Source organism: Frigidibacter sp. SD6-1 (assembly GCF_030143255.1).
Classification (GTDB): domain Bacteria; phylum Pseudomonadota; class Alphaproteobacteria; order Rhodobacterales; family Rhodobacteraceae; genus TMP-24.
The window spans coordinates 54,598-111,619 of record NZ_JARJNR010000009.1; the positions used below are offsets into that span (position 1 = coordinate 54,598).

General features: G+C 65.1%; 51 protein-coding genes (2 of these 51 running past the window's edge). 14 read left to right on the plus strand and 37 right to left on the minus strand.

Annotated elements, in window-relative coordinates:
- The 3 genes from P0645_RS16030 to P0645_RS16040 form a co-directional block, all read right to left on the minus strand.
- On the minus strand, positions 1-690 hold the 5' portion of the coding sequence (locus P0645_RS16030; RefSeq protein WP_284165603.1) for an ABC transporter ATP-binding protein. It extends 390 nt beyond the left edge of the window; 690 of the gene's 1,080 nt are visible here — the first part of the coding sequence; the start codon lies at positions 688-690; its stop codon lies beyond the left edge, outside the window.
- Positions 691-697: 7 nt separating this feature from the next.
- Positions 698-1,762 carry an ABC transporter ATP-binding protein gene (locus P0645_RS16035; protein ID WP_284165604.1) on the minus strand — a complete coding sequence of 355 codons (1,065 nt, stop codon included), beginning with the start codon at positions 1,760-1,762 and terminating at the stop codon, positions 698-700.
- Between the two features lie 110 nt (positions 1,763-1,872).
- Entirely contained in the window at positions 1,873-3,612 is a 1,740-nt protein-coding gene (locus P0645_RS16040; protein ID WP_284165605.1) for an ABC transporter substrate-binding protein, read from the minus strand.
- Positions 3,613-3,789: 177 nt separating this feature from the next.
- Between P0645_RS16040 and P0645_RS16045 the strand changes: the two genes are divergently transcribed.
- Both P0645_RS16045 and P0645_RS16050 read left to right on the plus strand, forming a co-directional pair.
- Positions 3,790-4,464: a GntR family transcriptional regulator gene (locus P0645_RS16045; RefSeq protein WP_284165606.1), complete on the plus strand. Its 675-nt coding sequence runs from the start codon at positions 3,790-3,792 to the stop codon at positions 4,462-4,464.
- A gap of 214 nt (positions 4,465-4,678) precedes the next feature.
- Complete coding sequence (locus P0645_RS16050) at positions 4,679-6,073, plus strand: aspartate aminotransferase family protein (RefSeq protein ID WP_284165607.1); 1,395 nt, start codon at positions 4,679-4,681, stop codon at positions 6,071-6,073.
- A 122-nt stretch (positions 6,074-6,195) separates the two neighbouring features.
- Here the strand turns inward: P0645_RS16050 and P0645_RS16055 are convergent, their stop codons facing one another.
- The 5 genes from P0645_RS16055 to P0645_RS16075 form a co-directional block, all read right to left on the minus strand.
- Positions 6,196-7,323 (minus strand): NUDIX domain-containing protein, encoded by a 1,128-nt coding sequence (locus P0645_RS16055; RefSeq protein WP_284165608.1) that lies wholly within the window; start codon positions 7,321-7,323, stop codon positions 6,196-6,198.
- Between the two features lie 17 nt (positions 7,324-7,340).
- Positions 7,341-7,781, minus strand: coding sequence for a TrgA family protein (locus P0645_RS16060; protein ID WP_284165609.1), 441 nt, complete (start codon positions 7,779-7,781; stop codon positions 7,341-7,343).
- Complete coding sequence (locus P0645_RS16065; RefSeq protein ID WP_284165610.1) at positions 7,782-8,996, minus strand: SAM-dependent methyltransferase; 1,215 nt, start codon at positions 8,994-8,996, stop codon at positions 7,782-7,784. It abuts the gene before it with no gap.
- 62 nt (positions 8,997-9,058) lie between these two features.
- Positions 9,059-10,483, minus strand: a complete 1,425-nt coding sequence (locus tag P0645_RS16070; RefSeq protein ID WP_284165611.1) for a cryptochrome/photolyase family protein — start codon at positions 10,481-10,483, stop codon at positions 9,059-9,061.
- Between the two features lie 10 nt (positions 10,484-10,493).
- The gene (locus P0645_RS16075; protein WP_284165612.1) at positions 10,494-11,726 is read right to left on the minus strand and encodes an aminotransferase class V-fold PLP-dependent enzyme; all 1,233 of its coding nucleotides are present in this window, start codon (positions 11,724-11,726) and stop codon (positions 10,494-10,496) included.
- 295 nt (positions 11,727-12,021) lie between these two features.
- Here P0645_RS16075 and P0645_RS16080 point away from each other — a divergent pair, with 295 nt between their 5' ends.
- From P0645_RS16080 to P0645_RS16090, 3 genes are all read left to right on the plus strand, one after another.
- Entirely contained in the window at positions 12,022-13,068 is a 1,047-nt protein-coding gene (locus P0645_RS16080) for an ABC transporter substrate-binding protein (protein WP_284165613.1), read from the plus strand.
- A 164-nt stretch (positions 13,069-13,232) separates the two neighbouring features.
- Entirely contained in the window at positions 13,233-14,285 is a 1,053-nt protein-coding gene (locus P0645_RS16085) for an extracellular solute-binding protein (protein WP_284165659.1), read from the plus strand.
- Between the two features lie 147 nt (positions 14,286-14,432).
- Positions 14,433-15,362, plus strand: coding sequence for a lysophospholipid acyltransferase family protein (locus P0645_RS16090; RefSeq protein WP_284165614.1), 930 nt, complete (start codon positions 14,433-14,435; stop codon positions 15,360-15,362).
- Here P0645_RS16090 and P0645_RS16095 read toward each other — a convergent pair.
- Complete coding sequence (locus tag P0645_RS16095) at positions 15,320-16,213, minus strand: glycosyltransferase family 17 protein (RefSeq protein WP_284165615.1); 894 nt, start codon at positions 16,211-16,213, stop codon at positions 15,320-15,322. The two genes, P0645_RS16090 and P0645_RS16095, sit on opposite strands and share 43 nt — an antisense overlap.
- A 62-nt stretch (positions 16,214-16,275) precedes the next feature.
- Positions 16,276-16,974, minus strand: a complete 699-nt coding sequence (locus P0645_RS16100) for a DUF1223 domain-containing protein (protein WP_284165616.1) — start codon at positions 16,972-16,974, stop codon at positions 16,276-16,278.
- A gap of 248 nt (positions 16,975-17,222) precedes the next feature.
- Between P0645_RS16100 and acnA the strand changes: the two genes are divergently transcribed.
- Positions 17,223-19,913: an aconitate hydratase AcnA gene (gene acnA / locus P0645_RS16105; protein WP_284165617.1), complete on the plus strand. Its 2,691-nt coding sequence runs from the start codon at positions 17,223-17,225 to the stop codon at positions 19,911-19,913.
- A gap of 1,634 nt (positions 19,914-21,547) precedes the next feature.
- Here acnA and P0645_RS16110 read toward each other — a convergent pair.
- From P0645_RS16110 to P0645_RS16155, 10 genes are all read right to left on the minus strand, one after another.
- Positions 21,548-22,084 (minus strand): DsbE family thiol:disulfide interchange protein, encoded by a 537-nt coding sequence (locus P0645_RS16110; protein WP_284165618.1) that lies wholly within the window; start codon positions 22,082-22,084, stop codon positions 21,548-21,550.
- Positions 22,077-22,235 (minus strand): heme exporter protein CcmD, encoded by a 159-nt coding sequence (gene ccmD / locus P0645_RS16115; protein WP_284165619.1) that lies wholly within the window; start codon positions 22,233-22,235, stop codon positions 22,077-22,079. The genes P0645_RS16110 and ccmD overlap by 8 nt, the downstream gene beginning before the upstream one ends.
- Positions 22,232-22,960 (minus strand): heme ABC transporter permease, encoded by a 729-nt coding sequence (locus P0645_RS16120; RefSeq protein ID WP_284165620.1) that lies wholly within the window; start codon positions 22,958-22,960, stop codon positions 22,232-22,234. Before P0645_RS16120 ends, ccmD begins: the two co-directional genes overlap by 4 nt.
- A gap of 44 nt (positions 22,961-23,004) precedes the next feature.
- Positions 23,005-23,661, minus strand: coding sequence for a heme exporter protein CcmB (gene ccmB / locus P0645_RS16125; protein WP_284165621.1), 657 nt, complete (start codon positions 23,659-23,661; stop codon positions 23,005-23,007).
- Positions 23,662-23,677: 16 nt separating this feature from the next.
- Positions 23,678-24,310: a heme ABC exporter ATP-binding protein CcmA gene (gene ccmA / locus P0645_RS16130; RefSeq protein WP_284165622.1), complete on the minus strand. Its 633-nt coding sequence runs from the start codon at positions 24,308-24,310 to the stop codon at positions 23,678-23,680.
- Positions 24,311-24,442: 132 nt separating this feature from the next.
- Positions 24,443-24,793 carry an Mth938-like domain-containing protein gene (locus P0645_RS16135; RefSeq protein WP_284165660.1) on the minus strand — a complete coding sequence of 117 codons (351 nt, stop codon included), beginning with the start codon at positions 24,791-24,793 and terminating at the stop codon, positions 24,443-24,445.
- Entirely contained in the window at positions 24,793-25,773 is a 981-nt protein-coding gene (secF, locus tag P0645_RS16140; RefSeq protein WP_284165623.1) for a protein translocase subunit SecF, read from the minus strand. The genes P0645_RS16135 and secF overlap by 1 nt, the downstream gene beginning before the upstream one ends.
- 10 nt (positions 25,774-25,783) lie before the next feature.
- Positions 25,784-27,445, minus strand: coding sequence for a protein translocase subunit SecD (gene secD, locus P0645_RS16145; RefSeq protein ID WP_284165624.1), 1,662 nt, complete (start codon positions 27,443-27,445; stop codon positions 25,784-25,786).
- Between the two features lie 10 nt (positions 27,446-27,455).
- On the minus strand, positions 27,456-27,791 hold the full coding sequence (gene yajC, locus P0645_RS16150) for a preprotein translocase subunit YajC (RefSeq protein WP_284165625.1): 336 nt from the start codon (positions 27,789-27,791) through the stop codon (positions 27,456-27,458).
- Between the two features lie 105 nt (positions 27,792-27,896).
- Positions 27,897-30,269: a thiamine pyrophosphate-binding protein gene (locus tag P0645_RS16155; protein WP_502854240.1), complete on the minus strand. Its 2,373-nt coding sequence runs from the start codon at positions 30,267-30,269 to the stop codon at positions 27,897-27,899.
- 114 nt (positions 30,270-30,383) lie between these two features.
- Between P0645_RS16155 and P0645_RS16160 the strand changes: the two genes are divergently transcribed.
- Positions 30,384-30,854 carry an Lrp/AsnC family transcriptional regulator gene (locus tag P0645_RS16160; protein WP_284165627.1) on the plus strand — a complete coding sequence of 157 codons (471 nt, stop codon included), beginning with the start codon at positions 30,384-30,386 and terminating at the stop codon, positions 30,852-30,854.
- A 110-nt stretch (positions 30,855-30,964) separates the two neighbouring features.
- On the opposite strand, the gene P0645_RS16165 is transcribed toward P0645_RS16160, so the two are convergent.
- Positions 30,965-32,173, minus strand: a complete 1,209-nt coding sequence (locus P0645_RS16165; RefSeq protein WP_284165628.1) for a methionine gamma-lyase — start codon at positions 32,171-32,173, stop codon at positions 30,965-30,967.
- A 137-nt stretch (positions 32,174-32,310) separates the two neighbouring features.
- Between P0645_RS16165 and P0645_RS16170 the strand changes: the two genes are divergently transcribed.
- Positions 32,311-32,766 carry an Lrp/AsnC family transcriptional regulator gene (locus tag P0645_RS16170; RefSeq protein WP_284165661.1) on the plus strand — a complete coding sequence of 152 codons (456 nt, stop codon included), beginning with the start codon at positions 32,311-32,313 and terminating at the stop codon, positions 32,764-32,766.
- Here P0645_RS16170 and P0645_RS16175 read toward each other — a convergent pair whose 3' ends face one another.
- Genes P0645_RS16175 through P0645_RS16190 form a run of 4 tightly spaced genes read right to left on the minus strand, consistent with a single transcriptional unit; the run spans position 32,767 to position 36,709 of the window.
- Positions 32,767-33,312, minus strand: coding sequence for an SIS domain-containing protein (locus P0645_RS16175; RefSeq protein WP_284165629.1), 546 nt, complete (start codon positions 33,310-33,312; stop codon positions 32,767-32,769).
- Complete coding sequence (locus P0645_RS16180) at positions 33,309-34,802, minus strand: FGGY-family carbohydrate kinase (RefSeq protein ID WP_284165630.1); 1,494 nt, start codon at positions 34,800-34,802, stop codon at positions 33,309-33,311. Before P0645_RS16180 ends, P0645_RS16175 begins: the two co-directional genes overlap by 4 nt.
- Positions 34,803-34,805: 3 nt before the next feature.
- Positions 34,806-35,894 (minus strand): M20/M25/M40 family metallo-hydrolase, encoded by a 1,089-nt coding sequence (locus tag P0645_RS16185; RefSeq protein ID WP_284165631.1) that lies wholly within the window; start codon positions 35,892-35,894, stop codon positions 34,806-34,808.
- A 2-nt stretch (positions 35,895-35,896) separates the two neighbouring features.
- A complete protein-coding gene (locus P0645_RS16190) occupies positions 35,897-36,709 on the minus strand; it encodes a BtpA/SgcQ family protein (protein WP_284165632.1) in 813 nt (270 codons plus the stop codon).
- Positions 36,710-36,785: 76 nt separating this feature from the next.
- On the opposite strand from P0645_RS16190, the gene P0645_RS16195 reads away from it, so the two are divergent.
- Together P0645_RS16195 and P0645_RS16200 are read left to right on the plus strand one after the other, a co-directional pair.
- On the plus strand, positions 36,786-37,811 hold the full coding sequence (locus tag P0645_RS16195) for an aldo/keto reductase (protein WP_284165633.1): 1,026 nt from the start codon (positions 36,786-36,788) through the stop codon (positions 37,809-37,811).
- Positions 37,812-37,821: 10 nt separating this feature from the next.
- Positions 37,822-38,655, plus strand: coding sequence for an amidohydrolase family protein (locus P0645_RS16200; RefSeq protein ID WP_284165634.1), 834 nt, complete (start codon positions 37,822-37,824; stop codon positions 38,653-38,655).
- A 47-nt stretch (positions 38,656-38,702) separates the two neighbouring features.
- On the opposite strand, the gene P0645_RS16205 is transcribed toward P0645_RS16200, so the two are convergent.
- Genes P0645_RS16205 through P0645_RS16215 form a run of 3 tightly spaced genes read right to left on the minus strand, consistent with a single transcriptional unit; the run spans position 38,703 to position 41,314 of the window.
- Positions 38,703-39,599, minus strand: a complete 897-nt coding sequence (locus P0645_RS16205; protein ID WP_284165635.1) for a PfkB family carbohydrate kinase — start codon at positions 39,597-39,599, stop codon at positions 38,703-38,705.
- Between the two features lies 1 nt (position 39,600).
- On the minus strand, positions 39,601-40,569 hold the full coding sequence (locus P0645_RS16210; protein WP_284165636.1) for a sugar phosphate isomerase/epimerase family protein: 969 nt from the start codon (positions 40,567-40,569) through the stop codon (positions 39,601-39,603).
- Positions 40,570-40,591: 22 nt separating this feature from the next.
- Positions 40,592-41,314 carry a GntR family transcriptional regulator gene (locus P0645_RS16215; protein ID WP_284165637.1) on the minus strand — a complete coding sequence of 241 codons (723 nt, stop codon included), beginning with the start codon at positions 41,312-41,314 and terminating at the stop codon, positions 40,592-40,594.
- Positions 41,315-41,417: 103 nt separating this feature from the next.
- Here P0645_RS16215 and P0645_RS16220 point away from each other — a divergent pair, with 103 nt between their 5' ends.
- The 4 genes from P0645_RS16220 (at position 41,418) to P0645_RS16235 (ending at position 47,365) form a co-directional block, all read left to right on the plus strand.
- Positions 41,418-42,950: a UxaA family hydrolase gene (locus P0645_RS16220; protein ID WP_284165638.1), complete on the plus strand. Its 1,533-nt coding sequence runs from the start codon at positions 41,418-41,420 to the stop codon at positions 42,948-42,950.
- Between the two features lie 138 nt (positions 42,951-43,088).
- The gene (locus tag P0645_RS16225) at positions 43,089-44,696 is read left to right on the plus strand and encodes a peptide chain release factor 3 (protein ID WP_284165639.1); all 1,608 of its coding nucleotides are present in this window, start codon (positions 43,089-43,091) and stop codon (positions 44,694-44,696) included.
- A gap of 372 nt (positions 44,697-45,068) precedes the next feature.
- Positions 45,069-45,578: a VPLPA-CTERM sorting domain-containing protein gene (locus tag P0645_RS16230; protein WP_284165640.1), complete on the plus strand. Its 510-nt coding sequence runs from the start codon at positions 45,069-45,071 to the stop codon at positions 45,576-45,578.
- 239 nt (positions 45,579-45,817) lie between these two features.
- Positions 45,818-47,365, plus strand: coding sequence for a DEAD/DEAH box helicase (locus P0645_RS16235; protein WP_284165641.1), 1,548 nt, complete (start codon positions 45,818-45,820; stop codon positions 47,363-47,365).
- A gap of 88 nt (positions 47,366-47,453) precedes the next feature.
- Here P0645_RS16235 and P0645_RS16240 read toward each other — a convergent pair whose 3' ends face one another.
- The 9 genes from P0645_RS16240 to P0645_RS16280 form a co-directional block, all read right to left on the minus strand.
- Entirely contained in the window at positions 47,454-49,133 is a 1,680-nt protein-coding gene (locus P0645_RS16240; protein ID WP_284165642.1) for a ribonuclease J, read from the minus strand.
- Positions 49,130-49,909: a type III pantothenate kinase gene (locus P0645_RS16245; RefSeq protein WP_284165643.1), complete on the minus strand. Its 780-nt coding sequence runs from the start codon at positions 49,907-49,909 to the stop codon at positions 49,130-49,132. Before P0645_RS16245 ends, P0645_RS16240 begins: the two co-directional genes overlap by 4 nt.
- Before the next feature lie 12 nt (positions 49,910-49,921).
- Positions 49,922-50,683, minus strand: coding sequence for a biotin--[acetyl-CoA-carboxylase] ligase (locus P0645_RS16250; RefSeq protein ID WP_284165644.1), 762 nt, complete (start codon positions 50,681-50,683; stop codon positions 49,922-49,924).
- The gene (gene nuoN / locus P0645_RS16255) at positions 50,673-52,112 is read right to left on the minus strand and encodes an NADH-quinone oxidoreductase subunit NuoN (RefSeq protein WP_284165645.1); all 1,440 of its coding nucleotides are present in this window, start codon (positions 52,110-52,112) and stop codon (positions 50,673-50,675) included. Before nuoN ends, P0645_RS16250 begins: the two co-directional genes overlap by 11 nt.
- Positions 52,113-52,124: 12 nt before the next feature.
- On the minus strand, positions 52,125-53,666 hold the full coding sequence (locus P0645_RS16260; protein WP_284165646.1) for an NADH-quinone oxidoreductase subunit M: 1,542 nt from the start codon (positions 53,664-53,666) through the stop codon (positions 52,125-52,127).
- Positions 53,666-55,888 carry an NADH-quinone oxidoreductase subunit L gene (gene nuoL, locus P0645_RS16265; RefSeq protein ID WP_284165647.1) on the minus strand — a complete coding sequence of 741 codons (2,223 nt, stop codon included), beginning with the start codon at positions 55,886-55,888 and terminating at the stop codon, positions 53,666-53,668. Before nuoL ends, P0645_RS16260 begins: the two co-directional genes overlap by 1 nt.
- A gap of 9 nt (positions 55,889-55,897) precedes the next feature.
- On the minus strand, positions 55,898-56,203 hold the full coding sequence (nuoK, locus tag P0645_RS16270) for an NADH-quinone oxidoreductase subunit NuoK (protein ID WP_284165648.1): 306 nt from the start codon (positions 56,201-56,203) through the stop codon (positions 55,898-55,900).
- 114 nt (positions 56,204-56,317) lie between these two features.
- Complete coding sequence (locus tag P0645_RS16275; RefSeq protein WP_284165649.1) at positions 56,318-56,737, minus strand: hypothetical protein; 420 nt, start codon at positions 56,735-56,737, stop codon at positions 56,318-56,320.
- A gap of 25 nt (positions 56,738-56,762) precedes the next feature.
- Positions 56,763-57,022, minus strand: partial view of an NADH-quinone oxidoreductase subunit J gene (locus P0645_RS16280; protein WP_284165650.1) — the final stretch only. It continues 349 nt past the right edge of the window; 260 of the gene's 609 nt are visible here — the last part of the coding sequence; the start codon falls outside the window, past its right edge; it ends in the stop codon at positions 56,763-56,765.

Genomic DNA, 57,022 nt, shown 5'->3' on the forward strand with positions numbered 1-57,022 from the left:
GTCGAAGAGGTCGACCGGCGTCCCGATCTGCACGACCTCGCCGTCCTGCATCACCACGACCTGGTCCGCGAAGGTCAGCGCCTCGGTCTGGTCATGGGTGACATAGATCATCGTCGCCCGGACGCGGTGGTGCAGTTCCTTCAGTTTCGAGCGCAGCTTCCATTTCAGATGCGGGTCGATGACGGTCAGCGGCTCGTCGAACATGATGACATTGACATCCTCGCGCACGAGACCGCGGCCCATGGAAATCTTCTGCTTGTTGTCGGGGGTGAGGTTCGCCGCGCGGGTGCGCAGCATGTCGGTCACGTCGAGCATCGCGGCAATCTCCTCGACGCGCGTCTTGACGCGCGACTCGTCGATACCGCGGTTCCTGAGCGGGAAAGCCAGATTATCGAAGACGGTCATCGTGTCGTAGATGACCGGGAACTGGAACACCTGCGCGATGTTGCGCCGGTCGGGGGGGAGTTGAGTGACGTCCTTGTCGTTGAACAGAATGCGGCCTTCGGAGGGCACCAGAAGCCCCGAGATGATATTGAGAAGCGTGGATTTCCCGCAGCCCGAGGGGCCGAGCAGCGCATAGGCGCCGCCATCCTCCCAGTCGAGGTTCAGTTCCTTCAGCGCATAATCCTGCGGGCCGGAGGGATTGGCCATGTAGGAATGGCGGAGCTTGTCGAGCGTGATCTTGGCCATCGTCCCCTCAGGCGACAAGCGCGCCGTCCGGCGCGAAATAGAAGCAGTTGGCGGGGTCCATGTAGAATGCGTGCGCTGCGCCCACCTCGAACGGATGGACGCCCGGGGCGAGCGAGACCCAGGTATCTTCGCCAAGCCGGAAATGGGCGGAACTTTCTGAGCCCGAAAGCTCTGTCACCATGATCGGCCCCGTCAGCTTGACTTCGGACGCCTCAGCGTGCATCGGCCGGACGTGATGGGGGCGGACGGCGACAGTATAGGGCCCGTCCGCGAGGCTCGCTGCTGCACCGGCGAGCGGCCATTCCGCCCCGGCCGTCAACCGCATCCGGTCGCCGGTCTTGGTCGCGGGTGCCGCATTGATCGGCGGGTCGGAAAAGACCCGGGCCGAGACAAGCGTGTTGGGGCGCCGGTAAATCTGGGCGGTCGGGCCGAACTGCGTCACCCGACCATCCTGCATGAGGGCAGTCATGCCGCCTAGCATCAGCGCCTCGGCCGGTTCCGATGTGGCATAGACGACGACCGCGCCGCGCCCGGCGAAAAGCTCCGGCAACTGGTCGCGCAACTCCTCGCGGAGCTTGTAGTCGAGGTTGGCGAGCGGCTCATCGAGGAAGACGGCCGTCGATTCCTTGGCGATGGCGCGGGCGAGCGCCGTGCGCTGCTGCTGGCCGCCGGACAGCTCGTGCGGGCGGCGTTTCAGCATCGGGCGGAGTTTCAGCACATCGGCCGCTGCTTCGACCCGTCCCTGGATTTCCGAAGCGGCGAGGCCCGCGACCCTGAGGGGCGAGGCGATGTTCTCGAACACCGTCATATGGGGATAATTCACGAAGAACTGGTGGACGAGGCTGATATTGCGCTTCTGCGGGCTGAGGCCGGTCACGTCCCGGCCGTTCATCAGAAGCTTGCCTGAGGCCAGCCGGTCGAGCCCCGCCATCAGCTTGATGAGGGAGGTCTTGCCAGACCCGGTCTCGCCCAGAAGCACGTTGAACCGGCCGGGTTCGAAGACAAGCGAGGTCTCCTTGATATGGACAGCCTGCCCGACCCTTTTGGTGACAGCCTGAAGCTCAAGCGCCATCCGTCCCTTCCTTCTTCGATTGTCGCACCCGTCATGGAAAAACCGGGGCCCCGGAAGATGACCGGAGGCCCCGGCAGGGGTGGCCATCGCTGGCCACCGCCGGGGAGAACCTAGTTCTCAGCCCACTGCTTGATCAGATCGTCATAGTTGACGGTCACGCCTTGCTCTTTCTCGTTGTCGAGCTTGGCATGCGGGCCGCCTTCCTTGCCGAGCCATTCGGACGGGTCCTTGGGCTCGTTCAGGCGCGGGCCGCAACCGCCGTAGACATTGGCGCTTTCGTCGGCGGCCTGCATACGGGCCATGGTGATGTCCATTTCCTCGGCCAGACGGTCCATCGCCTCTTGCGGCGTGAAGGCGCCGGAGTTCACGTCGCCGATCTGCTGCCACCAGATTTGCGCGAGCTTGGGATAGTCGGGCACGTTGATGCCCGTTGGCGACCAGCGGACGCGGTCGGGCGAACGATAGAATTCAACGAGACCGCCAAGTTTCGGCGCGCGTTCGGTGAAGCTTTCATGCCGCACGGTCGAGTCGCGGATGAAGGTCAGACCGACGTGCGATTTCTTGACGTCAACCGTCTTCGACACGGCGAACTGGGCATAGAGCCAGGCCGCCTTGGCGCGATCCTCCGGGGTGGACTTGAGGAACGTCCAGGAACCCACGTCCTGATAGCCGACCTTCTGGCCTTCCTTCCAGTAGGGGCCGTGCGGGCTCGGCGCCATCCGCCACAGCGGATTGCCTTCGTCATCGACGGTGTTGTTGCCTTCGGACTTCGGCTTCACCATGTCGGCGGTGAAGGCGGTGTACCAGAAGATCTGCTGGGCAACGTTGCCTTGCGAAAGCGCGGGCAGCGACTGGTAGAAGTCATAGGAAGCCGCACCAGGAGGGGCGTATTTCCTCAGCCACTCGTCCCACTTGGCGATCGCGAAGACGGCCGCCGGGCCGTTTGCTTCGCCGCCACGGCTGACCGAGGCGCCGGCCGGGTTGCACGACCCCGCTTCCATGCGGATGCCCCATTCGTCGATCGGGATCCCATTCGGCTCGCCCGGAGAACCCGCACCGGCCATCGACAGCCAGGCGTCGGTCATGCGCCAGCCAAGGTCGGGTGCGCGCTTGCCATAGTCCATATGGCCGTAGATCTGCACGCCGTCGACTTCCTTCACGTCATTGGTGAAGAATTCGGCAATATCCTCATAGGCCGACCAGTTGACCGGCACGCCAAGGTCGTAGCCATACTTGGCCTTGAAGGCGTCCTTCAGGTCCTGACGGTCGAACCAGTCCTTGCGGAACCAGTAGAGGTTGGCGAACTGCTGGTCGGGCAGCTGATAGAGCTTGCCGTCCGGGCCGGTGGTGAAGCTCGTGCCCATGAAGTCGGGCAGGTCGAGGCCGGGGTTGGTCACGTCGGCCCAGGGACCGGCCATCATGTCGCTGAGCGGATAGGCCAGTTGCAGGCGCGAATGCGTGCCGATCAGGTCGCTGTCGTTGACATAGCCGTCATAGAGGTTGCGGTTCGTCTGCATCTGGGTCTGGACGGCCTGCACCACCTCACCTTCGCCGAGGATCTGGTGATTGACCTTGATGCCGGTGATTTCCTCGAACGCCTTGGTCAGGACCTGCGATTCATAGGAATGGGTCGGAATGCCCTCCGACAGCACGTTGATTTCCATGCCCGCATAGGGCTTGGCGGCTTCGATGAACCATTTCATCTCGGCCATCTGGTCATCCTTCGACAAAGCCGAAGGCTGGAATTCCTCGTCGATCCATTTCTGTGCCGCGGCCTCGTCGGCAAATGCCGGCCACGACCCCGCCATGACGGCAGAAACCGCCACGGCGGAGAGCAGATACGTCCGCATCCTGTCTCCTCCCGAATAATGCTGAGCCAGTCTCTAGCTGGCTGAGGGAATTGAGTAACCGGAATCGGCCCTTTGTCAAACTAAAAGTTTAGTAGACAAATAATCCAGAGCGTTGAGGCTTGATCGGTCCGCCCATGCCCGATAATTTGACCAAAAGGTCGCGAAGGGCGTTGCGCAATGGATATCGGGGGAACCGAGGTGCAGGATCGCAAGATCCCGACCCATGAAGTGACCTATGTGCAACTGCGCAACATGGTGCTGACCGGCGGGCTCGCGCCCGGACAGGCGGTGACGATCCAGGGGCTTACCAGGGAACTGACCGCAGGAATGACGCCGGTTCGCGAGGCGATCCGGCGACTGACGGCGGAAGGCGCGCTGACGCTCCATGGCAATCGCCGCGTTTCGGTCCCGCGGCTTACTGCGGCGCTTCTCGACCAGATCGCCTTCGCCCGCCTGACGATCGAGCCGAAGATAGCGGAACTCGCGGCGCCGCGCCTCTCGGCCGCGACGATCGACCGGCTGGTCGAGATCGACGCCGCGATCGATCCGGCGATCCGGCGCGACGACATTCCGGCCTATCTCACCGGCAATCACCTGTTCCACTTCACGCTCTACGAAGCCTCCGGCGCCCAGGTCCTGACCGAGATCGCCCAGTCGCTCTGGTTGCGGTTCGGCCCTTCCCTGCGCGTTGTCGCAGCCCGCTACAGCGAGGGCCGCCTGCCCGACCGCCATCTCGACGCGCTCGAGGCGGCGCGGGCCGGCGACGGCCGCGCGCTGGCCCGCGCCATCGAGGCCGATATCGCCCAGGGCGTGGACCTCGTGCGGCAGGCGCTGCAAGCGGGCGAAATCTGACCGGCGCTCATCGTCGCACTGCGTGCGCTCTTCGAGCGCCCCGAGGAGCGCATGAAATGCGACGACGAGGTGTGCCTCACAATTTGATCAAATTTCTTGACTTCCGCCCGGCACCGGCTATTCTGACGTCAATGGCACCTTGTCGGACCGGGGGATGATTCCCCGACCGGTTCCGGGCAAAAGGGCCTCGCACCCCTGGGATTGTGAGGGCAAGATGACGAAGATCACCAACCATATGCCGACGAAAGAGCTGCAGGCGCTGGACGCCAAGCACCATATGCATCCGTTCACCGAAAATGCCGCTTTGGCCCGCAAGGGCGCGCGCATCATGGTGCGGGGCGAAGGCGTCTGGCTGACCGACAGCGAAGGCCACAGGATCCTCGACGGGATGGCGGGGCTCTGGTGCACCAACATCGGCTATGGCCGCAAGGAGCTGGGCGATGTCGCCAAGCGCCAGATGGACGAGCTGGCCTATTACAACACTTTCTTCCAGACGTCGCACGTTCCTGCGATTGCGCTGGCCGCGAAGCTTGCCGAACTGGCGCCGGGCGATCTGAACCATACGTTCTTCGCAGGCTCGGGGTCCGAAGCCAACGACACCAACATCCGCGCCGTCCGCCGCTACTGGGACATCAAGGGCCAGCCGGAAAAGCGCGTGATCATCGCCCGTACCAACGGCTACCATGGCTCGACCATGGGCGGCGGCAGCTTGGGCGGCATGGCCCCGATCCATGCCCACGGCGGCAAGATCGACGGGATCGTCCATATCGGCGAGCCGAACTGGTGGGCGCAGGGCGGCGACATGACGCCCGAGGCGTTCGGGCTGATGCGGGCGCAGGAGCTTGAGGCGAAGATCCTCGAACTCGGCGTCGAGAAGGTCGCGGCCTTCATAGGTGAACCGGTGCAGGGTGCGGGCGGCGTGATCATTCCGCCCTCGACCTACTGGCCGGAAATCCAGCGCATCGTCGACAAGTACGGCATCCTGCTGATCGCCGACGAGGTCATCACCGGCTTCGGCCGCACCGGCAACTGGTTCGGGTCTGAGACCTTCGGGATCAGGCCGCATATCATGACGATCGCCAAGGGCCTGTCGTCGGGCTACCAGCCGATCGGCGGTTCGATCATGTGCGACGAGGTGGCCGAGATTCTGGGCTCGCACGGCGACTTCAACCATGGCTACACCTATTCGGGCCATCCTGTGGCGGCGGCGGTGGCGCTCGAGAACCTGCGGATCATCGAGGAAGAGGGCATCATCGAGCACGTCCGCAACGTCGCGCATCCCTATCTGAACGAGCGCTGGCAGGCGCTGGCCGACCACCCGCTGGTCGGCGAGGCCAAGCTTGTGGGCCTGATGGGCTCGATCGCGCTGACACCGAACAAGGCCACGCGGGCGAAGTTCGCCTCGGAAACCGGCACCGTCGGCTACCGCTGCCGCGAGCGCTGCTTCGCCAACAACCTGATCATGCGCCATGTGGGTGACCGGATGATCATCGCCCCGCCGCTGGTCATCCGCCCCGAGGAAATCGACGTGCTGATCGCCCGCGCGCGCAAGTCGCTTGACGAATGCTATGCTGGTCTGAAGGACGACGGCCTCCTCAAGGCAGCCTGAGTGCGTCGGGGTGACTCCGAGAGGGCCGGCGCGGCGGCGGGCGCGGCGGCTCTTCGCCCCTTCCAGGGCTCATCGCCGGTCTCCCGGCGAAGAGCGGCCGCACGGGCGCGATGAGCGGCCCCTCAGCCCGGCGCGCTTCGCAATCGCGGACGCTCTCTCTCCAGCCACAGCGCCAAGAGGGCCAGCGGCGCATTGTCGATCTCGCCGCTCGACAGCAAAGCCATCAGCCGCTCGAAGGGCACCAGATGGCTGCGGATATCCTCGGCCTCGGCCTCCAGCCCGCCGATGCCCGCCGCCCCGTCGGGCAGATCGGCAAGACCGATGAAGGAATAGAGATATTCGGCCTTGGCGGCGGGCGAGGGATAGTAGCGCGGCCCGGGAATGAGCTCCCCAAGCGTCACACCCGCCTCCTCCTCCGCCTCGCGCCGCGCCGCCTCCTCGGGCGTCTCGCCGCCGTCGATCCGCCCGGCGATCGCCTCCAGCAGCCAGGGGTTGGCGTCGCCGCGCGCATAGGGTCCGGCGCGAAATTGTTCAATCAGAAGGACACGGTCGCGCACCGGATCGTAGGGCAGCACCACCGCCGCATCGCCCGAGATGAAGACGGCGCGGTTGAGGACCGGCCCCATAGAGCCGTCGAACCGGCGGTAGGACAGATCATGTTCCTCGACGGCGAAGAAGGCCTCGTAGGGATGGTCGAGCCGCAGGCGAGACACATCTTCGCGCGAAACCCCGCGGCGCAGGGTTTCGGTTCCGGCGCGAAGCGCCTCGGCGCGCAGGCGCGCACCGGCGCGCGTGAGAATCTGCCCATAGCGGCGTCCGAGCCGTTCGGGCGGGACCGTACCGAAACGTGCCATGATCTCTTCCGCCGCACAGGTGACGGTCCGTGCCCATCGCGCCAGCCAATCTGCGGGCCTTTCAGCCGCCGCCGCAGGGATCGGCTGCGCGGGGCGCAGGTAGATGCGCACGCCTCTCTCGGTTCCGTCGCTCCCGGTCGCCGAAGCTTCGCCGGGCTCGTCTCCGAACAGGGCCGCATAGAAATCCATGCGCGCGAGTGCCTCGGCACTGACGCAGGGCACGATGAGGCCGGCTACGCCCGCGCCGCCGGGCACGAGCGCCGAGCGGGCGCCATCGTCAAGCCAGACCTCGGAGAATGCCGGAAGGTGAGCCATTTCGGCGGCTGGGACCGGGCCGAGGACGATCTCGGCCAGCGGGGCATGGCACAGTGCGCCATGCAGGAAAAGCGATGTCACAAACCCGGTCTCCGCGGCTAGCTCCAGCGTCGCCCGGCCCATTCGCTGAGAACGCCCGCCAGCATACCGCCGCCGAGAAGAGCGAGCAAGAAGTCGGCCGCGACCATCCGCTGCACGATCTCGGCGGCGATGCCGATCAGCCCCATGATCGCCTCGGTCGGTGTGTCGTAATATTTGCGGACGGCCTGGACGAGCATCTCCTCGGTCGAAAACAGCACCAGCGCGAGTGCGAGCGCCCCGAGCGAGGCACGCAACCCGGCATTGGCCGACGGCCACCAGCCCTCACCGGTCGCAGGGCCAAGGATGCGCCAGCCGCAGACGATGCCTATGATGGCGCTGAGTGGCGAGAAGGCGCCGAACTGGGTGCCCGCAGGCATATGCGGCTTGAAGATCTCGGCGCTCAGGAAGGCGACCAGCGCCATGCCGAACGCTGCGAAAAGTTTGGAAGCGGTAGGCATTCAGGGCACCGGCCTTTCAACTGTAATCTGAGTCACATCGCAATTGCCGAAGCGGAAAGCCCCGGCGCAGGAGGTCAGGTAGAAGTTCCACATCCGGCGGAACCGTTCGTCGAACCCGAGCCTCGACACCTCGTCCCACCGCGCGTTGAAGGTTTCGTGCCAGCGTCTCAGCGTCTGACTGTAGCTTTCGCCGAATTCGAACGACCCCACAAGCCCGAGCCCCGCGCGCGCCACTTCGGCGCGCAGCGCCGTGGGTGAGGGCAGCATGCCACCGGGGAAGATGTATTTCTGAATGAAATCCACGCCCTTGCGATAGACCTCGAAGCGCTTCTCCTGCAGCGTGATGATCTGCAGCGTCGCCTTCCGGCCGGGCTTCAGCCGCTCGCGCAAAGTGTCGAAATAGATCGGCCAGTATTTCTCGCCCACCGCCTCGAACATCTCGATGGACGCGATGCCGTCATACTGGCCTCTTTCGTCGCGATAATCCTGCAGCTTGATCTCGACCCGGTCGGCAAGGCCCGCCCGCTTCATCCGCGCGACCGCGAAGTCGTGCTGGGCCTGGCTGATCGTCAGGCCGGTGACCTTCAGCCCGCGTTCGCCCGCCGCATATTCGGCGAAACCGCCCCAGCCGCAGCCGATCTCCAGCACATGATCGCCGGGCTGGGCGCCGATCCGGTCGACCATCGAGGCATATTTCGCCCGCTGCGCCGCCTCGAGGCTGTCCTGGCCGCTGCGGAAGAGCGCCGAGGAATAGGTCATCGTATCGTCAAGCCAGAGCCGGTAGAATTCGTTCCCGAGGTCATAGTGATAGGCGATGTTCTTCTTTGCCTGCCGCTTGGTGTTGGCGTTCATCCAGTGGCGCAGCCGTTCCAGCGCCCGCAGGAAGCCCATGCCGGGAAAGCCGTCATAGAGACTGTCATTGCCGTCATGGATGAGGTCCATGAAGGCCTGAAGATCGGGCGTCGACCAGCCGCCTTCGAGATAGGCCTCGGAAAACCCCAGGTCGCCCTCGCGGATCAGCCGCGCGAATATGTCCGGATCATGGACCGTGATTTCTGCCACCGGTCCGGCCGCCTTTCCCTCTGCGCGGAAACGCCGCCCGTCCTCCAGAACGAAATCCAGTCGTCCGCGGTTCAATGTCTGGGCGATCTGAAAGACCTGCGCAAAATAGCGCGGCAGGCGGGCCTGTCCCTCTGTTGTCGTCAGAACATCCATGTCGCATCCCCCGATGGCAGGAGCTTAGCGCAAGAAAATCCGCCCGGGCAACGATTTCGTGATCACTGGTCCCGGAAGCGCTCGTAGGCGGCTAGGGCCTGGGCGCGCCCGGCGGAATGTTCAATGATTGGTTCTGGATAGTGGGTGGTCCTGTCGAGGGTCCAGCATCGGGGTACCGCATCGAAATAGGCGTCGGCGAGAGCGCCGCGCCGGTCGCCGCCCGCGCCGAGGAAGCGGTTGCGGTAGACGCCTGCCGGATCGAAACGGTCGGCTTGCGCGTCGGGATTGAAGATACGGAAATAGGGCGCGGCATCCGGCCCCGAGCCCGCGACCCATTGCCAGCCGAGTGCGTTCGAGGCCGGATCCCAGTCGGTCAGGCACTCGGCGAACCAGGCCTGCCCGACCCGCCAGTCGGTCAGAAGATGCTTGGTCAGGTACGAGGCCGCGACCATCCGCACCCGGTTGTGCATCCGTCCGGTGACATACATCTCGCGCACTCCCGCATCGACGAACGGCACGCCGGTGATGCCGCGCCGCCAGCGTTCGGCATCGTCATTGTCGGCCCGCCAGGGGAAGGCCTCCCAGCCCTTGCGCCAGTTTTCGGTGGCAAGCGACGGGTCGTGATACATCAGGTGCCAGGCGAAGTCCCTCCAGGCAAGCTCCGAGAGGACCTTCTCCCCCGGCCGGTCGAGCGTTGCGTCCTGATCCGTGCGCGCCATCACCTCGGCCCAGATGCGCCGGGGCGAAATCTCGCCCCAGGCCAGATGATCCGACAGGCCGGAGGTCGCTGCCTCGCCCGGAAAATCGCGGCGTTCGGCATAAAGACGGAGCGGGCCTTCAAGAAAGGCCGACAGGCGGGCAAGTGCCGCCGCCTCGCCCGGCGCGATGTGCGGCCGCAGGATCGCCGCGCCCCGGTTCATCGGCGCCGCCATTCGCCAGTCCGCGAGGTCATCGCTCGCGGGCCAGTCTTGCGGGCGGCGCAAGGTGCCGGGCGCGGCAAGCGGCGGTGCGACCTCACCCTGTCGCAGGCGCCGCCAGAAGGGGGTGAAGACCGAATAGGCCTGGCCCGCCTGCGTCAGCACCTGCGTCGGTTCATGCAGGAGAGCGCCGGGAAAGCTGCGCGCCGTCAGGCCAGCCGCCGCCGCCCAGGCCTTGATGGCCTTGTCGCGGTCGATGTGGGCGGGCTCGTAGTAGCGCGTCCAGTGGATGGCCGCAGCGCCGGTTTCCGCCACCAGCGCCTTCAGCACGTCAAGCGCCCTGCCCCGCCGAAGGATCAGCCGCATCCCGCGCCGCTCCAGCGCCGAGGTCAGGGCTTCGACCCCGAGGCCGAGACGGAAGCGCGGCGCGGCGCCGAGCGGCTCTACCGTCTCGTCATGGATGAAGAGCGGCAGGATCGGCCGTCCGGTCTCGGCGGCGGCAACAAGAGCGGGATGATCGTCGAGCCTGAGGTCGCGGCGGAACCAGACGATCACCGGGCCGTCGGCCATCCCGCCCCCCTCAGAGCACGCGGTCGAGTGCGGCGATCAGGCGGCTCACATCCTGGGGCGAGGTGTAATGGGTCATCGAGAGCCTCAGCACGCCTTTGTCGAGATCAACGCCCATCGCCGTCAGCGGCCGGACGGCGTAGAAATCGCCCGCCCAGCAATTGATCCCCTCGCGCCCCAGCGCCTCCGACACCGGCTCTGCCGCGCGGTCGAGCGCTGCGGCAACCGTCGGTGCCCGGCGCGCCGCATCGCGCGGGCCGATCAGGCGCAGGTCGTTGCGCGCGGCGAGATAGTCGAGGAGCGGCTGGCAGATGGCAATTTCGTGGGCGCGCATCAGATCATGGACCGCCGCGCCGCGCTTTGCCGCGTCGGGCTCGGGCGCGAAATGCCTCTCATTGAGCGCATCGAAATAATCGGCCATTCCGGCGCTTGCGGCGATCTGGGCGTGATCGGGACCGGCGGGGGTGAAACGCTTGTAGAGCGTGTCGCCATTGAAATAATGGCCCTGGTTCGGCAGGTCGAACCCGAAGGCCTCGCGGATCACCATGATGCCCTGATGGGGGCCGTAGACCTTGTAGGCCGAGAAAAGATAGATATCGGCGCCGAGGTCGGCGACATTCGGCAGGCCGTGGGGCGCGTAGCTGACGCCATCCACGCAGACCGCAGCGCCCGCCGCATGGGCGGTGGAAGCGATCTCGGCCACGGGGTTGATCTCTGCCACAACGTTCGAGCAATGCGGGAAGCAGACAAGCCTGACCTTGCCGTCGGCAAGAAGCGGCTTGAGGCGTGCGGGGTCGAGATGCCCGGTCGCCGGATCGATCTGCCATTCCCGAACCTCGATCCCGTCTTCGGCCAGCCGCCGCCATGGGCCGGAATTGGCCTCGTGATCCTGATTGGTCACGACGATCGCGCCGCCCTTGTCGGTCAGCCAGCGCCGGACAGCCTGCGCCAGGACATAGGTGTTCGCGGTCGTCGAGGGGCCGAAGGACAGTTCCTGCCGCTTCACCCCCATCATCGCCGCAAGGCGGGTGCGCGCCTCATCCATCTCCGCCCCGCCCGCCTGAGCGGCGGCGTAGGGCGCGTAGGGCTGTACCTTGCGTTCGCGGTAGAAGCGCGTCAGCCGGTCGATCACCGGCTGGCAGGCATAGGAGCCACCGGCATTTTCAAAGAAGGCCTGTTCGGCAAGGCCCGGCACCGCGAAGGCCGGGAACTGGCTGCGCACATAGGCGAGGTCGAGGGTCGTCACATCTGTCTCCATCATCCGAAGGGCCGATCGCCGGGAGCGCCCGGCAGGCAGCCGCCAAAGGGGCTGACAGGTCTTCCTGCCGAGCCGCAATCGCCCATGGTCGAGGAGGTGCGGCAGATCCGTCAGGCCGGATCGCCGCAAAGTCTATCCATCGCGCCCAGTCCCGTGAAGCCCGCCACAGAAAATTTTCCTTCGCTGCCCGCCGATTAGCCCGCAAGATTTCCAAGATCGAATCAAAAGACTTGCGATGTCATTCTTGGTGGTTATGATTTGATCATATTCTGGGGAGGATAGAATGATCAAAAGAACACTTCTGGCCGCGACGGCCATTGTCTCGCTTACCCTGCCTGTCATGGCGGCGGACGCAGAGCTGACGGTGATGGACTGGGCGGGTTACGAGATCGAGGGCTTCTATGCCGACTATACGGCGAAGCACAACAACTCGCCGACCTATTCGCTGTTTGCGTCCGATGACGAAGCGTTCCAGCGGGCCGTCTCGGGCTTCAAGGCCGATGTCGTCCATCCCTGCTCGACCTTCGTGGACAAGTACCGCGAAGCCGGGCTGATCGAACCATGGGATGAAAGCAAGCTGACCTCTGTCGCCCAACTGGACCCGAACTTCCTTGCGTCGCCCTCGATCAAGGACGACCAGGGCCTGTGGTTCCTGCCGTTCGACTGGGGCGCGACCGCGGTCGCCTACAATACGAACGAGGTTCCGGCCGAAGATATCGCCAGCCTGAACATCTTCATCGATCCGAAATATCAGGGCCGCACCTCGCTGCCGAATTCGTCGGAAGATGTCTGGGCGCTGGCCTATCTCGCCACCGGCACGACCTCGTGGGTGTCGATCAGCGACGAACAGTTCGACGCAGCGGCCGAGTGGCTGCGCAAGGCGCATCAGAACGTCCGGGCCTACTGGAACGATTCGGCGGAACTGAGCCAGCTCATGGCGTCGGGCGAAGTGCTGGTCGGCTGGGCCTGGAACGATGCCGTTGCCCTGCTGCAGGACGAAGGCTTCCCGGTCGGCTATCAGCGCGAAGCTGCCGAGGGGTCGTCGACCTGGTTCTGCGGCTATGTGAACATGAAGAACGCACCCGGCAACGAAGACAAGGCCTATGACTTCGTCAACTCGCTGCTTCGCGCCGATGCGGCTGGCGTAATCGTCGACGAACTTGGCGTCGGCCATTCCAACGCAACCGGCATGGGCGTGATACCTGCCGAGACCCTGGCGACGGCTGGTCTCGGTGCCGCGAACGCACCCATCCTCGCACAGGTGCCGAAGGATCCTGCCCTTCACGAAAAGATGTTGCAGACCTTCGAGAACATCAAAGCCGGTTTCTGACGGTTTTTGCAATAACGTCATACCTTTAGGCCAAGGCACAGGGCCTGCGTCGGCCAAGCACCGCGCAGGCCCTCACCTTGCCCTTGCAACTCCTCGGGCGGCAGGCATAGTTGCCCGCGGTATCCCCGCCCCGGATCCTTGCCGGGGCTTCCACTCTGGAGGCTATCTTGAAATTACACTCCCTGCTCGCGGCCTCGGTCGCAGCTCTTGCTCTCTCCTTGCCCGCGCGCGCGGCCGATCCCGATCTTCTGGTCCTCGACTGGGCCGGGTTCGAGGTCGAAGGCCTTTATCAGGCCTACAAGGACAAGAACGGCGACGGCCCGACCTACACGTTCTTCGGCTCCGACGACGAGGCCTTCCAGAAGGTTGCCTCGGGATTCAAGTCCGACGTGACCCACCCCTGCTCGCAGATGGTGTCCAAATACCGCGAAGCGGGCCTGATCGAGCCCTGGGACATTTCGAAAATCCCGGAGTTCGCCAATATCGACCCGAAATTCCTCAATTCGCCGGTCTTTCAGGATGACGGTGGCGTCTGGTACATCCCGACCGACTGGGGTGTGACCGCCGTCGCCTACAATACCGATGAAGTGCCGGTCGAGGATGTCGCCTCGCTTCAGGTCTTCGCCGACCCGAAATACGAAGGCCGCGTCTCGCTGCCAAACTCGTCGGACGATGTCTGGGCGCTGGCCTATCTGGCGACCGGCGTGACCGATTGGACCAACATTTCCGACGAACAGTTCACCGCCGCCGCCGACTGGCTGCGCAAGGTTCACCCGAACGTCCGCGCCTACTGGAACGATCCCGCCGAAATGGCGCAGATCATGGCCTCGGGCGAGGTGCTGATTGCCTGGTCCTGGAACGATGGCGTCGCCTATCTCAAGGCCGACAATTATCCGGTCGGCTTCCAGCGCGAGGCCAAGGAAGGGTCGTCGACCTGGTTCTGCGGCTATGTGAACATGAAGGACGGGCCGGGCAACGAAGAGAAGGCCTATGACTTCATCAATTCCTGGCTGCGCCCCGACGCGGCGCCCGCGCTGATCGAGAATATCGGTTACGGCCTGTCGAACACGCCGGCTATGGCGGCCATGGACCCGGCGGTGGTCGCTGACGCGGGCCTTGGTGCGATCAATGCGCCGATCCTGCCGCAGGTGCCGAACGACAATGCCCTGCGCGAACGCCAGCTGGCCGAGTTCGAAAAGATCAAGGCGGGCTTCTGAGCCAAAACCTGCCACAAGACCTGCTGCCCCGGCCCTGCGCCGGGGCAGCGCTTTTCGGGCGCTTGAGCTTTGGCCTTCAAGCCTCTAGGTCTGACCGGAGGGCGGCCTGACAGGGCCGCCATCCGTCACAGAGCGACCCGAAGACCGATGAGCCGCGACCGCAGCAGGGCACAGATTGCGTTCGACTACGTCTCGAACCTGGCGCTTCGTGGCCTTATCGGCCTGTCGCTTGCCCTGCCCTACCCTGTGCGCGTGGCGGGCATGGGCTGGCTGATGCGGCGGGTGATCGGCCCCCTCGCCGGATACCGGGGACGGGCCAGGGCCAATCTCGCGCTGATCTGGCCCGAGATGCCGGAAACCGAGCGCCGCAAGATCGCCGATGACGCCTGCGACAATGCCGGGCGTGCCCTGATCGAGAATTATTCGACCCGCGATCTGATGCGCCGGATGTCCGGGGCCGAAATCCACGGGCCGGGCCGCGCCGCGCTTGAAGCGGCACGCGATGCCGGGCGGCCGGTGATTCTCGTCTCGGGCCATTTCGGCAATTACGAAGCGGCGCGGGCGGCACTTGTCGGGCGTGGTTATCATATCGGCGGGCTCTACCGGCCGATGCGCAACAGCTTCTTCAACGAACATTACGTCCGCACGATGGAAGCTTTCGGCGGCCCGGTCTTTCCGCAAGGCACCCGCGGAACGGCGGGCTTCGTGCGCCATCTCAAGGCGGGCGGGCAGCTTGTCCTCATCTTCGATCAGAATGTGCACGGCGGGCACATCCTGGACTTTCTTGGAAAACCGGCAGCGACCGCGCTGTCAGCAGCCGAGCTGGCGCTGCGCTACGGCGCCGAGCTTATTCCCTTCTATGCGATCCGAAAGGCTGACGGCATCAGCTTTGAGATCGTGCTTGAGGCGCCCGTGCCGCACACCGACCCCATCAGCATGACGCGCGCCCTCGGCAAGAGCCTTGAAGCACGCATCGCGGCCAATCCGGGTCAATGGTTCTGGATCCACCGGCGCTGGCGGATCGCCAGGGATCATTACTCGGCCGACGAGCTGGCCGCACATTTCGATCGGGACTGATCGGATCGAAGCAGGTAGCGGTCGAAAAGATCCGGTCTCTGCCTGACATAAGCGGGCAGCGTCTCTCTGTCCTCGACCAGATCATAGCCCAGCCTGTCGCCCAACAAGCCGTCGATCCGCGCGCGCGCCCAATCCAGGGTCTTGTCGCCCTTGCGGACATGCGAATGCTCGCTGATCGAACTTCCCTTCGCTGCCACGGCTTCCACGCCTCCGAGCCAGCTGAAATGCCAGCCTGCATCCTCCAGCACGCGGCGGCGCACAAGTGTCCGCATCCGCCGACAGGCCTTGAGCCAGCGCACCGTATCGCGTGCGAACGACGACGCCGGGGCGTAGACGCCGCGCAAGCCGTCGATCGTCGCAAGACTGTCCATGCGGATCGCGCGCGGCCCGAGCCGTACCCATTTCTCGCGGAGCCGCACGTTGATGTAATAGGCATGCCAGTCGAGCGAGAAACAGACAACCTCGCCTCGCCGGGGCGGCGCCCCACGCAGCAAGCCTACTGCCGAGGCACGCGGGATCTCGTCCACGTCCGACAAGAGCAGCAGGTCGTCGGGCCGCGCCGCCGCCAGACCGCGCCGCACACAGTCACGCTGGTGGATCTCCCTCTCCCAGCTTGACGCGGTCGGCGGAAAATCCTCGACGACGATATGGATGATCCGGTCGAGGAATGGTGCAAACCGCGCCCTGTTCTCTTGAAAGTACAATGGCTTGGGCTTGCCTGTGAATGTCAGTGCGGCCTCGGCGATGACGAAATGATCCACCACCGGCCAAAGCTCGTTCAGTCGAAGCTCAAGCAAGTCGAGCTCGTTATAGAACGTGAAACAGTCGAATATCTTTGGTTTTGCAGTCACGGCCATCTCCAGTCACCCAGACTATCAACGGCCCTGCGCGCCCACAATAGACCGCGCCTGTCTCAATCCTGCACCGCCGCCGCCAGAATTCGCCCCGGCCCCGGCGCCTGGATGATCACCACTGTCGGCTGGTCGCCCGGCGCGTCAAGCGTGAGGGTGAGCGGCTTCGACCCGTCCCATTCGCCGACGCGCTTCCACGAGGTGACGATATTGGTATAGGTCAGCCGCCGCCCGGCATTCTCGCCCCGGTCTATGGTCACGGCGGCAGTGGGGATATAGCGGACGAGCTGGACGAAGCTTCCCTCGGGCAGCGGGCTGTCGGCGGTGGCGGTGACCCTGATCGTGCTTCCCGACCGGGACAGGCTCAAATCCGGCGCCCCCGCCCCCCCGGCAGGGACGAGCGCCGAGGCGAGCGCGCTTGCATCCGTGCCGACGATCGAGGTCGCGCCGTTCACGATGATCTGTGGCGTATAGACCATCCGCTCGCCGGCGCTGACGGCATAGGCCTTCTGACGTTTGGTGAAGCCGGGATCGGCGAACGTATCGGCCCAGCCGATATAATCCCAGTAATCCACGTGCAGGGCGAGGCCGATAACCCCGTCGCGCGCGGCCACTTCAGAGAAGAGCGCATCTGCGGGCGGGCAGGACGAACAGCCCTGCGACGTATAAAGCTCGACGACGGTCACGCGCTGTCCCTCGGCCGCTGCCACCCCGGCGAACGCCGAAAGCGCCGCTGCCGCGGCAATGATCCTCTGTCTCATCTGCATCCCCATGCCAAACCTGGCAACCTGCCTGCCCGAACACTAGCCAAGGCAGGATCGGAAAACCATTCACGCCTCGTCCGCCCGCCTGCAAGTTTGCGTGAGCAGGATCGCTGCCCGGTTCACGCCATCTTGCGCGGCTTTGCATACATATGTATACACTGCCGCGAACCCCTACTTGAACCACCGGCATTGATCAGGCATTAGCCTTTTGCCGTTAGAGCCTTCGCCCGAGAGGAGCCAGCCAGATGACTGTCATCACCGGAACCGATACCGCAAAGACCCGCCGCACGCTGACCGCAGGCGGCGCGTCGGTCGATTACTATTCGATCCCGGCGGCAGAGGCCGCAGGGCTTGGCTCCTTCGCGCGGCTACCTGCCGCGCTGAAGGTCGTTCTGGAGAACATGCTGAGGTTCGAGGATGGCGGGCGGACCGTCTCGGTCGACGACATCAAGGCCTTTGCCGAATGGGGCGCGCAGGGCGGCAAGAACCCGCGCGAGATCGCCTATCGCCCTGCCCGCGTCCTTATGCAGGATTTCACCGGCGTTCCGGCGGTCGTCGATCTGGCCGCGATGCGCGACGGGATCAAGGCGCTTGGCGGCGACCCGCAGAAGATCAACCCGCTCAACCCCGTCGACCTCGTGATCGACCATTCGGTGATGATCGACGAATTCGGCAACCCGCGTGCCTTCCAGAAGAACGTCGATCTGGAATATGAGCGCAACATGGAGCGGTATGTCTTCCTGAAATGGGGTCAGGAAGCCTTCCAGAATTTCCGCGTCGTGCCGCCCGGGACCGGCATCTGCCACCAGGTGAACCTGGAATATCTCGCCCAGACCGTCTGGACCGACAAGGACCAGAATGGCAAGGAAGTGGCCTATCCCGATACGCTCGTCGGTACCGACAGCCATACGACGATGGTGAACGGCCTTGCCGTCCTCGGCTGGGGCGTCGGCGGGATCGAGGCGGAAGCGGCCATGCTCGGCCAGCCCGTGTCGATGCTGATCCCCGAGGTCGTGGGCTTCAAGCTGACCGGCCAGATGGTCGAGGGCACGACAGCGACCGACCTTGTCCTGAAGGTCGTGCAGATGCTGAGGAAACACGGCGTCGTGGGCAAGTTCGTCGAATTCTACGGCGAGGGGCTGGACCATCTGCCCCTGGCCGACCGCGCCACCATCGCGAACATGGCGCCGGAATATGGCGCGACCTGCGGCTTCTTCCCGATCGACGGCGAAACCCTGCGCTACCTGCGTCAAACGGGGCGCGACGAGGCGCGGATCGCGCTGGTCGAGGCCTATGCCAGGGAAAACGGCTTCTGGCGCGGCGCGGACTATGCGCCGATCTACACTTCGACGCTGGAACTCGACATGTCGACCATCGTCCCGGCGATCTCGGGCCCGAAGCGCCCGCAGGACTATCTGGCGCTGACCGATGCGAAAGCCTCCTTCGCGAAAGAGATGGAGGCGAGCTTCAAGCGCCCGATGGGCCAGGAAGTCGTGGTGAAGGGTGAGGATTACACAATGTCCTCGGGCAAGGTGGTGATCGCCTCGATCACCTCCTGCACCAACACGTCGAACCCCTATGTGCTGATCGGCGCGGGCCTCGTGGCGCGCAAGGCGCGCGCCCTTGGCCTGAACCGCAAGCCCTGGGTCAAGACCTCGCTCGCGCCCGGATCGCAGGTTGTCAGCGAATATCTCGAGGCGGCAGGCCTGCAGGAGGATCTGGACGCCGTGGGCTTCAACCTCGTGGGCTACGGCTGCACCACCTGCATAGGCAATTCCGGGCCGCTGCAGCCGGAGATTTCGGCGGCGATCGCCGAGGGCGATCTGGTCGCGACCGCCGTCCTGTCCGGCAACCGCAATTTCGAGGGCCGTATCTCGCCCGACGTGCGGGCGAACTACCTCGCCTCGCCGCCCCTTGTCGTCGCCTATGCGCTGGCGGGCGACATGAACATCGACCTGACGACCGAACCGCTCGGCACCGGCAGGAACGGCCAGCCGGTCTATCTCAAGGACATCTGGCCCACCAACAAGGAAATCGCCGATCTGGTCAACGCGACGGTGACCCGCGCGGCCTTCCTGAAGAAGTACGCCGACGTCTTCAAGGGCGACGCGAAATGGCAGGGCGTCAAGGTCACGGAATCGGAAACCTACGACTGGCCCGCGACCTCGACCTATATCCAGAACCCGCCCTACTTCCGCGGCATGGGCAAGGAGAAGGGCACGATCAGCGACATCCAGGGCGCGCGTATCCTTGCGCTCCTCGGCGACATGATCACCACCGACCACATCAGCCCCGCCGGCTCGTTCAAGGCGACGACCCCAGCCGGCCAATACCTGACCGAACGCCAAGTCGCGCAGAAGGACTTCAACAGCTACGGCTCGCGCCGCGGCAACCATGAAGTGATGATGCGCGGGACCTTCGCCAATATCCGCATCAGGAACGAGATGCTTGAGGGCGTGGAGGGCGGCTATACGCTTGGCCCCGACGGCGCCCAGACCTCGATCTACGATGCATCGATGGCCTATCAGGCCGAAGGCGTGCCGCTGATCGTGATCGGCGGGATCGAATATGGCGCGGGCTCCTCGCGCGACTGGGCGGCGAAGGGCACGAACCTTCTGGGCGTCAAGGCGGTGATCGCCGAAAGCTTCGAGCGGATCCACCGGTCGAACCTCGTCGGCATGGGCGTCATCCCGTTCGAGTTCACGAATGGCGAGACGCGGAAGACGCTGGGCCTGAAGGGCGACGAAACCCTGTCGATCGGCGGACTTGCGGGCGGGCTGAAGCCTCTGAGCCTGGTGCCGCTGACCATCCGCTATGCCGACGGCAAGGAACGGACGGTACCGATCAAATGCCGGATCGATACCGAGGTCGAGATCGAATATGTCGAACATGGCGGCGTTCTGCACTACGTGCTGAGGAACCTCGCCCAGGGCTGACGCCGCCGCATGCGGTAATGAGGGGCGCGTCCGATACCGGCGCGCCCCTTCGCATTCTGCTCTGCATGCAGCAACGCGCCAGGCGCCTGCCTTCCCGGCGGGCGCCCGGACAGGGCGAGCGATTGCTCGGCACTCAAGCAATCTGGACGGGAACGCGCATTCCGCCGATCTGCCATTCGGCGACTATCGGCAACAGTGATCGGTTCCCGAATAGTGACAATAGCGTGACACCCATTGTCGCCGCCGTCCGCAGCCAGCGCCGAAATAATGCTTTTCCCGCGAGGCGACGCCTGTGCATTCGCCCGAATGGCTGAAGCAACTGCTCACAACATCAGACCTCTCCGCTCTCTCCAGCCAACAAAACAAAGGAAATTCGCCGCGACACCATCGTCGCGAGAGAGGGCCGCCATGACAGCAGGGCCATGCAGCTGGCAGAAGCCGTCGACCGGAAGGCCGATCCCATCGCTCGCCCCGAAACAGAATCGGCGGGCGATTGGGCGATTCTGGTTAACGGATGCATACCAACGATATAGCGTCACTCCCGTCCGTGATGACGGAAACGCAGCGAAAACCTATCCAAAAGTTAGTATCCCCTCGGAGCGGTGAAACAATGTATTTCGGCACCCTGCGGGGTTCGGTCAAATTATCCAGGTGTGCAAATGGATAATTTGAGTTATCTTGTACATGTGAATAAGACGTGGTTTGCAGAGTAGCGAGTGAAGCTCCAAGGGTCGCCACGCCGGAATTAGCCAGCGGATCAGGGGCAGGTACTGTAGATTTGTTGTGCGAGGTTTTGGTCCCCAGGTTTGTTACAGTATCGCGGTCATTTTCGCCGTCGGACACGCTCCAGAGAACGCCCCGCCCCCGCCGGACGGGGCGTTTTCTGTTTCTGTGCCAAGGCAGTGACTGTCGGCGGCACTGCCGCAGGCGTCATCTTCGCGACGCGCCGCCCAACGCCGCCTCCGTTAGCGCCAACCTCACTCGAAAGTGGCAAAAACCTATCCAAAAGTTAGCAACCCTGAATTGACCAGAAACAATGAGTTTCAGCGCCGACGGGCCTTAACCTTAGGTAAAAGCTTTCTTTTCTTGATCGGGATCGCTATGGTTGACCCATGGTTAGCAAGAAATTTTCAAGTCAACTTTTTCCTAGCGCACCCTGGTTCGAACTGGTGGGGTTTGCCCTGCTGATCCTGATCGCGCAGTTTCTTTAAGTCGTTCCGGGGCTGCTCCGGACCATTGCCAGAGAGAGGCGATATTGATCGCCGCAGACCACTAGCTGCACGGAACGCCCCGCCCCGCCGGACGGGGCGTTCTCGCTTTCGTAGACCCTGCAAGGCCGGAAGCGGGCCTATGAAGGGGGCAGCATTGCGAACCTGTCTAAAAGTTAGCAACCAAACGGCATGTCGAAACGGTGATTTTCAGACAGGAAGTTATTCAGCCGAAAGTTCTTCTATGGCGAACCAGGAAGGTCGAATAAGAAGGTTGCCATGCAAAATCCTTTTTGTCGCTCTTTTTCCGTACCAAGCATGCCATGGTTCGAACTTGCGGGCTTCTTGCTCCTGATCCTGGCCTGCCATTCGTGATGTCTTTCCGGGCGCGAGTCCCGCTCGCTCGCGCCCGCCCCTTCTCCGCAATCACGGATTGTGCGCGGCCTTCAAGGCTGCCAGGAAACGCTGCTCGTAGTCGCTGCCGACAAGCGGCCCGGTGAACCGGTAGGCGACCGTCCCGTCCGCGCGCAGAATGAAGGTCTCCGGCGGCGCGGTGACGCCCCAGTCGAGCCGCGTGCGCCCCTTGGGATCAAACGCAATCGCCCTGAACGGATTGCCGCCCTCCGCCAGAAAAGCCAGCGCCTGATTCTCGGCATCGAGCATATTGACGCCGATCACCCGGTAGCCTTCGGCCGCCAGCGCCTTCAGTGTCGGATGTTCGGCCCGGCAGGGCGGACACCAGGAGGCCCAGAAGTTGACGATCGTGACCTCACCCGTCAGGTCCGCCGCGGTCACGCCGGGAATGCCCGGCAGCGCCTCGGCCCCGATGGCGGGCGCCGGACGGCCAACGAAGACCGAGGGCAGATCGTCGGGGTTCTGGCGGCCCATGCCCCACCAGGCGAGGCCCATGAAGCCCGCAGCCACGACAAGCGGCAGCACCATGAGCGGCGACAGTCTAACCATGGCGCGCCGCCCTCTCCTCGACCTCGGCCAGCGCGCGCTTCACCCGCCCTGCCCGGATCAGCACATAGGCCACCAGCGCCAGAACGAGTGCGAAGGTGACCCCATAGGCCGACAGGACCGTCAGCGCATATTTGCCAAGATCGGGCATCATGCCAGCTTCTCCCGCGCCAGAAGCGCCTGCATGCGGCGCGCCCTTATCTCGGTGCGCGTGCCGATCAGGACGAGGGTGACGAACAGAAGAACGAAGCCGGCGATCGAGGTCCAGAGCGGCCAGGCGAACACATCGGCCACATGCTCCTCGCGGTCGAGCGACAGCGAGGCACCCTGATGCAGGCCCTGGTTCCAGAACAGCACCGCATAGCGGCTGAGAAAGGCAAAGACCGAGCCGACGATGCACAGGACCGAGGTCAGATCGGCGGCGGCATCGGGATTTTCGATGGCGGACCAGAGCGCGAGATAACCGAGATAGAAGAGGAAGAGGATCAGGAACGAGGTCAGCCTCGGGTCCCATTCCCACCAGCTGCCCCACATCGGCTGCCCCCAGATGGCACCAGTGAAAAGCGCGATCAGCGTCATGACCATGCCGACCGGCGCGGCGGCCTTTGCGGCCAGCACCGAGACATGATGGCGGCGTATGAGCCAGATGAGCGAGGTCACCAGCATCATGCCCCAGGCATTGATCGCCATCAGCGCCGAGGGCACATGAATATAGATGATCTTGACGGTCGATCCCTGCTTGTAGTCGTCGGGCGTGAAGAAGAAACCCCAGATCAGCCCTGCCGTCAGCGTCAGGACCGAGAGGCCCACCGCCCAGGGCAGAAGCGCCCCGGAGGTCTGCATGAATTTCTTGGGATTGGCATATTCCCAGATCGACATCGTCCCACCCGGCCCTTCCGGGCCTGTTGATAGCATATATGCGCCTAGCGCAGATTGACGCGGATTGCCGCAGCCGTGGCGTACGGCAGAAGCGCCAGCGTGCCAAGCGTAATCGCGCCGAGGAAGGCCATGGGCGTGCCCGTGGCCGCGCCCTCGGCCCCGCGCCGTGCCACTTCTGCCCCGAAGATCAGCGTGGGCACGTAAAGCGGCAGGACAAGAAGCGACAGAAGCAGACCGCCGCGCTTCAGCCCGACCGTCAGGCCCGCACCGAACGCCCCGATCATCGACAGGGCGGGCGTGCCCAGGGCAAGCGAAAGGGCAAGCCAGGGCATGGCCGCGCCCGGCAGATGCAGAAGCACGCCCAGAAGCGGCGCGATCAGCGCCAGCGGCAGTCCGGTGGTTAGCCAGTGCGCGATGGCCTTCATGGCGACGACCGCCTCCAGCGGCAGGGGCGCGGTGGCGAGCTGTTCCAGCGTGCCGTCCTCGTGATCGAGCGCGAAGAGCCGGTCGAGCGAGAGCAGCGACGCGAGAAGCGCCCCGACCCACAGGATACCGGGCGCGATAGTGGCGAGCCGCCCGCCTTCGGGACCGACGCCGAACGGCACGAGCGTGACGAGGATCAGGAAGAAGGTCAGGCTGAGGCCGAAGCCGCCGCCCGCACGTGTCGCGAGCCTGAGGTCGCGCAGAAGAAGGGCGATCATCGGCGCGGCCCCCCCCTCACAGGAAGGCCTCATCGAACCCGGCGGGCGAGGCCTGCATGTGCGCAGCGCCGCGCGCCCGGTAGGGGCTCAGGTCGAGTTCCTGCGCACCGTGAAGACCAAGATCGACATGGCTGGTCAAAAGCGCTGCCCCGCCCTGCCCGAGATGGCGGGCGAGGAGGGTCGCGAAATGGGCAACCGTCGCGGCATCAAGCGATACGGTCGGCTCGTCCAGCACCCAGACCGGCCGGTCGGAGAGAAGCAGGCGCGCGAGCCCGAGGCGGCGCTTCTGCCCTGCCGACAGGGTCTGCGCCGGACGGTCGGCCAACTCGATCAGATGGAGGTCCGCCAGGGCCGGCTCGACGTCCCCTGCCCCGTAGATCGCGGCCCAGAAGGCAAGGTTTTCCCGGACCGTCAGCGTTGCCTTCACCGCATCGGCATGCCCCGACCAGGCGATCTGGTCCGGCCCCGGCGCCACCCGGCCGGTCAAGGCTGGCTGAAGGCCCGCGATGGTTCTGAGGACGGTCGTCTTGCCGATGCCGTTCGGCCCGCGCAAGACAAGCGCATTCCCCGCCGTCACAGAAAACCCGAGGCCCGCGAGGATCGCGATGCCGCCACGCGCGACCGAAAGCTCTGTGACGATCAGGTCCATGGCCCCCGCCTAGCGGATTTCGTCCCGGGCAGGAAGCCGGAATCCCGGTTGGCGGTACTCCTCATCCGCCCCAAGAGGCGCCTTCAGAGCGAAAAGGCGCGCGCAGGCCTTTGAGCGGCAGGCGCCGCCTCATCAGACCGGCAAGAGCGCTGCCGCGACGCGGCGGCCCTCGGCCAGAAGCATATTGTAGGTTCGCGCCGCCGCCGGGCTCGCCATCGGCTCCAGCGCCAGCCCCGCCTCCTCGACCGCCGCCCGCAAATCCGGATCGGGATAGGCCATCACCGCGCCGGTGCCATAAAGCAAGACATCGACCTGCCCTGCCAGCGCCACCAGCGCTGCCGCATCTCCGGCCCACGCACCAGCCCCTTCGGGCGACACTAGGACCGGCCCGCGCAGGACCTTGCCGCCCACCCGGAAGAAGCCCGGCCCATAACCCTCGACCGGCCGGGCGGGTCCGGAAAAGCCGATCTCGTTCAGGGCGATCATTTCGCCGAATAAAGCTGCTGGCCCTTCGGTCCACCCTCATCGGTGGGCTTTGACCAGTCGCGCTTCACCCCGAGCATCAGCACGATGTTCTTCGCCACATAGATCGAGGAATAGGTGCCGGTCAGCACGCCGAAGGTGATGGCGAAGACGAAGCCCCGGATCACGTCGCCGCCGAAGATCAGAAGCGAGATGAGCGCCAGAAGCGTGGTACCCGAGGTCATGATCGTGCGCGACAGCGTTTCGTTCACCGTCAGGTTCATCACGTCGCGCAGGGGCATGGTCTTGTATTTCATCAGGTTTTCGCGCAACCGGTCGAAGACCACGACCGTGTCGTTGATCGAATAGCCGAGGATCGTCAGCAACGCCGCGATGATCGTCAGGTCGAACTTGATCTGGAAGAGCGCGAAGATGCCTACGGTGATCATCACGTCATGGACCAGCGCCACCAGCGCGCCGACCGCGAACTGCCATTCGAACCTCAGCCAGACATAGACGCAGATCGCCGCCGTTGCCGCCAGAACCGCGATCACCGCCGACCTGATCAACTCGCCCGAGACCTTGGGTCCGACCGATTCGACACTGGGAAAGGTCATCGCAGGGTCGACGGCGGTCAGGGCACCTTCGATCTTCTCGATCACCTCGGGCGTGATCGCCTCCTGATCGCCCTGCGCCTGGATGCGGATCTGCGCCACATGCTGGTTCTCGTCGAACGTCGGATCGAAGACCTGGGCAATCGAGACATCGCCTAGGTTCAGGGGTGTCAGCGCCTGGCGATAGGCGCCGACGTCGACCGGCACGGTCGATTCGGTGCGGATCGTCGTGCCGCCCCGGAAGTCGATGCCGAAATTGAGCCCGGTGAAAAAGGGCAGCAGGATCGACAGGGTCAGCACCAGAAGCGACCCGCCGAAGGTCACGCGCGCGGCCTTGAAGAAGTCGATCTTCGTATTGTCGGGGACGAGTTTCAGACGGAATGCCATGTCGGGCCCCTCAGACGATGATGGTTTTCGGCCGTTTCCAGCCATACCAGGTGACGACGAACAGCCGGGTCACGAAAACCGCGGTGATCACCGACGTGATGATGCCCACCGACAGCGCGACCGCGAAGCCCTTCACCGGGCCGGAGCCGAGGAAAAAGAGGATCACGCCACCGATCAGCGTGGTGATGTTCGAATCGACGATGGCCGACAGCGCCTTTTCAAAGCCAAGCTCGATGGCGCGCGTCGGCCCCTTGCCGCCGCGCAATTCCTCGCGGATCCGCTCGAAGATCAGCACGTTCGCGTCGACCGCCATACCCATGGTCAGCACCACCGCAGCGATGCCCGGCAGCGTCAGCGTCGAGCCGATCAGCGAGAAGAGAGCGAAGATCATCGCCATGTTGATGGCAAGCGCGACACTGGCCAGGACGCCGAACAATCCGTAGCTCGCGATCATGTAGAGGACGACGGCCGTATAGCCGACGGCGGCGGCGATCTTGCCCGCGTCGATCGAATCCTGGCCAAGTTCCGGCCCGACGGTGCGTTCTTCCAGGAAGGTCATCTCGGCGGGCAGCGCGCCTGCGCGCAGAAGGACGGCGAGGTTCGTCGCTTCCTCGACCGAGAAGGAACCGGTGATGATCCCCGATCCGCCCGCAATATGTGTGCGGATCTGCGGCGCCGAGATCACCTCGTCATCAAGAACGATGGCGAAGAGCTGGCCGACATTCTCGGCCGTATAGTCGCCGAACTTCCGGGCGCCCGAGGGATCGAAGCGGAAAGCCACCGCAGGAGCGCCGTTCTGGTCGAAATCGGGGCGCGCATCGACCAGCTCCTCGCCGGTGACGACCGGGCTTTCCTCCAGCACATAGAAGACCCCCTCTTCGTCGATCGAGGGGACAAGCAGATTGCCAGGGCCAGGAACTTCGCTGCCGTTGGTGGTGCGCTTGATGACCGGATGGAAGGTCAGTTTCGCCGTGGTGCCGATCAGCGCCTTCAGTTCCGCGGCCGAACCGATGCCCGGCACCTGGATCAGGATGCGGTTTGCGCCTTGGCGCTGGATGGTCGGTTCGCGGGTGCCGACCTCGTCGACCCTGCGGCGCACGATTTCCAAGGATTGCTGGATCGTCCGGTCGTCTGTCGCGGCCTTCTCCACATCGGTCAGCTTGAGGATCAGCGTCGCGCCCTCGCTCGTTACATCGAGATCGCGCTGGCCCGCACCGGTCAGCGAGATGACAGGCGCCGACAAGCCCTGCGCGACCTCGATGGCCTTGGCCATGCCTTCGGGCTTTTCGATCGTCACCCGCAGTTCGTCATCAGGCGACGGCGCCTTGCGGACGCCGCCGATGGTCGCGCGTTCGGCCTGAAGCGCCTTGCGCAATTCCGGCCAGTAACCCTGCATCCGTGCCTTGTAGACATCCTGCACCTGTACTTCGGCCAGAAGATGCGCCCCGCCCCTGAGGTCGAGCCCGAGGTTCACGATGTTCGAGGGCAGCCAGTCCGGCCAGAGCGCCTTGTCGGCCAGCAGCTCGGGCGTCTCGGGCGCGCCCTTTTCCAGCTTTGCCACGGCATCGTTGTGTTTCTCGACACGCGGGTAGAAGACGTTCGGCGCGGCAAAGACCAGGGCGGCGACACAAAGCGCCCAGGTCAGAATGCGCCTCCAGGCTGGGATCTGCATCTATGCGAACTCAGTTGGAAGTGGCGGCGGGTTCGGTTTTCGAGACGACCGCCGAAATGGTGGCGCGGACGATGCGCACCTTCACGCCATCGGCGATCTCGACCTCGACATCCTTGTCGTCGATCACCTTGGTTACCTTGGCGCGGATGCCGCCAGCGGTCACCACCTGATCGCCCCGGCGCAGCGCCCCGACCATCGCCTGATGTTCCTTCATCTTCTTTTGCTGCGGACGGATCAGCAGGAAATACATGATCCCGAAGATCAGGATCAGCGGTACGAATTGCGCCAAGGCTGCGCCGCCACCGGCGCCACCGGCGGCCTGGGCGTAAGCGGGAGTGATGAACATGGAAGGCCCCTTCAGATGGATAAGGGGGCCGGGCCCCCGCGACTGGCGGGGAACCTATAGTCGCGCCCCCCGCTTTGCAAGGTTCGCCCCGGTCGTTCCGCCTGCTCAGGCAGACAGGCGGATCGGCCTGCCCGGCGCGATCCGGTCCGCCGCCGCCGTGATCGCATCGGCGTCGATGCCGAAATGGCGGTAGAGATCGGCGATGGTGCCAGTCTGGCCGAAATGCTCGACGCCAAGCGGCACCGTCCGGTGCCCGGCCACCGAACCGAGCCAGGCAAGCGTCGCGGGATGGCCGTCGATCACCGTGATCAGCGTGCAATGGCCGGGCAGCCGCGCCATCAGCCGTTCGGCATGGCTGACCGCCCCCGCCTGCCCGCGCGCGCGCGCCCGCCGCGCCGCCGTCCAGCCCGCGTTCAGCCGGTCGGCCGAGGTGACGGCAAGAACGCCCACGTCGCGCCGGTCGCCCGCGATCCGGCCCGCCGCCTCGATGGCCTCGGGGCCGACGGCGCCCTGATAGGCGATGACCACCTCGGCATTCGGGCCCGGCTCCCTCAGCCAATAGGCGCCGTCGATCACGCCTTGGGCAAAGCCCGGATCATCGCGGCGCAGCACCTGTTCCACGGGTCTCGTCGAGAGGCGGAGATAGACCGACCCGCCGGTTTCGTCCCTGAGCCAGGTCCGCTCGTCCGGGTCGCCCTCGCCGTCCCTTTGCAGGTAGTCGAATGCCCAGCCCATGATCAGCGACAGTTCGTCCAGATAACAGGGCTCGAAACTCGCCAACCCGTCCTGCGCCATGCCGATCAGCGGCGTGCCGATCGACTGGTGTGCACCGCCTTCGGGGGCAAGCGTCACACCCGACGGCGTGCCCGCGATCAGGAAGCGCGCATCCTGATAGCAGGCATAGTTCAGCGCATCGAGGCCGCGGGCGATGAACGGGTCATAGACCGTGCCGACCGGTATGAGCCTTTCCCCCCAGAGCGAATGCGACAGGCCCGCCGCCCCGAGAAGAAGGAAGAGGTTCATCTCGGCAATGCCCAGTTCCAGATGCTGGCCCTGCGGAGAAAAGGCCCATTTCTGCGCACTCGGCACGCGCTCGTCGCGGAACGTATCGGCGCGGTCCTGCCGCGCGAAAAGCCCCCGACGGTTGACCCAGCCGCCGAGATTGGTCGAGACGGTCACATCGGGCGACATGGTGACGATCCGGTCGGCGAGCGGCCCGCCCGCGCGGGCAAGTTCGTCCATGATCTTGCCGAACCCCGCCTGGGTGGAGAGCATCCGGTCGGCAAGCGCGACCGGCGCCGGCACCGGCACGGCAGGCGCCGCGCACCGCCTGCGGCCATCGGCGAAGAAGGGCACACGCGACAGGAACTGCTTCAGCGCGCTTTCGTCGGGGACGGCCGCGAACTTCTCCCACTCGCTGCCCACCGGCACACGCATCCGCGCCCGCAGGCTTTCGATCTGCGTTTCGGTCATCAGGCCCGCGTGATTGTCCTTGTGCCCGGCCAAGGGCGTGCTGAACCCCTTGATCGTATAGGCCAGAAAGACCGTCGGGCGGTCATCCGTCACCCCGTCGAACGCCTCGCAAAGCGAGGGCAGGCAATGGCCGCCGAGGTTTTCCATCAGCCGCGCGAGGTCTTGGTCCGAGCGCCGGTCGAGTAGCGCCGTCACCTCGCCCTGATCGCCGATATCGTCCATCAGCCTTTTGCGCCAGGCAGCGCCGCCCTGATAGGTCAGTGCCGAATAAAGCGCGTTCGGGCAGGCGTCGATCCAGGCCTTCAGCCGCTCGCCGCCCGGCTCGGCGAAGGCCGCACGCTGCAGGGCGCCGTATTTCAGCCGGACAACCCGCCAGTCGAACGCGGCAAAGACCGCCTCGATCCGCGCCCAGAGCCCTTCGCGCACCACCCCGTCCAGCGACTGGCGGTTATAGTCGATCACCCACCAGACATTCCTCAGGTCATGCTTCCAGCCTTCCTGCAGCGCCTCGTAGATATTGCCCTCGTCGAGTTCCGCATCGCCGACAAGCGCCACCATCCGCCCCTCGCGCCGCCCCTCCAGCCAGCCATGGCCCTTCAGGTAATCCTGCGTGATCGCCGCAAAGATCGGCATCGCGCAGCCAAGGCCGACCGAACCGGTCGAGAAATCCACGTCATCCTTGTCCTTGGTGCGCGACGGATAGGACTGCGCGCCGCCATAGGCGCGGAAGGCCTCAAGCTGCGCGCGCGTCTGGTTGCCCATCAGATACTGGATCGCATGGAAGATCGGGCTCGCGTGCGGCTTGACCGCGACCCGGTCCTCGGGCCTCAGCGCATGAAAATAAAGCGCTGTCATGATCGCCGCCATCGAAGCGGACGAGGCCTGATGGCCGCCGACCTTCACATCGCCCTCGCCCTTGTCGCGCAGGTGGTTGGCATTGTGGATCATCCAGCTTGCCAGCCAGATCACGCGGTCATGCAGGCTATCGAGATGGGATTGGGTCATCATGGTCCTCAGGTAGGTCGGGCGCGACTATAGCGCGGCTGGCTTGGAGATATGTTGCAAAGACGATGTGGAACCCGCATAGTTTAGCGGCATCCACTATGAAGCCGTACTTTCTTGAACGAAACCACCAACATCGATGAAATAGACCGCCGAATCCTGCGCGCCCTTCAGGCCAATGGCCGCATGAGCCTGCAGGAGATCAGCACGGCCGTCGGCCTCAGCCCGACCCCGGTCGCCCGCCGCATCCGCCAGCTTGAGGAGGCGGGCATCATCACCGGCTACCGGGCGCTGATCGACGAGACGGCGCTTGGCTTTGCCATCTCTGTCTTCGTCTCGGTGCGGCTCGACCGGCAGATCGACGGCACGCTTGCAGGCTTCGAAGCCGCTGTGCGCGCCTTTCCGGAGGTCGTCGATTGCTGGCTGATGACCGGCAACCGCGATTATCTTCTCCGGATCGCGACCTCGAGCCTTGCGGAGTTCGAAGCCTTCCTGACGGGGCGCCTCACCCGGGTTCCGGGCGTCGCCGCCATCGAAAGCTCGATCCCCTTGCGCCGGGTCAAGGGTGACCTGGCGCGGACGATCTGACGGGCCGCCCGGCAAGGGGAGCGGAATTCTTGAAGAATTCCGGCCGGAGCCTTTCAAGGCTCCGGTCCGAAATCTTTGATAGATTTCGGACTGCCCACACCAGCCACCCGTCAGGCAGCTTCGGTCAGCTGCATTACCGAAAGCGCCTGTTCGAGGTCGGCGAGGATATCCTCGACCTCCTCAAGCCCCACCGAAAGCCGGATCAGCCCGTCCGAAATGCCATGCGCCTGCCGCTCCTCGGGCGTGTAGGTCGAATGGGTCATCGAGGCCGGATGCTGGATCAGGCTTTCCGCGTCTCCCAGCGACACTGCGCGGCGGATGAGCGCCAGCCGGTTCATGAACCGCGCGCCTTCGGCGATGCCGCCGTTCAGCTCGAACGCGATCATCGAACCGAAGCCGGGCATCTGGCGGCAGGCCAGCGCATGCTGTTCGAAGCTTTCCAGACCGGGGTAATGAACCTTGCCCACCGCCGGATGCGCCTCCAGCATCCGCGCCACCTGTGCGGCGCTCTCGGCATGGCGCTCGACCCGCAGCTTCAGCGTCTTCAGACCGCGCAGCACGAGCATTGCGTTGAAAGGTGCCATGACCGCGCCGGTCATGTCCTTCATGCCGACCAGCCGCACCTCCTGGATCGCCTCGGCCGCACCGACAGCGATACCGCCCACCAGATCGCCATGGCCGCCCATGTATTTCGTTGCCGAGTGAACGACGAAATCGGCGCCCAATTCGATCGGACGGGTAATGACCGGCGTCGCATAGGTATTGTCCACCACGGTCTTCACGCCCTTGGCACGGGCAATGGCGCAGGTGGCGGCAATGTCGACCAACCGCATGTTGGGGTTGGCGGGCGTCTCGAAATAGACCACGCGCGTCTTCGGCCCGATGGCGGCCTCGAGGTTGGCCGGGTCGGTCAGATCGACATGGGTGATGGTGATGCCGAATTTCGCGAGCCCATGGCGCATGAAGGCGAAAGTGCAGCCGTAAAGCGTCTTGTCGGTGATGATCTCGTCACCGGGCGACAGGATCGTCCAGAGGACGGAGGTGATCGCCCCCATGCCGGAGGCCGTCGCCAGCCCCGCCTCGGCGCCTTCCAGATCGGCAACCCGGCGTTCCAAAAGGTCGCAGGTCGGGTTGGTGATGCGCGAATAGAAATGCCGGGCCTCCTCGCCCGCAAAGACCGCGCCGCCCTGTTCGACCGTGTCGAAGGCGAAGGTCGAGGTCAGATGCAGGGGCGGCGTCAGCGCGCCCTCATGCTCCATCGGCTCATAGCCGAAGTGAATCGCGCGGGTGGAAAAGCCGGAGGTGGGGGAGGATGTCATCGGATCACCTTGTCTGAGGTCGGCCGCATCGGGCTCCTCATCATACTTACCCCAAGGCGGTGACAGGTGCTGCCAAACTATGCTACAAATTCCCATCAGATTGACATATCATGCCACGAGAATATCAAATGAAGCAGATTGATGCCAAAGACCGGCAGATCATCCGCGAACTGCAGCGCGACGGCCGCCTGACCAATCAGGACCTGGCCGAGCGGGTGAACCTCTCCCCCTCGCCCTGCCTGCGTCGCGTGCGGCTTCTGGAAGAGGCGCAGGTGATCACCGGCTATTCCGCCGATGTCGATCCGCGCGCCTGTGGTCTCTCGATCACCGCCTTCATCCGCATCACGCTCGCCCGCCACGACCGCGAGGCGGTGAAGGGGTTCGAGGCCAAGGTGCGGGATATCCCCGACATCCTCGACTGTTACCTGCTGACCGGCGAGGCGGATTACCTGCTGCGCGTGCTGGTCGCCGACCTGGGCGCCTATGAGGAGTTCGTGAGGAACCGCCTGCACGCGATCCCGGGCGTCGCCTCGATCACCACGAGCCTCGTCTATGGCACGGTCAAACAGTCGCGGCTCTATCCGCTCGACTGATCATTCCATGTTGGTGTGACGCGCGCGCATGGTTTCCGGCTGGATGCCCAGCCGGTCGCGCAGGTCAAGCACCATCACCTCGAAAAGAAGAAACAGCGCGCCTTCGAAAAGCGAGCCCATCGGCAGGGCCGAGGTCGCCTGTTCGTCATTGGCCATGGTTTGCGCGGGAACGGTCAAGACATGATCGGCAAGCGCGGCCGAAGCTGTGCCGGGCTGGGCCGTAATGAAAAGCACCTGTGCACCGGCGGCTTTCGCGCGGGTCATCAGCGCGGTGACCGTTACCAACTCGCCCGGTCCCGCGACGGCGATGAATATGTCGCCGGGTCCGAGCGCCGGTGCCGTCATGTCGCCCTGCATCGCGACCGGCAGGCCCATATGGTGAAGCCGCATCGCGAAGCCAGAGAGCTGAAGCCTTTCCCGCCCGCAGCCATGCGCCATGATGCGCCCTGCCCCGGCGATCATCCCGCAGGCGGCGGCGACAGAGCCGAGGTCAAGCTGGTCGGTCACCTCGCCCAGTTCCTTCAGGGCCATGTGAAAGGGGTTCATCCATCCTCGCCAAGGTCAGCCGCGATCTCTCTTGTCCGCTCATAGAGGGCGCGGAACAAGGGGTACTGGCGCTGATAGGCGGGATGGCGCCGCGCCGCAACCCGGCGCGCCTCGGGGTTCCAGCCGGCAATATCGTCGGCCTGCGCCTGACCGATGGCCAGCGCGGCCAGGAAAGCATCGCCATAGGCCGCGCCGGTGGTGACGCGCGCGACCGACTGGTCAAGCCCGGCGAGGTCGGACGTGGCCTGCAGCCAGACGGAATTCTTCGTGCCGCCGCCGACGGCCAGAACGCGCGCGGGGGGCGCGCCCGCCTCGGCGAACGTGTCGGTCACATGGCGGGTGGCCATGGCGATCCCTTCAAGCACGGCGCGGTACATTTCGCCCCGCCCATGCGTCAGGTTCAACCCGAAGAAAGCGCCTTTTGCCAATGGGTTATGGATCGGTGTTCGCTCGCCTGAGAAATAGGGCAGACACAAAAGCCCACGCGCGCCGGGCGGCACGGCCTCCGCCTCGGCGGCGAGCCGGGCGAAGGCCCGGTCACGCGGCAGGTCGGCCGCGAAATGGTCGCGGAACCAGTGGGTCAGCGTGCCCGAGGTCGCGAGCCCCGCCATCGCCGCATGCTGACCGGGCAAGAGCCATGGCGCGTGCCAGAGACGCGGATCGGTCAGGCGGCGGTCGGCGAGAAGGATGATGAAGATCGTGGAGCCATACATCAGCATCATGTCGCCCGGCGCCCGCGCGCCCACGCTCACCGCCTCTGCCGCCGCGTCGATCGTGCCGCAGGTCACGGGCGTTCCGGGCGCGAGTCCGGTCTCCCGCGCAGCGGCCCCGGTGACCCGCCCCGCGATTTCGGACGACCAGAGGAGGCGCGGCAGCATCGCCTCGTCGCAGATGTCAGCCAGATCGCAGTGCCAGCGCTGGCGGGCGATGTCGTAAAGGGGCGCGAAGCTCGACGCGGTGTAATGGTCGATCACATAGTCGCCGGTCAGCTTCCAGGTCAGGTAGCTGGTCGAGGTCAGGATGCGTTTGGTCTGCGCCCAGATTTCCGGCCGGTTACGGCGCAGCCAGAGGATCTTCGGCCCGACCGCCTGCGAGGTCAGCGCATTGCCGGATCGGTCGAGAATGCGCGCCTCGCCGATTTCGGCATTCAGTAGCGCGATCTCGGCGCTGGCCCGTGTGTCGACGCCATAAAGGACGCCGTTCATCAGCGGGGCGCCATCCGCATCGACCGGCAGCATGCAGGGGCCGATCGCAGAGCAGGCGACAGCGCCGATCTCTTCAGGTTTTACCTGAGAAGATCGCAACATCTTGCTGACAATAAATACAAAATCGCCCCACCAATCCTCGTCCGCTCGATGCTCCGCCCAGCCCGGATGCGGCACGATCATCTCATGCGGCCGCGCCGCTTCGGCGACGATCCGGCCGCTCGCATCGACGATCACGCCCTTGGATTCAAAAGTGCCGATATCGACGCCGAGCGTATAGGCCATCTCTCACCCCCAGTTCAGCGGGAAATCCGGCCCGATACCGCGGATCGCCGCACCAAGAAGGCGGGTCAGCGCCTCAAGATCGGCCAGATCGCAGCATTCGAGCGCCGAATGCGAATAGCGCATGGGAAAGCCCATATCGATGGCGGCGACGCCCTCGCCCGCCAGCTGCACATAGGAGAGATCGGTCAGGACCCCGACCTGGGCAGAGCGCTGGAGTGCCAGCCCCTCGGCCGATGCCGTCTCTTCCATCAACGCGACCAGCGCCAGATGCGGGATCACTCCGTTCAGCGTACCGCGCCCGTGGAAGGAATAAAGGCTCATCCCCGGCCCGGCACCGAGCCGCATCTCGCCCCGCTCCGCCATGTCGGGCGTGTCGGTCGCCAGCATCAGGTCGATCTGGATGGCGATATCGGGTTTCAACACCTGCGCCGCCACCACAGCGCCGCGCAGGTTGAATTCCTCCTGCACCGAAAAGACCACATGGACCGTGGGGCGGTCCTTTGCACTGCCAAGCGCGCGCACCAGTTCCAGCAGCACCGCGCAGCCCGCCCGGTCATCGACCGACGTGCCCGCGATCCGCCCGCCCGCCAGCTCCATGGCGCGCGGCATGTAGACAACCGGCGTGCCGATCCGCACGCCCGCCGCCTCGACCGCCGCTTTCGAGCCATGGCCGGTGTCGATGAAAATCTCCGGCGCCTTCAGGACGTGATATTTCTCTTCCGGCCCCGTCGCATGATGGGCCTTGTTGGCAATAAGGCCCGGCACATCCCGCCCCTCGCCCACGCAACAGAGAACCGCCTGCGCCGCCAGCGCCCGCTCCGGCACGCCGCCCATTCGCTCGACACGGATCAATCCGTCCGCCTCGATCTTGCGGACGATGAAACCGAGCTGGTCCATATGGGTGAAAACCATGACCGATGGCCGATCAGGCCGACCTTCAAGCGTCACGATCAGGTTGCCCAGCCGGTCGGTCCGGGTGGCCACCCCTTCCGGCAGGCGCACGCGGATCAATGCCGCCACACGCTCCTCATGCCCCGAAAGGCCGGGGGTCAGCATCAGGTCGACCAGATCGCGCTTCAGCCTGTCCCGCATGATCACGCCCCGCCCCGCGCGGCACGGGCGCGCGCCATGAAATCCTCGGCCCGGGCCGGATCGACCGGGTTCCAGGTGTCGCCGCCCACCTTCAGCGCCGATCCGACGATACAGCCGTCGGCCACCCTCAACACGTCGGCTATCGTCGCATGTCTCACCCCGGTATTGGCCAGAACCGGCATGTCGGGCAGCACTTTCTTCACCGCCTCAAGGTCCGACAGCGCCGCCGCCTCGCCGGTGATCTGGCCGGACACCAGAACCGCATCGGGGATCGAGGAGAAGACCGCGCTTCGCGCCCGGTCGGGCAGGGACCGGCGGTCGAGACTGTCGGCAAATTCGGCCGAGACATTGTAGAGCATGACCAGATCGCGGCGCCCCAGCCGGTTGCGATAGCGCATCGCCGCGCCCGCGTCGGGCGTCCAGGGGCCCATGTCCGAAGCATAGGTGCCGGTGAATATCTCGCGCACGAAGGTCGCACCCGTCGCGGCGGCAAGCGCGACGGTAGAGATCGGGTCCCACAGGACGTTGACGCCGAAGGGCACCGAAATCTCACCCCTCAGCCGCCCGATCACATAGGCCATCGTCGCGGTCGAGGCGGGATCGACGCGGAATTCATAGGGCCGGTCGTTTTCGTTGCCGAACATGATCGCGTCGAACCCCGCCCCCTGCAGGGCGGCAAGGTCGGCGCGGGCGGCTGCCACCAGCCCCTCGAGCCCGGTCCCGGGGTCATGCAGCGGCGCACCCGGCAGGGCGCCGAGATGGACCATGCCGATCACCGGCTTCACCGCGCCGAACAGCTTGCGGAAATTCCCCATCTCCCCTCCCATTCGGGTTGCGGCGCCCCGCCGGATGATGAATCATGCTAGCATGTTAGCTGCCGGGAGAGACAGAATGCAACTCAGGACACGCGCCTGGAACCGCGGGGAGAAAGGCGCCCTGCCCTTCACCGAGCTTGGCTTCGGCACCGCGCCCCTAGGCAATCTCTACCGCGCGGTCAGCGATGCCGAAGCCGATGCGGTGCTTGCGCGGGCCTGGGACATGGGCCTGCGCTATTTCGATACCGCGCCCCTTTACGGCTTCGGCCTGTCCGAGACCCGACTCAACCGCTTCCTCCGCGGCAAGCCGCGTGGCGAATATGTGCTGTCGACCAAGATCGGGCGGCTTCTGGCCGCCTGCCCGCCCGAGGCGCGCGACGGCGTGGGCAAATGGTTCGACGTGCCCTCGCGGCGGGAGGTCTATGACTATTCCTACGACGGCACGATGCGCTCGGTCGCGTTTTCGCTTGAACGGCTCGGGGTGGACCGGATCGACGTGCTTTACGCCCATGACCTTGATATCTTCAACCATGGCAGCGCGGAGGCGCTTCAGGCGCGGCTGGATGAATTCATCTCCGGCGGCTACCGGGCGCTTTTGAAACTGCGCGAGGAAGGGGTGATCCGGGCCTTCGGTGCGGGCGTCAACGAATGGCAGCCCTGCCAGTGGCTGACGGAACGCGGCGATTTCGACATCTTCCTGCTGGCTGGCCGCTACACGCTATTGGAACAGGAGGCGCTCGCCTCTTTCCTGCCCATGGCGGCAGAGCGCGGCATCGGCATCGTGATCGGCGGGCCCTACAATTCGGGCATCCTCGCCAGCGGGCCGAGGCCCGGCGCCTTCTACAATTACAATCCCGCCCCGCCCGAGATCATCGCGCGGGTCGAGCGCATCCAGTCTGTCTGCGCGCGTCACGACGTACGGCTGGTGGATGCAGCCTTCCAGTTCCCGCTGCGCCATCCTTCCGTCCTGTCGGTGATCCCGGGCGGCCAGTCGGTGAGCGAGATGGAGGCGAACCTGGTGGCCGCGACCGCGACAATACCGCCCGCGCTCTGGGCGGACCTGAAGGCCGAGGGGCTGATGCGGCCAGATGCGCCGGTCTGAGGAGGCAACGATGCAGATAGACGCCCATCAGCATTTCTGGAACCCCGCGCGGGGCGATTATTTCTGGATGCCCAAGGACGATCCGGTGCTGGCGCGGCCCTATGCGCCTGCCGATCTGGCGCCGATCCTTGCGGCGGACGGGATCGACGGGACGGTTCTGGTACAGGCGGCAGCGACGGTCGATGAGACGGAATATATGCTAGGGCTCGCCGATGCGACGGCGTTCGTGAAAGGTGTCGTCGGCTGGGTGGATTTTGAACGGCCGACGGACCGGGAATCCTTAAGGCGTCTTTCCAAGCACCCGAAATTCAAGGGCATTCGCCCGATGATACAGGATATTCCGGATGACGATTGGATGCTGCGCGAGGAGGTGCAATGGGGTTTCCGCGCGGTGGCCGACCTCGGGCTGACCTTCGATGCGCTGGGGTTTCCGCGCCATCTGGCGAATTTCCTGATCATCCTGAAGCGCCATCCGGACATGCGGGTGGTCGTCGATCATTGCATGAAGCCGCAGATCAGGACCCATTCCGCGGCCTCCTTCGCCCATTGGGCGGACGGACTGGCGCGGATCGCCGGGGAAACCGGCGCCTATTGCAAGTTCTCGGCGCTGATCACCGAGGCGGAGCCGGGCTGGACGGTCGAGGATCTGAAACCCTATGTCGACCACGTGATCGCGGTCTTTGGCGCCGAGCGGGTGATGTGGGGCTCTGACTGGCCGGTCTGCAGGCTCCGGGCGGAATATGAGGGCTGGCGGCAGGCGGCGCAGGAGTTGACGGCGCATCTGCCAGAGGCAGCGCGCGCGCGGATTTTCGGCGGCACGGCCGTGGAGTTCTACGGGCTCTGACGGGCCGCTCATCGTCGGGCTTCGCCCGCTCTTCGCTTAGGCGCCCTTCAGCCGCAGCCGGCGCTTCCTGCGAGAAACCGTTCGACCTGAGGTCGGCGGATGGCCGATCGCCCCTCTGGCGGGGTCGAGACGAAGAGCGCGGCTGCCGCCTGGGCGAAGGGCGCGGCTTCTTCGAGGCTGTCGCCTCTCATCAGCCCGGCCGCGAGCGCGCCGATGAAGGCATCACCCGCGCCATGGGCAGAGAGCGCCTTCACGGGCACGGCGGGCGAAAGGGTTGCAGCCGTGCCATCCCATGTGGCGATCCCGTCCGCCCCGCGCGTCAGGATCGCGCGGGCCGGCCCGAGCGCCGCGAGGGCAGCGACGCTCTCGGCAGGCGACAGGTCGCCGACGAGTTCCGACGCCTCGCCACGATTGACGACGATGAGCGAGAGGAGGCGCAGCAGTTCCGCTGCCAGCGGCCGGGCGGGGGCGGCATTGAGGATCACCGCCGCCCCCCGCGCCACCGCCGTCCGCGCCAGCGCGAGGTTCACCGCCGCGGGCAGTTCGTTTTGCAGCAGAAGAAGACGACAGCCAGCGGGCAGGTCGATCCCGGTCGGATCGAGCTGGGCATTCACGCCCGACACGACCACGGCGCCATATTCGCCATCCGCCTGCAGGATCGCCACGCTCATGCCCGAGGCGCCCCGGTGCCGCCGCACGCGGGCAGTCCCCACTCCGGCGGCAGCAAGCTCCGCCAAGAGAAGATCGCCCGCCCCGTCGGTACCGACCGCGCCCGCCATCTCGACCGTCGCGCCCATCCGCGCCGCCATGACCGCCTGATTGCCACCCTTGCCGCCGAACGCATAGCGCACGGCGCTGCCCATCAGTGTCTCGTCGGCGCGGGGCAGCCGCGCCGCGCTGACGATCACGTCGTGATGAAGCGCGCCGCAGACCAGAAGCGACATCTCACTTGTCCTTGAAAAGCGCGGCGCGGACGGCGGCCAGCGCCGCCGCCGCGTCCTGACGTGCTTGGGCTTCGGTCAAAGACTGACCATCGCGCAGCCGCCGCGCGGCCGACCGCAGCGTTTCGGCCATCGTGACATTGGCCGCGGCCTCGGCGCAGGGATCGAGGCCGCCATGATCGGGGAACGTGTCGAAATAGATCGTGCCCCGATAGCCGATCCGGTCGAGCGCCAGGAACAGTCCGACCGTCTCGACCGGATGGACCGAGCCCACCATCAGACCGTCGTCGCGCTTTCCGTAGCCGTCGTTCAGATGAACGCCGAAGAGCGGCGCCCTGCGCGCGATGAGGCGCGCGGTCTGGCCGGGATCCTCGCCCGCATAGAGAGAATGGGCGAAATCGAGCGCGACACCAAGATTTGGGCGGTTCACCTCGGCCAGCGCCAGCAGGACCGTGGCCGCATCGCGCAGGACGGCGCGGGCGCGCGGCTCGTCGGGCTTGTATTCCACCGCGACGGGGCAGGCGGGATCGTGCGCGGCGACCTCTGAAAGCGCCGCGACCGTATCCTGCCAGAGCCGGTCGAAATCGGCCTGCAATGGATAATCCACTCCGTCCTGGCCAAGCCAGAGCGTCATAACCCCGCCGCCCATCGCGCCCAGCATGTCGATGCCGCGCCGGGTCAGGTCGATCGCCTTTTGCCGGATCAGCCGGTCGGGATGGGTGAAGGCGCCAAGCCGGAAGGCCGGGTCGGCGCCATAACGCATGGCCAGACCGTTGAGACCGATGCCATACCGGTCGAGAATCTCCCGCGTCGCCTGCGCCGTCAGCCCCGCCAGATGATCGGGGTAGTTCAGGTCGGCCGCATCGATCCCGGGCACGCTCGCCGCACGCGCAACCATGTCCTCAAGCCCTGCTCCGGTCCGGAAAGCGTTCAGCCGGACGGCATAGCGCGGGCGGGTATCGAGGAAGCTCATGGGCGGTTCCTTTCAGGCCCTGTCAGCCCGGGGCGAAAAGCTCCGGCCGTTCGAGAACGAGAGGTTCGAGGATCTTGATCAGCTGGCCAAGGTGCTGGCGCGTCGCCTCGCGCGCCTGGACCGGATCACGCGCCTCGAGCGCGGCGACGATCGCCTGATGTTCGCTCAGCGTCGCCTGGACCCGTCCCGGCTCTGGCAGGATCAGCTGGCGCGCGCGGTTCACATGGACCCAGGAGGTTTCCGCAATCGCCGCCAGCCGGCGGAAACCGGTAAACCCGAGGATCAGTTCATGCATCTCGGCATCCATCTTGTAGAAGCCCGAAATGTCGCCATCGGCGATCAGGGCCTCCTGCACCCGCAGATTGCGGCGCAGGAGGATCAACTGGTCCTCGGTGATGGTCGCGGCCACCCGCTCGACCGCCGCCAGTTCAAGCGCCTCGCGCAGGAAGGCGCCTTCCCTGATTTCCTCCATCGAGAAACGGGCGACGAAGGTTCCTGCCTGCGGCACGATATCGACGAGCGCCTCGGCGGCGAGCCGCGCCACCGCCTCGGACACGGGCGAGCGCGAGACGCCGAGCGCCTCGCAGATCTCGGGCTTGCGCAGAATCTCGCCCGGCCGGTAGGCGAGCGACAGGATCGCCTGTTTCAGGGCGCCATAGACCTTCTGGGCAAGCGAGCCGGGAAAGGCCTCGAGCGACTGCAGGACGGGCGTCTGCCTTGCCTCTTGCGGCGCACTGTCGTTCATAGGTAACATACTAACATGTTAGACCTCGCTCCCTCTCTGTCAAGCCGCGCCGCGCACTTCGGGCGGTCTGGCCCCGGGCGCGACAGGAAAAGAGGCAAAGCCCATGTCCCCGCCCGAAACGCTCCCCCAAAGGCCGATAATCCGCCTGCATCCGGATGACAACATTTTCGTGGCGCTGCGCGATTTCGCGGCAGGCGAGGCGGTAGGGGGGGTGCAGCTGGCAGGCCCGGTGCCGCGCGGCCACAAGATAGCTGCCCGCGCCCTAGAGCCGGGTGAGCGCGTGATCCGTTACGGCCAGACGATCGGCATCGCCACGCGGGCGATCGCCGCGGGCGAGCATGTGCACAACCACAATCTCGGCATGGGCGATCACGATCAGGACTACCAGTTCGCAACTGACCTGCGCCCCCTGCCCGCGCCCGGTGCGGCGCGGACATTCATGGGCTACCGCCGCCCCGACGGACAGGTCGGCACGCGCAATTACCTCGGCATCCTCACATCAGTGAATTGCTCCGGTTCGGTCGCGCGTTTCATCGCCGAGGCGGCGGAGCGCGCGGGCTGGCTTGACGACTATCCCCATATCGACGGCGTGGTACCCATCGTCCATGGCACAGGTTGCGGCATGTCGGGAAAGGACGAGGGCTACGAGACCCTGTTCCGCACCCTGCAGGGCTATGCGCGTAACCCGAATTTCGCGGGCATCCTTTTGGTCGGGCTCGGCTGCGAGGTGATGCAGGTCGCCGATCTCGTCGGCCGCGACCGGCTCAGGGCCGACGGCAATTTCCGCTACATGACGATCCAGCAGACCGGCGGCACCCGCGCCACGATCGACAAGGGGCTGGCGGAACTGCGGGCCATGGCACCTGCGGCCAATGCCGCCCGGCGGACGGAGGAAAGCCTGCACCACCTGGTGATCGGCATGCAGTGCGGCGGCTCTGACGGCTATTCCGGCATCACCGCCAACCCGGCGCTCGGCGCGGCCTCGGACCTTCTGGTGGCCCACGGCGGCACGACCATCCTGTCGGAGACGCCGGAGATATATGGCGCCGAGCACCTTCTGACCCGCCGCGCGGTCAGCCGCGAGGTCGGCGAGAAACTGATCGCGCGCGTGCGCTGGTGGGAGGATTATACCGCCCGGCTTGGTGGAGAGATGGACAACAATCCCTCGCCCGGCAACAAGCGCGGCGGGCTGACGACGATCCTGGAAAAATCGCTCGGCGCCGTCGCGAAGGGCGGCACGGCGCCGCTGGCCCAGGTCTACAAGTTCGCGGAACCGATCACCGAACGCGGCTTCGTCTATATGGACAGCCCGGGCTATGACCCCTGTTCTGTCACCGGCCAGATCGCCTCGGGTGCCAATCTCATCGCCTTCACCACCGGGCGCGGCTCGGTCTCGGGCTACAAGCCCGTGCCCTGCATCAAGCTTGCCACCAACAGCGAGATGTACGGGCGGATGAAGGGCGACATGGACCTGAACTGCGGCGATATCGTCACCCATGGCGTCAGCATCGAGGAAAAGGGCGCCGAGATCCTTGAACTGATGATCCGCGTTGCCTCGGGCGAGAAGACGAAAAGCGAGGAACTGGGCTTTGGCGGCGCGGAGTTCGTGCCCTGGGCCATGGGCGCGGTGATGTGACGGCCGCTCATCGCGCCTTGCAGCGCTCTTCGCTCTCTCACCCCGCGCCGCGCGACGAGTGCCGAAGGCATCGAGGAGCGACGCCGCCCGGCGCGCCGCGATTGCAGAGCGATCCGGCATTCGCTAAAGCCTGCAGCCATGCTCGATGCCCAGACAAACCGCCCCGACCTGCCGCCGGAGATTGCCCGGAGGCGCACGTTCGCCATCATCTCGCACCCTGATGCGGGCAAGACGACGCTGACCGAAAAGTTCCTTTTGTTCGGCGGCGCGATCCAGATGGCCGGCCAGGTGCGCGCCAAGGGCGAGGCGCGGCGCACCCGGTCGGACTTCATGAAGATGGAGCAGGAACGCGGCATTTCCGTCTCGGCCTCGGCCATGTCGTTCGACTTCGGTCAATTCCGCTTCAACCTCGTCGATACCCCCGGCCACTCGGACTTTTCCGAAGACACCTACCGCACGCTGACCGCCGTCGATGCCGCGATCATGGTGATTGACGGGGCGAAGGGCGTCGAAAGCCAGACGCGGAAGCTGTTCGAGGTCTGCCGCCTGCGCGATCTGCCGATCCTGACCTTCTGCAACAAGATGGACCGTGACAGCCGCGACACGTTCGAGATCATCGACGAGATTCAGGAAAATCTGGCGATTGACGTCTCGCCCGCGTCCTGGCCGATCGGCATGGGCCGCGATTTCATCGGCTGTTACGACATATTGCACGACCGGCTGGAACTGATGGACCGGGCCGACCGCAACCGCGTGGCCGAAAGCATCAAGATCGACGGGCTGGACGACCCCAAGCTTGCCGATCACGTCCCCGCCGAACAGCTTGCGAAGCTGCGCGAGGAGCTGGAGATGGCGCGCGAGCTTCTGCCCGCCTTCAACCGGCAATCGTTCCTCGAAGGTCACATGACGCCCATATGGTTCGGCTCGGCGATCAACTCGTTCGGGGTCAAGGAGCTGATGGCGGGGATCGGCGAATATGGGCCGGAACCGCAGCCGCAGAAGGCGAACGAACGCGCGATCTCGGCCGAGGAAAAGCCGGTGACCGGCTTCGTCTTCAAGGTGCAGGCCAACATGGACCCCAAGCACCGCGACCGGGTGGCCTTCGTCCGCCTTGCCTCGGGGCATTTCGAGCGGGGCATGAAGCTTCTGCATGTCAGGTCGAAGAAACCGATGGCGGTGTCGAACCCCGTCCTCTTTCTCGCCGCCGACCGCGAACTGGCGGAAGAAGCCTGGGCAGGCGATATCATCGGCATCCCGAACCATGGCCAGCTCAGGATCGGCGACGCGCTGACCGAGGGCGAGGTGCTGCGGTTCACCGGCATCCCGTCTTTCGCGCCGGAACTGTTGCAGACGGTGCGGGCGGGCGATCCGATGAAAGCGAAACATCTGGAAAAGGCGCTGATGCAGTTCGCCGAGGAAGGCGCGGCCAAGGTCTTCAAGCCCGCCATCGGTTCGGGCTTCATCGTGGGCGTCGTGGGCGCCCTGCAGTTCGAGGTGCTGGCGAGCCGGATCGAGCAGGAATATTCGCTGCCCGTGCGTTTTGAAGCCTCGCAATTCACCTCGGCCCGCTGGGTGACGGGGCCGAAGGCGGATGTCGAGAAGTTCGTGAACACGAACAAGGGCCATATCGCGAATGACCATGACGGAGACATCGTCTATCTGACGCGCCTGCAATGGGACATCGACCGGATCCAGCGCGACTATCCGGCGCTGAAACTCAGCGCGACCAAGGAAATGATGGTCTGAGCGGCGCAGGCTGCGTCGGGGCGCATGCAACCGGCCCAGTCGGCGCTGCGGCGCAGTGTCGGACGCTCCGCCATCAATCTGAAGACAATAGGCGCGGCCCTGTGGGCGACAACCCGCCGATGGACAGGTAAATTATGTCACGATTATGGCAATCATGACCGGATTGGCGCGCCTTCACGCCTTGCTTGGCCCCGATTCGGACAGCCCGTCGCCGCATTCAGGCGGCATACGGCCCGGTTTGTCCGCACAAATCGCGCCAATTCCAGTCATATCCGCCAATCGTCACCAAATCCGGAACACTGGCATTGCGTCAAAATTCTGACCCAATTCGAACGGATGAAGGATCGGTGGCTGCTGGTGTGAGGACCGGATATGAAACAATTTTCGCTGAAGGCGCTCGTGGTGGCGGCAGTGCTCGGCTCGGCCGGATCGGCGTCGGCTGTCACGCTCAACATCGACAGCGGCTGGGACCGGTTCGCGTTCGGCGCGGTCGGAACGCTTGCCAAGCGGGTCTTCACCTTCACCCTGTCGGGCTTTGCCAACCTCTCGATCGTCGACGGCTATCTTGCGGGCGACCAGTTCGAGGTCTTCCTCAACACTGTCTCACAGGGGCTGACCTCGGTTCCGGTGCAGGGCACCACCAATCTCGGCGCCAACTATGACGCCGCCTTCGGCGACCCAGATTTCAGCAACTGGACGCAGCGGCTCGGCCCCGGCAGCTATACGCTGACCATGCTCGTCACCCAACGCTCCGGCACCAACACGATCGACCATCTCGGCGCCGTGCGCCTCGATACAGCGCCGATCCCGCTCCCTGCTGCAGGGCTTCTGCTTCTGACGGCTCTCGGCGCCGCGGCGGCGGCGCGGCGGCGCAGCATCTAGCGCCGCCGAATCGAGAAGGGTTTCCCCTCTGCCGCACCAGGCGGGAAACCCGAGACAAACGCCGTTCGCACAGCCCCGCGGACGGCGTTTGCTTGTGCCGCAAGCCATGGCACGATTGACCTTTTTCGTCGTTTGCGTTAGGTGCGGGCCACCCGCATCCGGCGGGCACTGCCACGGGGCGCCCGGCATATTGCGTCCCTTCACCCTTGCGGCCCGATGCCGCGACCTGATGGACGCTAATGACCAAGTTCAACGACCTGAAACTGGACCCCCGGGTCCTTCAAGCCATTGCCGAAGCCGGCTACGAAAACCCCACACCGATCCAGGCCGGCGCCATCCCGCCCGCCCTTGAAGGAAAGGATGTGCTGGGCATCGCCCAGACCGGCACCGGCAAGACCGCCTCCTTCACCCTGCCGATGATCACCCTTCTTTCGAAGGGTCGCGCCCGGGCAAGGATGCCGCGCTCGCTGGTGCTGGCGCCGACGCGCGAACTGGCCGCGCAGGTGGCCGAGAATTTCGACGTCTACGCCAAACATACCAAACTCACCAAGGCGCTGCTCATAGGCGGCGTTTCCTTCGGCGAGCAGGACAAGCTGATCGACCGCGGCGTCGACGTGCTGATCGCGACGCCCGGGCGCCTTCTTGACCATTTCGAGCGCGGCAAGCTTTTGCTGACCGGCGTGCAGATCATGGTCGTGGACGAGGCCGACCGCATGCTCGACATGGGTTTCATCCCCGATATCGAACGGATTTTTCAGCTAACGCCTTTCACCCGCCAGACGCTGTTCTTCAGCGCCACGATGGCACCGGAGATCGAGCGGATCACCAACACTTTCCTGCATACGCCGGTGAAGATCGAGGTGGCACGCCAGGCCACCGCTTCCGAGACGATCGAGCAGCGGCTGATCCAGATCGTCCCCGCCCGCAAAGACCAGACGGCCAAGGCCAAGCGCGAGCTTCTGCGCGCCGTGATCAAGGCCGAAGGCGCGGCCTGCACCAACGCCATCCTCTTTTGCAACCGCAAGACCGAGGTCGATATCGTTGCCAAATCGCTGAAGACGCATGGTTTCAACGCGGCGCCCATCCATGGCGACCTCGACCAGAGCCAGCGGATGCGGACCCTGGACGATTTCCGCGAGGGTCGGCTGCAGTTCCTCGTCGCCTCCGACGTGGCGGCGCGGGGCCTGGACATTCCCGCAGTGAGCCATGTCTTCAACTTCGATCTGCCCAGCCATGCCGAGGACTATGTCCACCGGATCGGCCGCACCGGGCGCGCGGGCCGCAAGGGCACGGCGATTTCCATCGCGACGCCCGGCGACCAGAAATATCTCGACCAGATCGAGGCGCTGGTGAAGAAGGAAATCCCGCGCGGCGATGTTCCCGAAGGGTTCGCACTGTCGGAAGCCGCGCAGAAACCACCGCGCAAGGATGATGGCCCGAAAGGCCGCGGCGCCCGTCCGGCACGTCCGGCGCGCGAGGAAAAGCGCGCCCGTCCGATCAAGGAGCACGGTCAGGAAGCCTCGATGGCGCCGGTCGTGGCCGAACCGATCCTGGTGGCGGAAGCGCCGGAGGCCGCCGCCCGCCCCGCGCGCAGCGACAGCCGCCCCGAAGAGCGCAAGCGCGAGCGGAGGTCCGAAAACCGTTCGGATCGTTCGGACCGCCCCGACCGCCCCGACCGCAACGAGCGCCGGGACCGGCGCGAGGAGCCGGTGGTGGGGATGGGCGACCATGTGCCCGATTTCCTGATGCGCGGCCTGCCGCAGGCCAAGGCCGCCGGAGACGCCTGAGCAGAGGCTCGTCGAGCATTTCATGCACTCCTCGCCGTCAGGCCCGAAGAGTGCACGCAGTGCTCGATGAGGCGCCTGTCGGGCGCTCTTATTCGGCCAGAAGGCGGCTGATCACCACGCTGACCTCGGGCTTCTTGCCCACCTCTTCGGCCGCGACCTGGCGGACGATGCGCTTGATCGCCTCGTCGAGCTTGCCGTCGTCGCGGATCACCTTGTCCGGCGCGCCTTCCAGGAACTCCCCCAGCTCGTCCTCGATCGCATCGGCCAGCGCCTTGCCGGTCGCGCCGGTTTCCGGCAGGCCCATAAGCTCGACCCAGGCGTCGCCCAGGGGGGCGCCATCCTCGTCGATGATCACGGTCGCGAAGACGACCCCGTTCAGCGCCATGCGGATCCGGTCGCGCACCACGCCATCCAACGCGCCAATGAGCGCCGTCCCGTCAAGGTAAAGCCGACCGGTCTCGATCTGCTCGACGACCGCGGGCGCGGCGCCCGACAGGCTGACCATCGTGCCGTTCGTCACGATGGCCGCCCCCATGCCCTTTGCGCGCGCGAGCCCCGCATGTTCGCGCAGATGGCGGTGTTCGCCGTGCATCGGCACCACCATCAGCGGGTTCACCAGCTCGTGCACGGCTTCCAGGTCCGGCCGGTTGGCGTGGCCCGAAACGTGATAGGCGCCGCCCCGGTCGTCGATCACATCCACGCCCCGGATCGACAGGGCGTTCATGATGCGGATCACATCCTTTTCGTTGCCCGGGATGGTCTTGGAAGAGAAGAGGAACATGTCGCCCTCCCTCAGCTCGATCCCCAGATATTTGCCACGGCTCAGCGCGGCGGAGGCCGCGCGCCGTTCGCCCTGGCTGCCGGTCACGATCAGCATCAGCGACTGGCGCGGCAGTTCCTCGGCCTCCTCGGGGGAAAGGACGCGCGGGAAATCGGTCAGAAGGCCGGTCTCGACGGCGGTCGTCACCATCTTGTTCATCGCGCGGCCGAGAAGGCAGATCGAGCGTCCCGCCGCCCGTCCCGCCTCGGCCAGCGTCTTCAGCCGTGCGACGTTCGAGGCGAAGGTGGTGGCGACCACCATCCCCTCCTGTTCGGCGATGAGTTTCGCGAGCGGTTCGGCCAGCGTCGCCTCGGACCGGCCGGGCAAGGGCGAGAAGACATTGGTGGAATCGCAGACAAGCGCGCGGACGCGGCCATTCTCGGTCGCGATCCTCAGCCATTCCTCGGGATTGAACGGCTCGCCGACGATGGGCGTGCCGTCGAGCTTGAAGTCGCCCGAATGCACCACCCGTCCGGCCGGCGTGTCGATGATCAGCCCCGCACTTTCCGGGATCGAATGGCTGACCGGCACGAACTGCACGCGGAAGGGCCCGGCCTCTGTCACGGCCGGGCGCGGCCCCACCACATGGATCGCGTCGGTGGGCTGGCCCGCCTCCTCCATCTTGCTTGCGGCAATCGCGCCGGTGAATTTGCGCGCATAAACCGGCGCGCGGAGTTTCGGCCAGAGATGACCAAGCGCGCCCACATGATCCTCGTGAGCGTGCGTGATGAAGATCGCCTCGATCCGGCTCTGGTTTTCGACCAGCCAGCTGATGTCGGCCATGATCAGATCGACACCGGGCGACGTGTCCATGTCGGGAAAGGCCACCCCCAGATCGACGACGATCAGCCGTTCCTGCCCCGGTCTGCCATAGCCATAGACATAGCAGTTCATGCCGATCTCTCCGGCGCCGCCGAGCGGCATGTAGATCAGGCGTTCGTCAGTCATTGTTTTTCCAGTCTGGCATTGTGGCGATGAATGAGGACGAGGCCATGCATGGTCAGGTCGTCCTCGACTGTGTCGAATATCTCTGTGCCCTGTTCGAAGAGCGAGGCCAAGCCCCCGGTGGCGATAACCTTCATCGGGCGGCCCCGCTCGGCCCGGATCTGGCGCACGATGCCCTCGACAAGGCCGACATAGCCCCAGAAGACGCCCGACTGCATGCAGGCGATGGTGTTGGTGCCGATCACCTGCGCGGGCTTCGTTACATCGACATGCGGCAGCGCGGCGGCGGCCATGTGCAGCGCCTCGAGCGAGAGGTTGACGCCCGGAGAGATCACGCCGCCGATATAGGCGCCGTCGTTGTCGACAACGTCGAACGTGGTCGCGGTGCCGAAGTCGACGATGATCAGGTCGCCGCCATGGCGGTCGAAGCCGCCCACGGTATTGACCAGCCGGTCGGGGCCGACGGTCGTGCCCTGATCGACCCGGGGCGCGACGGGCAGCGCGCAGTCGGGCTTGCCCACAACCAGGGGACGGCAGCCGAAATAGCGGTCGCACAGGACACGCAGGTTGAAGACCACACGCGGCACGGTCGAGGAGATGATGGCATCGGTGACCTTCACCTCGATCCTCGCGGCCCAGAACAGATGCGAGAGCCAGACGTAATATTCGTCCGCCGTGCGCTGATGCGAGGTCGATATGCGCCAGGTGGCGAGGAAACCCTCGCCGTCCCAGATCGAAAAGACCGTATTGGTATTGCCGCAGTCGATGCAAAGCAGCATGCCCGACCCCTCTCAGAAAAAGATGTCGGCGGCCGAAATCGTCCGGCGGCCCCGATCGGTTCCTAGCACGAGCGCGCCATCCTCGGCCAAACCTTCGAAGCGGCCTTCAAAGGTCTCAGCCATGGTGCGGGCGCGGATCGTCTGGCCAAGCCGTGCGGCGCGCGCAAGCCATGCCGTGCGGATCGGCGCGAAGCCATAAGCGGTGAACTGGCTTTCCCAGCGGGCGAAGGCCGGGCCGAGGCGGTCGAGAAGCTCGTCGGGCGTCAGGCGCAGGCCGGTCTCGCCCTGAACCGACACGGGCTTCAGCGCGCCGGGTTCCACCGCGTCGGCGGGAGGTGCTGCGATCAGGTTGACGCCGATGCCGATAACCAGATGGCCGACCTGCGGCCCCTGCCCTGCGCTTTCCAGCAAGATCCCCGCGACCTTGCCGCCGTTCAGCAGCACATCGTTCGGCCATTTCAGCGTGAAACGACCGGCTGGCCCGACGAGCGCCCCAAGCGCATCGTCAAGGGCCAACGCCGCCACGAAGCTTCTGAGCGCCGCCTGCGCCGGATCACCTGTCGGGCGCATCACCAGCGAGGCGAAGAAATTGCCTTCGGGGCTGACCCAGGCCCTGCCCCTTCGTCCCCGCCCGCCGGTCTGGCGGCGCGCCATGATCCAGCTGGGGCGGGTCAGGCCGGGCGCAAGGCGCGCGGCTTCGGAATTGGTGCTGTCGACCTCGGCCAGCACGTGGCGGGCATAGGCGTCGGGCCAGTCTGGCGCGTCAGCGGACAAGCGCTTCCGCCGCTGCCGCCGCCGCGCCCTCGATCCCGAAGAGGTTGATCGCCCCGAGGACCATCACCAAAGCCGCGCCCATCAGCATGGCCCAGGGCATCGGCGCCATGCGGACGCTGACGCCCTCACGCTCGGTCCCGAAATACATGAAATAGACGATGCGCAGGTAATAGAAGGCACCGATGACCGAGGCGATCACCGCCAGAACCGCGAGCCAGCCCATGTCCGCGTCCACTGCGGCTTTCAGGACCGCGAACTTGGCGAAAAAGCCAAGCATCGGCGGCACGCCCGCAAGCGAGAACATCAGGACGAGGAGTGCCAGCGCCTTCGCCGGTTCACGCTTCGAGATCAGGTTCAGATCGGCGATCTCGGTCGCATGCACATCGCCCCGCCGCATCGACAGGATGAAGGCGAAGGTACCGAGGTTCATCGCGACATAGATCGCCATGTAGGTCAGCATCGCCTGCACGCCGCCCTGCGTGCCGGCGGCGAGGCCCACGAGCGCAAAGCCCATGTGGGCGATGGACGAATAGGCCATCAGGCGCTTGATGTCGGTCTGGCCGATCGCCGCCACGGCGCCGAGGAACATCGACAGGACGGCAAGCAGCGCCACCACCTGGCTCCAGTCCGCGACGGCGCCGCCGAAGGCATCGAACATCACCCGCGCGAAAAGGCCCATCGCGGCGACCTTGGGTGCGGTGGCAAAGAAGGCGGTGACCGGCGTGGGCGAGCCCTCATAGACGTCGGGCGTCCACATGTGGAAGGGGACGGCCGAGACCTTAAAGGCAAGGCCGGTGATCAGGAAGACAAGGCCGAAAAGCGCGCCGGTGGTCAGATGGCCGTCCGTCGCGGCGGCGATGATGCCGCTGAACGCGGTCGTGCCGGTGAAGCCGTAGATCAGCGAAGCGCCGTAAAGCAGAAGACCCGACGAAAGCGCGCCGAGGACGAAATATTTCAGCCCCGCCTCGTTCGACCGCACGCTGTCACGCCGAAAGGCCGCGACGACATAAAGCGACAAGGATTGCAGTTCGAGCCCCATATAGAGCGACATGAGATCGCCCGCAGAGACCATCACCATCATGCCGATCACCGCGAAGGTGATAAGGATCGGATATTCGAACCGGGCGAGGCGCTCGCGCGCCATCCAGTCCTCGCTCATCGCCAGCACCCCGGCAGCGCCCAGAAGCAGCGTCACCTTGGCGAAGCGTGCGAAGGCGTCCGAGATGATCGCTCCGCCGAAGGCCGTACCGTCCGGCACCGGGCAGAGCCCGACCCAGGCTGCCACGCCGAGGAAGACCGCGACCGTCGCCCAGGTCAGGATGCGGGCGAGCCCGTCCTTCGATGTGTAGACGGCGAGCATCAGTGCCGCCATCGCGTAAAGCGCCAGCGCCACTTCGGGCAGAACGATGGAAAGATCAGACTGGACCACGGGACTTCTTCCTCAATGGCTGGCCGTTTCGGTCGCGGTATCCGCGGCCGGAATGGCGGCTTGGTAGGTTTCGACAAGGGCCGCGACGGACGGCCCGATCCGGTCGGTCACGACCGACGGATAGATGCCGAGGAGGAGCGTCATGGCCACAAGCGGTGCCATCACGGCCTTTTCGCGCAGGCTCATGTCGGTGATGCCCTTCAGCGCGTCCTTCACCAGCTCGCCCATCACCACCCGGCGGTAAAGCCAGAGCGCATAGGCGGCCGAGAGGATCACGCCCGAAGTGGCGACGGCGGCGACCCAGGTGTTGACCTGGAAGATGCCCATGAGCGTCAGGAACTCGCCCACGAAACCGGACGTGCCCGGCAGCCCGACGTTCGCCATGGTGAAGAACATGAAGATCAGCGCGTAGGCCGGCATCCGGTTCACAAGCCCGCCGTAGGCGTCGATCTCGCGCGTGTGCATGCGGTCATAGATGACGCCGACGCCAAGGAAGAGCGCGCCCGAGATGAAGCCGTGGCTGAGCATCTGGAAGATCGCGCCGTCGATGCCCTGCTGGTTCGCCGCGAAAATACCCATGGTGACATAGCCCATGTGCGCGACCGAGGAATAGGCGATCAGCTTCTTCATGTCGCTTTGCGCGAGCGCCACAAGCGACGTGTAGACGATGGCGATGGCCGACATCCAGAAGACCAGGGGTGTCAGCAGGTCGGACGCGACCGGAAACATCGGCAGCGAGAAGCGCAGGAAGCCGTAGCCACCCATCTTCAGAAGCACCGCCGCCAGGATCACCGACCCCGCCGTCGGCGCCTGGACGTGGGCATCCGGTAGCCAGGTATGGACCGGCCACATCGGCATCTTGACCGCGAACGAGGCAAAGAAGGCGAGCCAGAGCAGAGTCTGCACCCCGCCGACGATATGGAAGCCCCACAGCCCAATCGTGTCGGACGCGAACTGGTGCGTCATCAGCGTCGGAATGTCGGTCGTGCCCGCATCGCGGTACATGGCGATCATCGCAACGAGCATCAGGACCGAGCCGAGGAAGGTATAGAGGAAGAACTTGAACGAGGCGTAGATCCGGTCCTTGCCGCCCCAGATGCCGATGATCAGGAACATCGGAATGAGGCCCGCCTCGAAGAAGAGGTAGAAAAGCACGAGGTCGAGCGCGGTGAAGACGCCGATCATCAGCCCTTCAAGGACGAGGAAGGCGATCATGTATTCCTTCACCCTTTTGTCCACTTCCCAGGCCGACAGGATGGTGATCGGCATGAGGAAGGTGGTCAGAAGAACGAAGAGGATCGAGATCCCGTCGACGCCCATCTTGTAGCGCAGCCCCATGATCCAGTCGCCCTCGTCCACGAACTGGAAGCCCGTGTCCGAGGGATCGAAATCCTTGAGAAGCAGGAGCGAGAGGAGGAAGGTTGCCGTGGTCGCGAGAAGCGCCAGCCATTTGGCATTCCGGTCGGACGCCGCGTCGCTGCCGCGCAGGAAAAGCGCGAGGACAGCCGCCGCGACGAGGGGCAGGAAAGTAAGGATGGAAAGCAGGTTTTCCATTAGTGCGCGCCCCCCGAGAGCGTCATCCAGAGAAGAAGCCCGGCGATGCCAAGGACCATCGCGAAGGCATAGTGGAAGATGTAACCCGACTGCGCCCGGCCCGCGAGGCGGGTGAAGAAGGGCACGATGCCCATGGCGACGCCGTTGATCGTGCCGTCGATGACCGCGCCGTCGCCGCGCCTCCACAGGAAGCGTCCAAGCGCCTTGGCCGAGCGGACGAAGATGAAGTCATAGACCTCGTCGAAGTACCATTTGTTCAGAAGGAACCGGTAGAGGATCGGCTGCTGCGCCGCGAGGCGCCCCGGGATCGAGGGATCACGGATGTAGAAGATCCAGGCGGTCGCGAAACCGATCAGCATGGCGACGAAGGGCGAGACCTTGACCCATTTGGGCGCGTGGTGGGCGTCGTCCATCACATGATTGTCCGGTGCCATGAAGATCGCGCCTTGCGGTGCGTGGCCCGGCTCGGCTGCGCCATGCGCCTCCTCGGTGGCGGCGCCTTCGGTCGCCGCTGCCTCGTCGGTTGCGTGATCGTCGGTTGCGTGATCGTCTGTTGCAGGAGCCTCAGCCGTGGTCGCGTGATCGGCGGGTTCGCCTTCAGCCCCGGCTGTTTCCTCATGGGCAGCGATACCGAAGAAGCTGTTCACCTGATGATGGTCGCCGAAGAAGGGCCCGTACCAGACCATGCCCGCCAGCACTGAGCCCACGGCGAGCACGCCGAGCGGGATGGTCATAACGGCGGGGCTTTCGTGCGGCTGATGGTCGTGGCCGTGGCCGTGGTCGTCGTGGCCGTGCGCATGGTCATGTGCGTGATCGTGGCCGTGGTCATGGCCGTGACCATGCCCATGGCCCCAGCGCGCCTCGCCGTAGAAAGTCATGAAAATCAGACGCCAGGAATAGAAGCTGGTGAAGCAGGCCGCCACAACCAGCGCCCAGAATGCGAAGCCGTTGCCCGACGCGAAGGCCGACTCAATGATCGCATCCTTCGACAGGAAGCCTGCAAAGCCGATCGTCGTCAGCGGAATGCCCACGCCGGTGATGGCAAAGGTGCCGATCATCATCGCCCAGAAGGTCAGCGGGATATGCTTCCTGAGCCCACCATAGTGGCGCATGTCCTGCTCATGGTGCATCGCGTGGATGACCGAACCCGCGCCCAGGAACAGCATCGCCTTGAAGAAGGCATGGGTGAAAAGGTGGAACATCGCCGCGCCATAGACGCCCGCGCCCGCCGCCACGAACATGTAGCCAAGTTGCGAGCAGGTCGAATAGGCGATGACGCGCTTGATGTCGTTCTGCACGAGACCCACGGTTGCGGCGAAGAAGGCGGTCGCGGCGCCGACATACATCACGAACGACTTCGCCTCGGGCGCATATTCGAAGAGGGGCGACATGCGGCAGACGAGGAAGACCCCCGCCGTCACCATGGTCGCGGCATGAATGAGGGCCGACACCGGCGTCGGGCCTTCCATCGCGTCGGGGAGCCATGTGTGCAGGAAGAGTTGCGCCGATTTGCCCATGGCGCCGACGAAGAGGAGGAAGGCCAGAAGGTTCGCGGCATTCCAGTCGGTCCAGAGGAAGGTCAGCTGCGTCTCAGAGAGCGCCGGGGCGGCGGCGAAGACGTCATCCATGTTGATGGAATCGACGAGGTAGAAGAGGCCGAAGATGCCAAGTGCAAAGCCGAAGTCGCCCACCCGGTTCACGACAAAGGCCTTGATCGCGGCGGCATTGGCGCTTGGCTTGCGGTAATAAAAGCCGATCAGCAGGTAGGAGGCGACGCCCACCCCCTCCCAGCCGAAGAACATCTGGACGAGGTTGTCGGCCGTCACCAGCGCCAGCATCGCGAATGTGAAGAACGACAGGTAAGCGAAGAAGCGGGGCTTGTAGACCTCGCCCTCATGCCAGTTCACGTCGTGGTCCATATAGCCCCACGAATAGAGGTGAACGAGCGAGGAGACGGAGGTCACCACCACCAGCATGATCGCGGTCAGCCGGTCGAGGCGGATCGACCAGGAGGTGTCGAGCGAGCCCGACTGGATCCAGTTCAGTATGTGGATGTGCTGGGTGGTGCCGTCGAAATTCAGGAACGTGACCCAGGACAGCGCACAGGCCACAAAGAGGACACCCGTCGTCAGCGCCAGCGCGCCCTTTTCGCCGATCAGACGCCAGCCGAAGCCCGCGATGATCGCGGCGGCGAGGGGGGCGAGGAGAATGAATTGCAGCATGGCGCGCCCTTAGCCTTTCATCACGTTGACGTCTTCGACGTCGATGGTCCCGCGGGTGCGGAAGAAGGTGACGAGGATCGCGAGGCCGATCGCGGCCTCGGCGGCGGCGACGGTCAGGACGAACATGGTGAAGACCTGCCCCGCGAGGTCATGCAGGAACGAGGAGAAGGCGACGAAGTTGATGTTCACGGCCAGAAGCATCAGTTCGATCGACATCAGGATGACGATCACGTTCTTCCTATTCAGGAAGATCCCGAAGATGCCGATCACGAAGAGCGCGGCAGCAACGCTCAGGTAATGTGTCAGTCCGATCATCGCTTCGTCCCTCCGGGGATGCGCCCCGTATCGTCTTTTCGTCCTGTCCCGGGCCTGACCCGGGACCTCGTTTTCTCAATGCGCCCCGTATCGCATCCGGCGCGGCTGTGCCACCTATCCGGCGGCCTCGGTCAATATCGCCTCGCTGCAGACGCAGGCGTCGGCCGCCATCTTGCCATCCGCGACGGTGAAACCTTTCAGTTCCAGCTTCTCTTTCAGAACATCAAGATCGGTCTCGCCGCCCCGGATCGCCTCGAAGGCCACCTCGGTCGCGGTATCGAGCTGATATTCCTCCGGGTGGCTGGCCGCGAGCATCCTGCCCGCCTTGCAGTCGGCGACATTCAGCGTGCGCAGACCAAGGCTTTCGCCCGCGACCGCCCAATGGTCGAAGATGGCGATCTGGCCCCGCGCCCAGATACCGGCGGCCTTGCCCTGACCGGTATCTTCGCACTGCACGTTCTTCGTCGTCAGCGCCCCGGCAGGGGCGGCGAGCGTCAGGGTCGCGCAAATGAAGGTTGCTAGGGTCCGTTTCATTTTCTTATCTCCGGTTGCACAGGGGTCAAAGCCCCTGCCCCGGTTTGACGTCCTTCAGTTCCATCGCCTTGGCCGGATCGCGCCACATCTGTTGCAGCACGTTCTGGCGCTTGATGTCCTTCCTATGCCGCATGGTCAGGACGATGGCGCCGATCATGGCGACCAGAAGGATCAGGCCCGCGAGCTGGAAGAGGTGGATGTACTTGTCATACATCAGAAGGCCGAGCGCGGCGGTGTTCTCGATGCCCTCGGGCGTCACCGCCTGACGGGCACCCTCAGCGCCTT

Excerpts from the sequence above, each read along its gene's own strand:
- P0645_RS16035 (WP_284165604.1), bottom strand. The coding sequence starts at position 1,762 with ATGGCGCTTGAGCTTCAGGCTGTCACCAAAAGGGTCGGGCAGGCTGTC.
- P0645_RS16040 (WP_284165605.1), bottom strand. The coding sequence starts at position 3,612 with ATGCGGACGTATCTGCTCTCCGCCGTGGCGGTTTCTGCCGTCATGGCG.
- P0645_RS16045 (WP_284165606.1), top strand. The coding sequence starts at position 3,790 with ATGGATATCGGGGGAACCGAGGTGCAGGATCGCAAGATCCCGACCCAT.
- P0645_RS16050 (WP_284165607.1), top strand. The coding sequence starts at position 4,679 with ATGACGAAGATCACCAACCATATGCCGACGAAAGAGCTGCAGGCGCTG.
- P0645_RS16060 (WP_284165609.1), bottom strand. The coding sequence starts at position 7,781 with ATGCCTACCGCTTCCAAACTTTTCGCAGCGTTCGGCATGGCGCTGGTC.
- P0645_RS16065 (WP_284165610.1), bottom strand. The coding sequence starts at position 8,996 with ATGGATGTTCTGACGACAACAGAGGGACAGGCCCGCCTGCCGCGCTAT.
- P0645_RS16070 (WP_284165611.1), bottom strand. The coding sequence starts at position 10,483 with ATGGCCGACGGCCCGGTGATCGTCTGGTTCCGCCGCGACCTCAGGCTC.
- P0645_RS16080 (WP_284165613.1), top strand. The coding sequence starts at position 12,022 with ATGATCAAAAGAACACTTCTGGCCGCGACGGCCATTGTCTCGCTTACC.
- P0645_RS16090 (WP_284165614.1), top strand. The coding sequence starts at position 14,433 with ATGAGCCGCGACCGCAGCAGGGCACAGATTGCGTTCGACTACGTCTCG.
- P0645_RS16100 (WP_284165616.1), bottom strand. The coding sequence starts at position 16,974 with ATGAGACAGAGGATCATTGCCGCGGCAGCGGCGCTTTCGGCGTTCGCC.
- acnA (WP_284165617.1), top strand. The coding sequence starts at position 17,223 with ATGACTGTCATCACCGGAACCGATACCGCAAAGACCCGCCGCACGCTG.
- P0645_RS16110 (WP_284165618.1), bottom strand. The coding sequence starts at position 22,084 with ATGGTTAGACTGTCGCCGCTCATGGTGCTGCCGCTTGTCGTGGCTGCG.
- ccmD (WP_284165619.1), bottom strand. The coding sequence starts at position 22,235 with ATGATGCCCGATCTTGGCAAATATGCGCTGACGGTCCTGTCGGCCTAT.
- P0645_RS16120 (WP_284165620.1), bottom strand. The coding sequence starts at position 22,960 with ATGTCGATCTGGGAATATGCCAATCCCAAGAAATTCATGCAGACCTCC.
- ccmB (WP_284165621.1), bottom strand. The coding sequence starts at position 23,661 with ATGATCGCCCTTCTTCTGCGCGACCTCAGGCTCGCGACACGTGCGGGC.
- ccmA (WP_284165622.1), bottom strand. The coding sequence starts at position 24,310 with ATGGACCTGATCGTCACAGAGCTTTCGGTCGCGCGTGGCGGCATCGCG.
- secF (WP_284165623.1), bottom strand. The coding sequence starts at position 25,773 with ATGGCATTCCGTCTGAAACTCGTCCCCGACAATACGAAGATCGACTTC.
- secD (WP_284165624.1), bottom strand. The coding sequence starts at position 27,445 with ATGCAGATCCCAGCCTGGAGGCGCATTCTGACCTGGGCGCTTTGTGTC.
- yajC (WP_284165625.1), bottom strand. The coding sequence starts at position 27,791 with ATGTTCATCACTCCCGCTTACGCCCAGGCCGCCGGTGGCGCCGGTGGC.
- P0645_RS16155 (WP_502854240.1), bottom strand. The coding sequence starts at position 30,269 with ATGACCCAATCCCATCTCGATAGCCTGCATGACCGCGTGATCTGGCTG.
- P0645_RS16165 (WP_284165628.1), bottom strand. The coding sequence starts at position 32,173 with ATGACATCCTCCCCCACCTCCGGCTTTTCCACCCGCGCGATTCACTTC.
- P0645_RS16175 (WP_284165629.1), bottom strand. The coding sequence starts at position 33,312 with ATGAACCCCTTTCACATGGCCCTGAAGGAACTGGGCGAGGTGACCGAC.
- P0645_RS16180 (WP_284165630.1), bottom strand. The coding sequence starts at position 34,802 with ATGGCCTATACGCTCGGCGTCGATATCGGCACTTTTGAATCCAAGGGC.
- P0645_RS16185 (WP_284165631.1), bottom strand. The coding sequence starts at position 35,894 with ATGCGGGACAGGCTGAAGCGCGATCTGGTCGACCTGATGCTGACCCCC.
- P0645_RS16190 (WP_284165632.1), bottom strand. The coding sequence starts at position 36,709 with ATGGGGAATTTCCGCAAGCTGTTCGGCGCGGTGAAGCCGGTGATCGGC.
- P0645_RS16195 (WP_284165633.1), top strand. The coding sequence starts at position 36,786 with ATGCAACTCAGGACACGCGCCTGGAACCGCGGGGAGAAAGGCGCCCTG.
- P0645_RS16200 (WP_284165634.1), top strand. The coding sequence starts at position 37,822 with ATGCAGATAGACGCCCATCAGCATTTCTGGAACCCCGCGCGGGGCGAT.
- P0645_RS16205 (WP_284165635.1), bottom strand. The coding sequence starts at position 39,599 with ATGTCGCTTCTGGTCTGCGGCGCGCTTCATCACGACGTGATCGTCAGC.
- P0645_RS16210 (WP_284165636.1), bottom strand. The coding sequence starts at position 40,569 with ATGAGCTTCCTCGATACCCGCCCGCGCTATGCCGTCCGGCTGAACGCT.
- P0645_RS16215 (WP_284165637.1), bottom strand. The coding sequence starts at position 41,314 with ATGAACGACAGTGCGCCGCAAGAGGCAAGGCAGACGCCCGTCCTGCAG.
- P0645_RS16220 (WP_284165638.1), top strand. The coding sequence starts at position 41,418 with ATGTCCCCGCCCGAAACGCTCCCCCAAAGGCCGATAATCCGCCTGCAT.
- P0645_RS16225 (WP_284165639.1), top strand. The coding sequence starts at position 43,089 with ATGCTCGATGCCCAGACAAACCGCCCCGACCTGCCGCCGGAGATTGCC.
- P0645_RS16230 (WP_284165640.1), top strand. The coding sequence starts at position 45,069 with ATGAAACAATTTTCGCTGAAGGCGCTCGTGGTGGCGGCAGTGCTCGGC.
- P0645_RS16235 (WP_284165641.1), top strand. The coding sequence starts at position 45,818 with ATGACCAAGTTCAACGACCTGAAACTGGACCCCCGGGTCCTTCAAGCC.
- P0645_RS16240 (WP_284165642.1), bottom strand. The coding sequence starts at position 49,133 with ATGACTGACGAACGCCTGATCTACATGCCGCTCGGCGGCGCCGGAGAG.
- P0645_RS16245 (WP_284165643.1), bottom strand. The coding sequence starts at position 49,909 with ATGCTGCTTTGCATCGACTGCGGCAATACCAATACGGTCTTTTCGATC.
- P0645_RS16260 (WP_284165646.1), bottom strand. The coding sequence starts at position 53,666 with ATGGAAAACCTGCTTTCCATCCTTACTTTCCTGCCCCTCGTCGCGGCG.
- nuoL (WP_284165647.1), bottom strand. The coding sequence starts at position 55,888 with ATGCTGCAATTCATTCTCCTCGCCCCCCTCGCCGCCGCGATCATCGCG.
- nuoK (WP_284165648.1), bottom strand. The coding sequence starts at position 56,203 with ATGATCGGACTGACACATTACCTGAGCGTTGCTGCCGCGCTCTTCGTG.
- P0645_RS16275 (WP_284165649.1), bottom strand. The coding sequence starts at position 56,737 with ATGAAACGGACCCTAGCAACCTTCATTTGCGCGACCCTGACGCTCGCC.